At 65.4% G+C, this 56166-nt stretch carries 51 protein-coding genes and 1 other RNA gene (1 of these 52 only partly in view); 27 read left to right on the plus strand and 25 right to left on the minus strand.

The features are described from left to right. Positions 1–232 precede the first annotated feature (232 nt). Entirely contained in the window at positions 233–1117 is an 885-nt protein-coding gene (locus tag AvAM_RS07435) for a LysR family transcriptional regulator (RefSeq protein ID WP_137746465.1), read from the minus strand. A 75-nt stretch (positions 1118–1192) separates the two neighbouring features. Here AvAM_RS07435 and AvAM_RS07440 point away from each other — a divergent pair, with 75 nt between their 5' ends. Further along, on the plus strand, positions 1193–1864 hold the full coding sequence (locus tag AvAM_RS07440; protein WP_137746466.1) for a GNAT family N-acetyltransferase: 672 nt from the start codon (positions 1193–1195) through the stop codon (positions 1862–1864). A gap of 677 nt (positions 1865–2541) precedes the next feature. Here AvAM_RS07440 and AvAM_RS07445 read toward each other — a convergent pair. The 3 genes from AvAM_RS07445 to AvAM_RS07455 all read right to left on the minus strand — a co-directional run bounded on the left by AvAM_RS07445 (position 2542) and on the right by AvAM_RS07455 (position 5415). Then, a complete protein-coding gene (locus tag AvAM_RS07445; protein WP_137746467.1) occupies positions 2542–3300 on the minus strand; it encodes a 3-hydroxyacyl-CoA dehydrogenase in 759 nt (252 codons plus the stop codon). 115 nt (positions 3301–3415) lie between these two features. Then, on the minus strand, positions 3416–4468 hold the full coding sequence (locus AvAM_RS07450) for an extracellular solute-binding protein (RefSeq protein ID WP_137746468.1): 1053 nt from the start codon (positions 4466–4468) through the stop codon (positions 3416–3418). Between the two features lie 398 nt (positions 4469–4866). Then, complete coding sequence (locus tag AvAM_RS07455; protein ID WP_094290910.1) at positions 4867–5415, minus strand: phasin family protein; 549 nt, start codon at positions 5413–5415, stop codon at positions 4867–4869. A gap of 200 nt (positions 5416–5615) precedes the next feature. On the opposite strand from AvAM_RS07455, the gene AvAM_RS07460 reads away from it, so the two are divergent. The 9 genes from AvAM_RS07460 to AvAM_RS07500 all read left to right on the plus strand — a co-directional run bounded on the left by AvAM_RS07460 (position 5616) and on the right by AvAM_RS07500 (position 16393). Next, positions 5616–6554, plus strand: coding sequence for a histone deacetylase (locus AvAM_RS07460; RefSeq protein ID WP_137746469.1), 939 nt, complete (start codon positions 5616–5618; stop codon positions 6552–6554). Beyond that, positions 6551–7042 (plus strand): thioesterase family protein, encoded by a 492-nt coding sequence (locus AvAM_RS07465; protein ID WP_137746470.1) that lies wholly within the window; start codon positions 6551–6553, stop codon positions 7040–7042. The genes AvAM_RS07460 and AvAM_RS07465 overlap by 4 nt, the downstream gene beginning before the upstream one ends. Before the next feature lie 233 nt (positions 7043–7275). Further along, positions 7276–8496 carry a nicotinate phosphoribosyltransferase gene (gene pncB / locus AvAM_RS07470; RefSeq protein ID WP_137746471.1) on the plus strand — a complete coding sequence of 407 codons (1221 nt, stop codon included), beginning with the start codon at positions 7276–7278 and terminating at the stop codon, positions 8494–8496. An 84-nt stretch (positions 8497–8580) separates the two neighbouring features. Continuing rightward, positions 8581–9993: a sodium:proton antiporter gene (locus tag AvAM_RS07475; protein ID WP_137746472.1), complete on the plus strand. Its 1413-nt coding sequence runs from the start codon at positions 8581–8583 to the stop codon at positions 9991–9993. A gap of 14 nt (positions 9994–10007) precedes the next feature. Next, positions 10008–10997 (plus strand): D-glycerate dehydrogenase, encoded by a 990-nt coding sequence (locus AvAM_RS07480; protein WP_137746473.1) that lies wholly within the window; start codon positions 10008–10010, stop codon positions 10995–10997. A 71-nt stretch (positions 10998–11068) separates the two neighbouring features. After that, positions 11069–12793, plus strand: a complete 1725-nt coding sequence (gene rmuC / locus AvAM_RS07485; RefSeq protein ID WP_137746474.1) for a DNA recombination protein RmuC — start codon at positions 11069–11071, stop codon at positions 12791–12793. Continuing rightward, a complete protein-coding gene (locus AvAM_RS07490) occupies positions 12790–13989 on the plus strand; it encodes an MFS transporter (protein WP_137746475.1) in 1200 nt (399 codons plus the stop codon). Before rmuC ends, AvAM_RS07490 begins: the two co-directional genes overlap by 4 nt. A 50-nt stretch (positions 13990–14039) precedes the next feature. Continuing rightward, positions 14040–15377: a surface lipoprotein assembly modifier gene (locus AvAM_RS07495; RefSeq protein ID WP_137746476.1), complete on the plus strand. Its 1338-nt coding sequence runs from the start codon at positions 14040–14042 to the stop codon at positions 15375–15377. Between the two features lie 56 nt (positions 15378–15433). Continuing rightward, positions 15434–16393 carry a FecR domain-containing protein gene (locus AvAM_RS07500; RefSeq protein ID WP_171012157.1) on the plus strand — a complete coding sequence of 320 codons (960 nt, stop codon included), beginning with the start codon at positions 15434–15436 and terminating at the stop codon, positions 16391–16393. Between the two features lie 36 nt (positions 16394–16429). Here the strand turns inward: AvAM_RS07500 and AvAM_RS07505 are convergent, their stop codons facing one another. The 5 genes from AvAM_RS07505 to AvAM_RS07525 all read right to left on the minus strand — a co-directional run bounded on the left by AvAM_RS07505 (position 16430) and on the right by AvAM_RS07525 (position 20756). Beyond that, a complete protein-coding gene (locus AvAM_RS07505; protein ID WP_137746478.1) occupies positions 16430–17293 on the minus strand; it encodes a TIGR00730 family Rossman fold protein in 864 nt (287 codons plus the stop codon). A gap of 121 nt (positions 17294–17414) precedes the next feature. Next, positions 17415–17798 carry a fluoride efflux transporter CrcB gene (crcB, locus tag AvAM_RS07510; protein ID WP_137746479.1) on the minus strand — a complete coding sequence of 128 codons (384 nt, stop codon included), beginning with the start codon at positions 17796–17798 and terminating at the stop codon, positions 17415–17417. Positions 17799–17918: 120 nt separating this feature from the next. Next, positions 17919–19223: a TRAP transporter large permease gene (locus AvAM_RS07515; protein ID WP_137746480.1), complete on the minus strand. Its 1305-nt coding sequence runs from the start codon at positions 19221–19223 to the stop codon at positions 17919–17921. 21 nt (positions 19224–19244) lie between these two features. Further along, positions 19245–19754 (minus strand): TRAP transporter small permease, encoded by a 510-nt coding sequence (locus AvAM_RS07520; protein ID WP_137746481.1) that lies wholly within the window; start codon positions 19752–19754, stop codon positions 19245–19247. An 18-nt stretch (positions 19755–19772) separates the two neighbouring features. Then, the gene (locus AvAM_RS07525) at positions 19773–20756 is read right to left on the minus strand and encodes a TRAP transporter substrate-binding protein (protein ID WP_137746482.1); all 984 of its coding nucleotides are present in this window, start codon (positions 20754–20756) and stop codon (positions 19773–19775) included. A gap of 187 nt (positions 20757–20943) precedes the next feature. Between AvAM_RS07525 and AvAM_RS07530 the strand changes: the two genes are divergently transcribed. Both AvAM_RS07530 and AvAM_RS07535 read left to right on the plus strand, forming a co-directional pair. Further along, positions 20944–21480 carry a winged helix DNA-binding protein gene (locus AvAM_RS07530; protein ID WP_137746483.1) on the plus strand — a complete coding sequence of 179 codons (537 nt, stop codon included), beginning with the start codon at positions 20944–20946 and terminating at the stop codon, positions 21478–21480. A gap of 114 nt (positions 21481–21594) precedes the next feature. Further along, positions 21595–25245: a hydantoinase B/oxoprolinase family protein gene (locus AvAM_RS07535; RefSeq protein ID WP_137746484.1), complete on the plus strand. Its 3651-nt coding sequence runs from the start codon at positions 21595–21597 to the stop codon at positions 25243–25245. Positions 25246–25296: 51 nt separating this feature from the next. On the opposite strand, the gene AvAM_RS07540 is transcribed toward AvAM_RS07535, so the two are convergent. The 16 genes from AvAM_RS07540 to gyrA form a co-directional block, all read right to left on the minus strand. Then, positions 25297–25689, minus strand: coding sequence for a monovalent cation/H(+) antiporter subunit G (locus AvAM_RS07540; RefSeq protein WP_137746485.1), 393 nt, complete (start codon positions 25687–25689; stop codon positions 25297–25299). Continuing rightward, on the minus strand, positions 25686–25964 hold the full coding sequence (locus AvAM_RS07545; protein WP_137746486.1) for a K+/H+ antiporter subunit F: 279 nt from the start codon (positions 25962–25964) through the stop codon (positions 25686–25688). Before AvAM_RS07545 ends, AvAM_RS07540 begins: the two co-directional genes overlap by 4 nt. Next, positions 25961–26491 carry a Na+/H+ antiporter subunit E gene (locus AvAM_RS07550; RefSeq protein ID WP_137746487.1) on the minus strand — a complete coding sequence of 177 codons (531 nt, stop codon included), beginning with the start codon at positions 26489–26491 and terminating at the stop codon, positions 25961–25963. The genes AvAM_RS07545 and AvAM_RS07550 overlap by 4 nt, the downstream gene beginning before the upstream one ends. After that, a complete protein-coding gene (locus tag AvAM_RS07555) occupies positions 26488–28212 on the minus strand; it encodes a monovalent cation/H+ antiporter subunit D (RefSeq protein ID WP_137746488.1) in 1725 nt (574 codons plus the stop codon). The genes AvAM_RS07550 and AvAM_RS07555 overlap by 4 nt, the downstream gene beginning before the upstream one ends. Next, the gene (locus tag AvAM_RS07560; protein ID WP_094290930.1) at positions 28209–28574 is read right to left on the minus strand and encodes a Na+/H+ antiporter subunit C; all 366 of its coding nucleotides are present in this window, start codon (positions 28572–28574) and stop codon (positions 28209–28211) included. The genes AvAM_RS07555 and AvAM_RS07560 overlap by 4 nt, the downstream gene beginning before the upstream one ends. Beyond that, on the minus strand, positions 28565–31531 hold the full coding sequence (locus AvAM_RS07565) for a monovalent cation/H+ antiporter subunit A (protein WP_137746489.1): 2967 nt from the start codon (positions 31529–31531) through the stop codon (positions 28565–28567). Before AvAM_RS07565 ends, AvAM_RS07560 begins: the two co-directional genes overlap by 10 nt. Before the next feature lie 115 nt (positions 31532–31646). Beyond that, a complete protein-coding gene (locus tag AvAM_RS07570) occupies positions 31647–32111 on the minus strand; it encodes a helix-hairpin-helix domain-containing protein (RefSeq protein ID WP_137746490.1) in 465 nt (154 codons plus the stop codon). A gap of 40 nt (positions 32112–32151) precedes the next feature. Then, positions 32152–33309 (minus strand): lipopolysaccharide assembly protein LapB, encoded by a 1158-nt coding sequence (gene lapB / locus AvAM_RS07575; protein ID WP_137746491.1) that lies wholly within the window; start codon positions 33307–33309, stop codon positions 32152–32154. Further along, entirely contained in the window at positions 33299–33637 is a 339-nt protein-coding gene (locus AvAM_RS07580) for a lipopolysaccharide assembly LapA domain-containing protein (protein WP_137746492.1), read from the minus strand. The genes lapB and AvAM_RS07580 overlap by 11 nt, the downstream gene beginning before the upstream one ends. A 120-nt stretch (positions 33638–33757) precedes the next feature. Continuing rightward, positions 33758–34093, minus strand: a complete 336-nt coding sequence (locus AvAM_RS07585) for an integration host factor subunit beta (protein WP_137746493.1) — start codon at positions 34091–34093, stop codon at positions 33758–33760. An 84-nt stretch (positions 34094–34177) separates the two neighbouring features. Continuing rightward, a complete protein-coding gene (gene rpsA / locus AvAM_RS07590; protein WP_274110633.1) occupies positions 34178–35878 on the minus strand; it encodes a 30S ribosomal protein S1 in 1701 nt (566 codons plus the stop codon). Positions 35879–36058: 180 nt separating this feature from the next. After that, positions 36059–38089, minus strand: a complete 2031-nt coding sequence (locus tag AvAM_RS07595; RefSeq protein WP_137746495.1) for a bifunctional 3-phosphoshikimate 1-carboxyvinyltransferase/cytidylate kinase — start codon at positions 38087–38089, stop codon at positions 36059–36061. A gap of 134 nt (positions 38090–38223) precedes the next feature. Beyond that, positions 38224–39096 carry a prephenate dehydrogenase/arogenate dehydrogenase family protein gene (locus AvAM_RS07600; RefSeq protein WP_137746496.1) on the minus strand — a complete coding sequence of 291 codons (873 nt, stop codon included), beginning with the start codon at positions 39094–39096 and terminating at the stop codon, positions 38224–38226. Between the two features lie 12 nt (positions 39097–39108). Continuing rightward, on the minus strand, positions 39109–40206 hold the full coding sequence (gene pheA, locus AvAM_RS07605; protein WP_137746497.1) for a prephenate dehydratase: 1098 nt from the start codon (positions 40204–40206) through the stop codon (positions 39109–39111). 49 nt (positions 40207–40255) lie between these two features. Beyond that, a complete protein-coding gene (serC, locus tag AvAM_RS07610) occupies positions 40256–41365 on the minus strand; it encodes a 3-phosphoserine/phosphohydroxythreonine transaminase (RefSeq protein ID WP_137746498.1) in 1110 nt (369 codons plus the stop codon). Positions 41366–41478: 113 nt separating this feature from the next. Next, positions 41479–44151 carry a DNA gyrase subunit A gene (gene gyrA, locus AvAM_RS07615; RefSeq protein ID WP_137746499.1) on the minus strand — a complete coding sequence of 891 codons (2673 nt, stop codon included), beginning with the start codon at positions 44149–44151 and terminating at the stop codon, positions 41479–41481. A 224-nt stretch (positions 44152–44375) separates the two neighbouring features. On the opposite strand from gyrA, the gene ompA reads away from it, so the two are divergent. From ompA to hutH, 15 genes are all read left to right on the plus strand, one after another. Further along, a complete protein-coding gene (gene ompA, locus AvAM_RS07620; protein WP_063460551.1) occupies positions 44376–45020 on the plus strand; it encodes an outer membrane protein OmpA in 645 nt (214 codons plus the stop codon). Positions 45021–45110: 90 nt separating this feature from the next. After that, positions 45111–45821: a bifunctional 2-polyprenyl-6-hydroxyphenol methylase/3-demethylubiquinol 3-O-methyltransferase UbiG gene (ubiG, locus tag AvAM_RS07625; protein ID WP_137746500.1), complete on the plus strand. Its 711-nt coding sequence runs from the start codon at positions 45111–45113 to the stop codon at positions 45819–45821. A 10-nt stretch (positions 45822–45831) separates the two neighbouring features. Further along, positions 45832–46497: an HAD family hydrolase gene (locus AvAM_RS07630; protein WP_137746501.1), complete on the plus strand. Its 666-nt coding sequence runs from the start codon at positions 45832–45834 to the stop codon at positions 46495–46497. A 12-nt stretch (positions 46498–46509) separates the two neighbouring features. Further along, positions 46510–46896, plus strand: a transfer-messenger RNA (tmRNA) gene (gene ssrA, locus AvAM_RS07635). A 159-nt stretch (positions 46897–47055) separates the two neighbouring features. After that, positions 47056–47316 carry a hypothetical protein gene (locus AvAM_RS07640; protein ID WP_212742262.1) on the plus strand — a complete coding sequence of 87 codons (261 nt, stop codon included), beginning with the start codon at positions 47056–47058 and terminating at the stop codon, positions 47314–47316. 134 nt (positions 47317–47450) lie between these two features. Continuing rightward, positions 47451–47732, plus strand: coding sequence for a hypothetical protein (locus AvAM_RS07645; RefSeq protein ID WP_137746502.1), 282 nt, complete (start codon positions 47451–47453; stop codon positions 47730–47732). A 145-nt stretch (positions 47733–47877) separates the two neighbouring features. Continuing rightward, positions 47878–48348 (plus strand): Spy/CpxP family protein refolding chaperone, encoded by a 471-nt coding sequence (locus AvAM_RS07650; RefSeq protein ID WP_137746503.1) that lies wholly within the window; start codon positions 47878–47880, stop codon positions 48346–48348. Positions 48349–48364: 16 nt separating this feature from the next. After that, positions 48365–48694 (plus strand): hypothetical protein, encoded by a 330-nt coding sequence (locus AvAM_RS07655; protein ID WP_137746504.1) that lies wholly within the window; start codon positions 48365–48367, stop codon positions 48692–48694. 17 nt (positions 48695–48711) lie between these two features. Next, complete coding sequence (locus tag AvAM_RS07660) at positions 48712–49398, plus strand: response regulator transcription factor (protein ID WP_137746505.1); 687 nt, start codon at positions 48712–48714, stop codon at positions 49396–49398. After that, positions 49395–50783, plus strand: a complete 1389-nt coding sequence (locus AvAM_RS07665; protein ID WP_137746506.1) for a cell wall metabolism sensor histidine kinase WalK — start codon at positions 49395–49397, stop codon at positions 50781–50783. Before AvAM_RS07660 ends, AvAM_RS07665 begins: the two co-directional genes overlap by 4 nt. Before the next feature lie 380 nt (positions 50784–51163). Beyond that, complete coding sequence (locus AvAM_RS07670; RefSeq protein ID WP_137746507.1) at positions 51164–52129, plus strand: ABC transporter substrate-binding protein; 966 nt, start codon at positions 51164–51166, stop codon at positions 52127–52129. A gap of 22 nt (positions 52130–52151) precedes the next feature. Beyond that, the gene (locus tag AvAM_RS07675; protein WP_137746508.1) at positions 52152–53000 is read left to right on the plus strand and encodes an ABC transporter permease; all 849 of its coding nucleotides are present in this window, start codon (positions 52152–52154) and stop codon (positions 52998–53000) included. Beyond that, positions 52997–53776: an ABC transporter ATP-binding protein gene (locus tag AvAM_RS07680; protein WP_108625319.1), complete on the plus strand. Its 780-nt coding sequence runs from the start codon at positions 52997–52999 to the stop codon at positions 53774–53776. Before AvAM_RS07675 ends, AvAM_RS07680 begins: the two co-directional genes overlap by 4 nt. A gap of 19 nt (positions 53777–53795) precedes the next feature. Next, the gene (hutC, locus tag AvAM_RS07685; protein WP_137746509.1) at positions 53796–54605 is read left to right on the plus strand and encodes a histidine utilization repressor; all 810 of its coding nucleotides are present in this window, start codon (positions 53796–53798) and stop codon (positions 54603–54605) included. Positions 54606–54806: 201 nt separating this feature from the next. Then, on the plus strand, positions 54807–56166 hold the 5' portion of the coding sequence (gene hutH / locus AvAM_RS07690; protein ID WP_137746510.1) for a histidine ammonia-lyase. It continues 179 nt past the right edge of the window; the window shows 1360 of its 1539 coding nt (coding positions 1–1360); it begins with the start codon at positions 54807–54809; its stop codon lies off the right edge, out of view.

Consider the following 56166-nt stretch of genomic DNA (forward strand, 5'->3'; position numbering starts at 1 on the left):
CGCGGGTTCGAGTCCCGTCCACTCCGCCAGATTTTTGTGGTGCCGCAAACCAAAAGCTTGAGGTGCCACGTAGAACAGTCTACGGGCTGCAGTAGTGATTGCTGCAGTCCGTTTTTCTTTTTCCGACCGCTTGACGCAAGGTGTGGGTATGCGTTGCATTTCCTGAACTGGCACCACATTGCGCGCATGAAACACATCCAGGAGGTGTACTGCCGCCTGTACTGAAGCGGCCTCACCGACGAAGTGCCTGCAATGCAGCCACCGTTTCCCGCAGTCCGCGGTGCAGCCGCTTGTCCTTGCGTAGGACGATGGCAAGCGTGCGGCGCAGTGGTGGCGACAGGGGTCGTACTTCCAGCGCGCTGCTGTGGTGCGTGTCCTGCACCGCCATGCCGGGCAGCACCGCGCAGCCTAGGCCGGCGGCTACCATTTCTTTGATGGCCTCCACGCTGCCCAGCGACATGGCCGGTTGCAGCGCCACGCCGGCACGGGCGAACCACGCGTCGGCCAGCCGCCGGGTTTGGCCGCCGGGCTCGTAGAGCATAACCGGATGGCGTGCCAACTCTTGGGCGCCCACCCGTTTTGGCAACCCTGTGCCCTCGGGGGCGATGGCAACGAATGCATCGTCCAGCAGTGGCGTGATATGCAGCATGCGCCCGCTGGCGGGTAGCGTGACCAGGCCCAGGTCCAGCGTGTTGTCTTCGACCGACTGCACGATGTCGGCGCTGTTGCCTGTGCTGACCGTGATGTCGAGGCCCGCAAACTGCTGGCGCAATGAGCGCATCACGGGTGGCAGCAGGAAGATGCAGGCCGTGGCTCCCGTGCCCAAGCGCACGCGGCCTGTAGTGCCTTCGGCGTGGCGGGCAACTGCCTCCAGCGCGCTGCTTACCGCTGCATTGATGCGGCCCACGTGGGCAAGCAACTCGGCACCCGCCGCGGTGGGCCGCAGCACCCGCCCTGCGCGCTCTACCAAGGGCGTTCCCAGGCGCTTCTCCAGTTGGCGCACCTGCAGGCTCACGGCCGGTTGGGTCAGGTCCAAGCGCTGCGCCGCAGCCGAAAAACTTCCCAGTTCAAGGGCGGTGGCAAAGCCGTGCAACTGGTCGAGATTGATGCGTTCCATAGCAAAGAATTTCTCATACTCTGCATAAAGAGACAAAGCTTCTTTTATGGATGAAGGCTTGCCAAACTGGAGTTCATGAACACTTCTCCCAATTCTCCGCACACCGGCCGCCCTCACCAGGCGGCAGCGTCGCCTTCTTTTGCCGCCCTCTCCGCCGAGGAACGGGCCACCACTGCACCCACCACCGTACGCGCCTTGCGGGAGGTGGACCTGGTGGCCGTTCAGGCGCTGTATGCACACCATGTGCTTCACGGCCTGGCGTCGTTCGAGGAGGTGCCGCCAGATGTGGGCGAGTTGCGCGCCCGGCACGCCGCGGTGCGGGCCGCAGGGCTTCCCTACCTGGTGGCGGAGCGCAATGGCGAGGTCGTCGGCTTTGCCTACGCGACGCTCTACCGGGCGCGCTCGGCCTACCGCCACACGGTGGAGGACTCCGTTTACGTGGCGCCCGGGTGGGCGGGGCGTGGCATTGGGGCGGCATTGCTGGGTGAGGTGATCCGGCTGTGCGAGGCGGGGCCTTGGCGCCAGATGCTCGCAGTTATTGGGCAAGGTGACGACAACACCGGTTCGATGGCTCTGCACGCGCGCCTGGGTTTCGAGCGCATTGGTGCGCTGCGGTCGGTAGGGTTCAAGAAGGAGCGCTGGCTGGACACCGTGCTGATGCAGCGGCCGCTCGGTTCAGAAGACCACGCGCAGCCCTGCGGCATGCCGGCCATGGACCTGCCTGAGCCGATCCGGGCAGGGGCGTAGTGGCTGATGGTCCTTCAGGGTCAGCGCTGTTTCGGCGGCCTATTCGGCTGCGTCGGCCCCCGGGGCCCCTCCCACGCCCGGCCAGGGCCCTGTTGCCCGCGTGGTGCTGTACTTCGGGGTTTCGCAGTTCGTTGTTTGGGGCATCTCGTACTACCTGCTCGGTGCGCCGGGCGACGCCATGTCGGCCAGGCTTGGCTGTAGCCGCACCCTGGTCCATGGCGGGTTTGCGGCGGCGCTGTTCATGACGGGTGTCATGTCCGATGCGGCGGGGCGATGGGTGGACCGGTGGGGTGGAAGGAATGTGATAGCGGCCGGGTCGGTCTTGCTGACAGCGGGATGCCTGGGTCTGGCCGCTGCTGATGGTATTGTGGCCCACTAGGCTGCGTGGTTGGTGATGGACATCGCCATGTGCCTGACGCTGCACGACGCCACTTTTTCCGCCCTGGCGCAGTGGCTGGGACCGCAGGCGGCTGCTCGCGGGCCTGTGGCCCGCGCTGCCGTGGGCTGTGGCACTCGCTCTGGCGCTGGGCGCTGGTGCTGCCTTGCTGCTGCCCCTTGCTTGCCTGGCGGCGTTGTGGATTGGCTTTGCGCCTGGTGCCCGCCGGAGCCAGGCTTCATTTCATGGTCTCTGGATGGGCCTGCCGCCTGATTCACGGGTACTGATAGCAATCTCTTTTTCAGCGTGGGGCCAGGCGGATGGCGCCGTCCAGGCGAATCACTTCGCCGTTGAGCATGTCGTTCTCGAAAATGTGCTGCACGAGCTTGGCATAGTCCTGCGGCGTGCCCAGTCGGCTGGGGAAGGGCACTCCGGCAGCCAGCGCATCCTGCACTTCCTGGGGCATGCCAAACAGCATGGGCGTGCCGAAGATGCCGGGGGCAATCGTCATGTTGCGGATGCCGTTGCGCGCCAGATCGCGGGCGATGGGCAGGGTCATGCCCACCACGCCGCCCTTGGAGGCGGAATAGGCGGCCTGGCCAATCTGGCCGTCATACGCTGCCACGCTGGCGGTCGAGATCAGCGCACCGCGCTCACCCGTGGCTTCGGGTTCGTTCTTGCTCATGGCCTCGGCGGCCAGGCGGATCATGTTGAAGCTGCCGATCAGGTTGACCGTGATGGTCTTGCTGAACAGGGCCAGGGCGTGGGCGCCGTTCTTGCCCACCGTCTTTTCGGCGGGGGCGATGCCGGCGCAGTTGACCAGGCCCATGAGCTTGCCCAGCGAGACCGCCTTGGCCACCACAGCCTGGCCATCGGCCTCGTTGCTCACATCACATTTCACAAAGGCGCCGCCAATCTCCTTGGCCACGGCTTCGCCTTTTTCTGCCTGCATGTCGGCAATGACCACGGTGCCGCCCTGGGCGGCCAGCATGCGTGCCGTGCCTTCGCCGAGGCCCGATGCGCCGCCGGTGACGATGAATACCTTGCCTTTGATGTCCATGTGCTGTCTCCAGTAAGTGACGTTAACGTAAACGTCAATTATGGCGCATCTCCCTGCAACGCTGAAGGCGAAAAAAAGCCCGGGCTAGCCGGGCTTGTGGGAGGGCAATGCGGGCTTACTGGAAGCCGACGCGGTCCAGCATCTGCTGCACCTTGGTCACATTGGCGCCCACGGCGCTGATCGGGATGGTTTCGCTCTTGAAGGGCTTGCCGTCCGTCATGGCCTTGAGGGCGGGGTTGTCCAGCGCCACGCCCTTGGCGGCGGGCCACTCGTTGTTGCCGTTGGCGAAGTAGTTCTGGGCTTCAGGGCTGGCCAGGTACTCCAGGAACTTGATGGCGTTGGCCTGGTTCTTGGCATGCTTGGCCACCGCGCCACCCGCGATGTTCAGGTGCGTGCCCCAGGATTCCTGGTTGGGGAACACCACGCCCACCTTGTTGACCACGGCCACGTCCTCGGGCTTGGTGGAACGCATCATGCGCGCCAGGTAGTAGCTGTTGGTCACGGCAATGTCGCATTCGCCAGCGGCCACGGCCTTGATCTGGTCGGTGTCGCCCCCCTTGGGCGGACGGGCCAGATTGGCCACCATGCCCTTGAGCCAGGCTTCGGCCTTTTGTTCACCCATGTGCTCGGTCACCGCGCCGAACAGGCTCAGGTTGTAGGGGTGCGAGCCCGAGCGGATGCACAGCTTGCCCTTGTTCTTGGGGTCGCCCAGTTCTTCGTAGGTGTCCACGTCGGCTTTCTGGACCTTGACCTTGTTGTAAACGACCACGCGGGCGCGGGTGGACAGGCCGTACCACGCGATGCCGCCGTCAGCGACGGGGTTGCTGCGCAGGTTGGCCGGAATGGCATCGTTCAGCACCTTCGACTTGATGGGCTGGAACAGGCCATCAACTTCACCCTTGTAAAGACGCGCTGCATCCACCAGCAGGATCACGTCGGCCGGCGACGCTGCACCCTCGGCCTTGAGGCGTGCCAGGATGCCGGCGTCGTCTGCGTCCACGCGGTTGATCTTGATGCCGGTGGCCTTGGTGAAGCCGGTGTACAGGGCTTCGTCGGTGGAGTAGTGGCGGGCCGAGTAGAGGTTCACCACCTGCTCCTGGGCATGGGCGGCGCCCGCAGCGGCGGCCAGGGCACAAACACTCAGCAAGGCTTTCACAGTCTTCGACATGGGATGCGTCTTTCGGGGTTGTTACTGGCGCAATGATAAAACAAACGCGAATTATTCTTAATAAATGTCCGGAATAGGGGCCGGGAATGCGCGGGGAGGCTGATGCAGTGCAAGAGCGATCTGCATGGGGTTCGGCAAGCCTGTGTTTGTCACTGGTGCCTGGGTGGATGTGCCGCGCGCCATGGTGTTCACCCGACGGGGGAGGGCTGCGAGCAGGCAAAAAAAAGCCCGGTCGTAAAACCAGGCTTTAAAAGGATCCTTGAAACGGGGGTTTCGAGAGGATCCAAGGAGACAACTCGCGCGCTGAACACAGTGTGTGTGTCGCAGCGCTTGGGTGAATTATCAGGGTATTCCCTGAACGCGGCCTAGAGGTTGCACTCCAGACCGCAGGTAGGCGATTAACGCTTGCGGGGCGCAGCCGTCTTGGCGGCGTTGGCAGCGGTGCTGGCCACGGCGTTGAAGTTGGCTTCGGCCACGTCAGACGCTTGCTTGACGGCCTTTTGCACCGATTCAAATGCGTTGTTGGCGGCGGAAACGGCGCTCTTCATCACGGCCACGGCGGTTTCGGAACCGGCGGGGGCGTTCTTGGCGGCGCTGTCCACCAGGTTGGTGAAGGCCTTCTGTGCGTCGGTGGCTTGCGATTCGAAAGCCTTGCCGAATTCGGCGCCGGTGCCCGAAGCGATGTCATACAGGTGACGGCTGTAGGCGGCGGTCTTTTCAGCCAAGGGCTGGAACAGGCCGGCTTGCAGGGCCAGCAGTTCTTGTGCGTCCTTCACGCCCAGCACGGCTTGGGTGTGGTTGGCGGCTTCCGACAGGGCAGCGCGCGAAGCGGTCACGTTCAGTTCCACCAGCTTTTCCACGCCTTCGAAAGCCTTGGTCGTCAGACCGAACAGGGTTTCGATGTTGGCTTTGTGCGAGGCCAGGATTTGTTCAGCGGTCAGCGTCATGTCATATCTCCTAAAAATGGGACCCATAGGGCCAGGGTGGCTTACAGACATCTGCGCTGACCTTGACCCGGTAGAGTCATGTTGCAGTGCAGCATGGGTTGAATTTTAGGGACTTGCTGCGCGTTTGCAAGGGTTTTTTGTTGCACTGCAGCAAATTAGGTACGACGCCCCAGAAATCCCGGGCTTGCCACAATCGCGTCATGTTCGCCTACTACGCCGACCACTTTGTGCTGCCCCTGCCCGAGGGCCACCGTTTCCCCATGGCCAAGTACCGCATGCTGCGTGACCGGATTGCGCAGCAGCTGCCCGGTGTGGCGCTGCAGGTGGCCCTGCCTGCGTCAGACGATGACCTGGCGCTGGCCCATACCCCGGAGTACATCGCAGCGATTGCGCACGGCACGCTGCCACCCGCCGCGCAGCGTGAGATCGGCTTCCCCTGGAGCGAGGCCATGGCCGAGCGCGCGCGCCGATCGGTGGGCGCCACGGTGGCCGCCAGCCAGCAGGCCCTGCGCGATGGCGTGGCGGGCAACCTGGCGGGCGGCACGCACCATGCCTATGCGTACAAGGGCAGCGGGTTCTGTGTTTTCAATGATGTGGCCGTGGCCGCCCGGCGCATGCAGGCCGAGCACGCCGCAGGGCGGGGCGGTGGCGCCCCACCGCTGCAGGTGGCCGTGATCGACCTGGATGTGCACCAGGGCAATGGCACGGCGCATATTTTCCAGGGCGATGACACCGTGTTCACACTGTCATTGCACGGTGCGCGCAACTTCCCTTTTCGCAAGGAGGCGAGTGACCTCGATGTGGATCTGCCGGACGGCTGTGGGGATGTGGAGTATCTGCAGGCGCTCGACGAAGCCCTGGTGGCGCTGGACCAGCGTTGTGCGCCCGGCCTTGTGTTCTACCTAGCCGGGGCCGACCCGCACGAGGGCGACCGCCTGGGTCGCCTGGCCGTGACCCACCACGGCCTGGAGGCGCGCGACCGGCGGGTGTTCGACTGGGCCTGGCAGCGGCGGATCCCGCTGGTGTTCGCGATGGCGGGAGGTTATGGCAACGATCTGGAAGACACGATCCAGGCCCAGCTCACCACCTGGCGCGTGGCCTTGCAGTACCACCAGCGCTGGCAGAATGTGTGGTCATGACCTCTGCCGCCAGCATCCCGTCCACCGCCCCCGCCACGCCTTCCGCTTCTACCCGCCCGGCCCCGCAGCCGCGCAGCGCCTATCGCGTGTTCCGCCCCATCACCACCCGCTGGGCCGACAACGATGTGTATGGCCATGTGAACAACGTCGTGTACTACAGCTGGTTCGATACGGCGGTCAACGCCCACCTCATCGACCAGGGCGTGCTCGACATCCATGCAGGCGCCACCATCGGCCTGGTGATCGAGACCCAGTGCAACTACTTTGCGCCGCTGGCGTTTCCGCAGACGGTGGAGGCGGGCATCCGGGTGGCCAGGCTCGGGGGCTCCAGCGTGCGCTACGAGGTGGGGCTGTTTGCGCAGGGCGAGCCGCTGACTGCGGCGGCCGGGCATTTCATTCATGTGTACGTGGACCGTGACACCCGCCGCCCGGTGCCCGTGCCCGAGGCGCTGCGCACCGTGCTGCAGGCGTTGGTGCTGCCGGCCTGATATGTCGCGCTGCAGCGGGGTGGTCGTTGCAATCAAATCAATAGCAATCGACCCATGAGCAGCCAGCGCAGACGGCCTGAAAACCTTTGAGGATGGCTGTTGCCGATCGCAGCGCCTGAACCCTGGCTGACGCCACGGGCCGCGCCCGGCGCTGCGGGCTCCTATGGCCTACACTTTGCGGCTTCGCTGAACGGCCCCCCGCACCCTGGCTTCACCTTGCGCCCGCCCCGTCCATGATCATCACCAGCCTGCTCGACACCGACCTGTACAAGTTCACCATGATGCAGGTGGTGCTGCACCAGTTTCCAGGGGCGCAGGTCGAATACAAATTCAAGTGCCGCAACCCCGGCGTGCAGCTGGCGCCGTTTGCCAACGAGATTCGCGACGAGATCCGGTCGCTCTGCAGCCTGCATTTCCAGGACGCCGAACTGGCTTACCTGCGCTCGCTACGTTTCATCAAGAGCGACTTCGTGGACTTTCTCGGGCTGTTCCGGCTCAACGAGAAATACATCACCGTCACGCCCCAGCACAACGGCGAGATCGAGATCTCCATCCGGGGGCCGTGGCTGCACACCATCCTGTTCGAGATTCCGGTGCTGGCCATCGTCAACGAGGTCTACTTCCGCAACACGCAGAAGGTGCCCGACTTCCCCGAAGGTCGCCGCCGGCTCGATGCCAAGATTGCGCTGCTGCAGGGCGAAGGCCTGGGCGATCTCAAGATCGCCGACTACGGCACGCGCCGCCGGTTCAGCCGCGCCTGGCACGAAGAAGTGCTGCGTGTGCTGGTGGCGCGCCTGGGCACCGGCGACCGCCGCCCGGGCTCGCCCGCCGGCCCGGGCCAGTTTGCAGGCACCAGCAACGTGCTGTATGCGATGAAGCTGGGCGTGACGCCTCTGGGCACCATGGCGCACGAATACCTGCAGGCCTGCCAGGCCCTGGGCCCGCGCCTGCGCGACAGCCAGGTGTTCGGCTTCGAGATGTGGGCCAAGGAATACCGGGGCGACCTGGGCATTGCGCTGTCGGATGTGTATGGCATGAGCGCCTTCCTGCGCGACTTCGACCTGTACTTCTGCAAGCTGTTTGACGGCGCGCGCCACGACAGCGGCGACCCGTTTGCCTGGGGCGAGCGCCTGCTGGACCACTACCGCAAGAACCGCGTTGATCCGCTGACCAAGACGCTGATCTTCAGCGACGCACTCACCATCCCGCGCACCATCGAGCTGTACCAGCAGTTCCGGGGCCGCTGCCAGCTGGCCTTTGGCATTGGCACCAACCTGACCAACGACCTGGGCAGCCCGCCCGCACACGAGCCGCTGCAGGTGGTGATCAAGATGACACGCTGCAACGACCAGCCCGTGGCCAAGCTGTCGGACACCCCCGGCAAGGGCATGTGCGATGACGAAAAATACCTGGCCTACCTGCGCCAGGTCTTCGACATCCCTGTGCCTGCCTGACAGCCCGGGAACTGGCGCACAGCACGCGCTGACTAGCGCCCTGATGCGCCCCTGAATTTTTAAAACTGGATGGAGACACAACCCATGAAACTCACGCGCGGGCTGGCAGTGGCCAGTCTTCTGGCGGCACTGCCCGGTTGGGCCCTGGCTGCAGACATTGATGGCAGCACGCTGTCGGTCCTTTGGGGTGTGCCGTTTGCAGGCATCCTGCTGTCGATTGCCCTCATGCCGCTGCTGGCGCCCATTTTCTGGCACCACCATTTCGGCAAGGTCGCGGCCGCCTGGGGCCTGGCGTTTCTGCTGCCCTTTGCCATCACCTTCGGGCCGGGCGTGGCGGGTGTGAGCCTGGTGCATGCGCTGTTGGCCGAATACATCCCATTCGTGATCCTGCTGACGGCGCTGTTCACCGTGGCGGGCGGCATCTTCATCCGCGGCAACCTGCATGGCAGCCCGGGGCTCAACACCGCCATCCTGGCCATTGGCGCGGTGCTGGCCAGCTTCATGGGCACCACAGGCGCGTCCATGCTGCTGATCCGCCCGCTGATCCGCGCCAACGACAACCGCAAGCATGTGGCGCATGTGGTGGTGTTCTTCATTTTCATCGTCTCCAACGCCGGGGGCTCGCTCACGCCGCTGGGCGATCCGCCACTGTTCCTGGGCTTCCTCAAGGGCGTGGACTTCTTCTGGACGGTGAGCCACATCTTCCAGGAAACCCTGTTCCTCGTGGGGGCGCTGCTGGCCATCTTCTTTGTGCTCGACACCTGGTACTACCGCCGCCGCGAAGAGCTGTTCAAGGCCGACCCCACGCCCGACAGCCGCTCCATTGGTTTTGACGGCAAGATCAACTTTGCGCTGCTGGGCGCGGTGGTGGCGCTGGTGCTGCTCAGCGGCTTTTGGAAGTCGCCCGTGGTGTTCAACATCGCGGGCACCGAGGTCGGCCTGCCCGGCATCGTGCGGGATGTGGGCCTCATCGTCGTGACCCTGGTGTCGCTGTTGCTCACGCCCAAGAAGGTGCACGAGGACAACCAGTTTGGCTGGGGGCCCATGCAGGAAGTGGCCAAGCTGTTTGCGGGCATCTTCCTCACCATCATCCCCGTCATCGCCATGCTCAAGGCCGGGGTCAACGGCCCGTTCGGCGCCATCGTGGCGGCCGTCACGCGGCCCGATGGTTCGCCTGACCCCGCCATGTACTTCTGGGCCACAGGCGCGCTCAGCTCCTTCCTCGACAACGCGCCCACCTACCTCGTGTTCTTCAACACCGCCGGTGGCGACCCGGCCATGCTGATGACCACCCTGGCGCCCACGCTGGCCGCCATTTCGGCAGGGGCCGTGTTCATGGGCGCCAATACCTACATCGGCAACGCACCCAACCTCATGGTCAAGGCCATTGCCGAAGACCGGGGCGTGAAGATGCCGAGCTTCTTCGGCTACATGCTGTGGTCGGGGGGCATTCTGGTGCCGCTGTTCATCGTGATGACCTTCATCTGGTTCCGGTGACCGGGAGATTGAATATGAGCAAACCCCGCATCCTGGTCGCGCGTGCGATCTTTCCCGACATCGTGGACCGCCTGCGTGAGCATTTCGACGTCGAAGCCAACCCCGACGATGTGATCTGGACCCCGGCCGAGTTGGCCGCGCGCCTGGCCGACAAGAACGGTGTGCTGACCACCGGCAGCCAGCGCATTGATGCCGCGCTGCTGGCGGCGGCGCCGCGCCTCAGGATCTGCGCCAACATGGCCGTGGGCTACAACAACTTTGACGTGGACGCCATGACGGCGGCTGGCGTTCAGGGCACCAACACGCCCGATGTGCTGACCGAGACCACGGCCGACTTCGGCTTTGCCTTGTTGATGGCCACGGCCCGCCGCATGACCGAGAGCGAGCATTACCTGCGCGCCGGCAAGTGGACGAAGTGGAGCTACGACATGTTCGCGGGCAGCGACATCCACGGCAGCACGCTGGGCATCATCGGTATGGGCCGCATCGGGCAGGGCATTGCCAAGCGTGGCGCGCATGGATTTGGCATGAAGGTGGTCTATCACAACCGCTCGCGCCTGTCGGCCGCGCTGGAGGCCGAATGCAAGGCGACCTACGTAGGCAAGGATGAGCTGCTGCGCACTGCCGACCATGTGATGCTGGTCGTGCCTTACACGGCCGCGTCGCACCACACCATTGGCGCGGCCGAGCTGGCGCTGATGAAGCCCACGGCCACGCTCATCAACATTGCGCGCGGCGGCATCGTGGACGATGCGGCTCTGGCTGTGGCCCTGCGCGAGCAGCGCATTGCGGCGGCGGGCCTGGACGTGTTCGAGGGCGAGCCCAGCGTGCACCCTGATCTGCTCACCGTGCCCAACGTGGTGCTCACGCCCCACATTGCCAGCGCCACCGTGCCCACGCGCCGCGCCATGGCCAACCTGGCGGCCGACAACCTGATCGCCTTCCTGGGCGGGCGCGGCCCGCTCACGCCGGTGAACCAGCCTGTGGCGGGTCTGCGCGGCTAGGTTTTGAAAAAAATTGGCTGCTACCGCGCGATGGATAAGCGGTAATAGCTATCAAAATAATAGTAAATACCTTGACTACCGATACGCTTGTCTTGCTGGCCGTTCTGGCCCTGGTGGTGGTGCTGCTTGCGCTGGTGCTGCTGCGCCGCCCGCGTGTGGAGCTGCCCGCCGAATGGCTGGCGCGCCTGCAGTCGCTGGAGGCCACGGCCCAGGCCACGCAGCTGGCCGTGGCCCGCAACGACGGTGCCATGGAGGCGATGGCAAAGCAGCTCTCGGGCTTCACGCAGGCCACGCAGCACCAGCTGGAGGCCCTGCGTGGTGCCGTGGACGAGCGGCTGGCCCAGGCCGTGGGCGAGTCCCGCACCGGCCGGGCCGAGCTGCTGGCCGCCTTTGGGGCGTTTGAGGCCAAGCTGGAGCAGCGCCTGGCCCAGGGCCAGGCCGAGGCCGCCCTGGCACGCAAGGAGCTGTCCGACGCGCTGGCCGCCTTCCGCGCCGAACTCACGCAGACCGCGCAATCGCTCGCGTCCGACAGCCAGCGCTCGCGCGAGGCGCTGGCCGAAAGCACGCAGCTGTTCGAGCAGCGGATCCAGGAGCGCTTCGAAGCCCTGTCGGCCGCTACGCGCGGCACGCTTGACTCGCTCAAGACCGACATCCAGACGCAGATGGGTACGGTGTCTACCGCGCTCAAGGACCAGCTCGACGCCAACGGCAACCAGATCCGCAACCAGTTCTCGGTGCTGCAGGACGCCGTCTCGCAGCAGCTCACCGGCATGGTGCAGGGCAGCCAGAACAACGCCGAGCAGCTGCGCAATGCGCTCAACGAACGCCTGGCCGCCATCCAGGCCGACAACGCCACCAAACTCGAAGAAATGCGCCGCACGGTGGACGAAAAGCTGCACGCCACGCTGGAGCAGCGCCTGGGCGAATCCTTCAAGCTGGTGAGCGACCGGCTCGAACAGGTGCACAAGGGCCTGGGCGAGATGCAGACCCTGGCGGGCAGCGTGGGCGACTTGAAACGCGTGATGACCAACGTGAAGTCGCGTGGCACCTGGGGCGAGATGCAGCTGGGCGCCATCATCGACAACGTGCTCACGCCCGACCAGTTTGCGCGCAACGTCAAGACGGTGCCGGGCAGCGACGAACTGGTGGAATTTGCGATCCGCCTGCCGGGCAAAAGCGACGAGCACCCGGTGTGGCTGCCCATCGACTCCAAGTACCCCGTGGAGCAGTACCAGCGCCTGCTGGACGCGCAGGACGCGGCCGACAAGTCGGCCATCCTCTCAGCGGGCAATGCGTTCGAGACCTCGATCAAGCTCGAAGCGAAGAAGATCTTCGCCAAATACGTCTCGCCCCCGCACACCACCGACTTTGCCGTGCTCTACCTGCCCACCGAGGGCCTGTTTGCCGAGGTGATGCGCCGCCCCGGCCTGGTCGAAGCGGTGCAGAACGACTGCCGCGTGATGATCACCGGCCCGGCCAACCTGGCGGCCATGCTCAACAGCCTGCAGATGGGCTTCAAGACGCTGGCGATCGAGAAACGCTCGTCCGAGGTGTGGAGCCTCCTGGGCATGGTCAAGACCGAGTTCGCCAAGTTTGGCGATGTGGTCGAAGCCACCAAAAAATCCATCGACGCCGCCGCCAAGAAGTTTGACGAGGTGGGTGTGCGCACCCGCGCCATCCAGCGCAAGCTGCGCGACGTGCAGGAGCTGCCCGCCCCCGACGCCGCCCGTGCACCGCTGGCAGGCGCCCGCACGGCGGCCTTGCCTGGGCTGGACCCGGAGGACGACCTGTTGTGAACGCCACACTGGCCCGGTTGATCGCTGGCCAGATCTGCGTGCACGGCAGCATGGCCGGCATGCGCCTGGCCGCGCCGCTGCTGGCGCTGCGCGAGGGCCACAGCGCGGCGGCCGTGGGCTTGCTGGTGGCGCTGTTTGCGCTCACGCAGGTGTTTCTGGCGCTGCCTGCGGGCCGCTATGCCGACCGCCATGGGATCAAGCGGCCGGTGGGCTACTCGGTGGCCGTGGCCTGTGTGGGCGCGGGGATGGCCGTGGTGTTCCCGACCTTTCCCGTGCTGTGCGTGGCAGCGCTGATGACCGGCGCCGCCGCTGGGGCCGCCACGATTGCCGTGCAGCGCCACGCGGGCCGCGCCGTGCACGATGCGACCGAACTCAAGCAGGTGTTCAGCTGGCTGTCCATCGGCCCGGCGGTGTCCAACTTCATCGGCCCGTTTGCGGCCGGGCTGGCGATTGACCTGGCGGGCAGCACACCGGGCAGCCTGGAGGGCTACCGCGCAGCGTTTGCCTTGCTGGCGCTGCTGCCCTTGCTCAGCTGGTTCTGCGTGCGGGGGCTGCCAGACATTCCGGCCCCCGCAGCTGCTGCGGGCGGCGCGCCGGGGGGCGCACCCCAGCGGGCCTGGGACTTGCTGGGCGATGCGCCGTTTCGCCGCCTGCTCATAGTCAACTGGCTGATCTCCTCCTGCTGGGACGTGCACGCGTTTGCCGTGCCGCTGCTGGGGCACGAGCGCGGGCTGTCGGCCGCCGTGATCGGCACCATCTTCGGCGCGTTTGCGATTGCCGCCACCGTGATCCGCGTGCTGATGCCCTTTGTGGCCAGGCAGCTGCGCGAGCAGGCCGTGATGGCGGTGGCCATGCTGGTCACGGCCGTGCTGTTTGCGGTGTACCCGCTGCTGCACAGCGCCTGGGCCATGGGCCTGTGCTCGGTGCTGCTGGGCCTGGCGCTGGGCACGGGGCAGCCCATGGTGATGAGCCTGCTGCACCAGATCACGCCGTCCCACCGCCAGGGCGAGGCGCTGGGCCTGCGGCTGATGGCAATCAACGCGTCGAGCGTGCTGATGCCGCTGATGTTTGGCTCGGCCGGGGCGGTGATTGGCGTGAGCGGACTGTTCTGGGCCGTGGGCGCAGCGGGTCTCGGGGGCTCGCGGCTGGCGTGGCGCATTGCAAACAGGGTTCCCGAGGAGTCCCAAAAAGCGTAAACAGGTGTAAATTGCCTTTACCCGTCAGCGGGTTCCGAGAGGGGGCTGTCATGTACCTTCGATTCTGGTCACGGCGCGTGTTGCCATGGTGCCTGGCCTCGGCGCTGGGCGCGGGCCTGCCGTCTGTGGCGCTGGCCGACGAGGTGGTCCAGCAGGCCACCGCCCTGGTGCGCCAGGGGCAGGCCATGCAGGCCTTTCAATTGCTGGATGCCCACGAGGCCCGGCGCGCGGGCGACCCCGTGTTTGACGCCGCCATGGGCGAGGCGGCCCATGCCGCAGGCCAGTACACGCGGGCCATCATGGCGCGCGAGCGGGTGCTGGCGGCCGACCCCGGCAACCAGGCCGCCCAGGTGGCGCTGGGGCAGTCGTTGCAGGCCGTGGGTGACCGGCGTGGAGTGCTGGCGCTGCCGCCCCAGGTGCAGGCCTTGCTGATCCCTGTGGATGCGGGGCACACCCTGGACCAGTTCCTGTACTCGTACGACCGCCCCGAATATGGCGGCCATTCCTCGATCAAGGGCTATGTGGAGTTGGGCGTGGGCCATGACTCCAACGCCAATGCCGCGCCCGTGGTGGGCGAGTTGCAGTCCCCCGTGCCGGGCACGCCGCCCTGGGCCCTGCTGCCCGAGGCGCGGGCCACCTCGGGCAACTATGTGGTGGCGCAGGCCGGCCTGCGGGGCCGGGCGGTGATCAATTCGCGCTGGTCGGTGGTGGGCACGGCGCTGGGCGCCACGCGGCACTACGGGGGCCAGGCCGACCGGTTTGACCACACGGCCCTGGACGCCGCTTTGGGCATGGCCTGGCGGGCCGAGCGGCACGAGGTGATTGTCTCGGGGCAGGGCTCGTACTACGCACTCGACGGCTCGCGGCTGCGCACCATGGGCGGTGTGCTGGGCGAGTGGATCTACCGCATCGACGGCTTCCGGCAGTGGGGCAGCTTCTTGCAGGTGCTGGAGGTGCGCTACCCCACGCAGGACTTGCGCAACGTGCGGCGCAGCGTGCTGGGCACCTCGTATTCGCACCTGTTTCGCCAAGGCGCCTCGGTCTATGCGGGCGTGTATGGCGGGCAAGAGCAGCCCAAGGCCAGCGATGCCGACCCGCTGGGCCACCGCCTGTGGGGCGTGCGCCTGGGCGGGCAGTGGCCTCTGGCGCCGCAGTGGACGGTGTTTGCCAGCACCGACTGGGAGCACCGGCACTATGGCGGGGCAGACCCGTTTTTTGCCGTGACCCGCACCGACCGCCAGGCCCAGGTGGCGCTGGGCCTGAACTGGACCCCCGCGCCCGGCTGGCGCGTGACGCCGCAGTGGCAGTTCACGCGCAACGCCTCCACGCTGCCCATCACCGACTATGAGCGGCGGGTGTTTTCCATCCTGCTGCGCCGGGAGTTCTGAATGCAGCGGCACGCGTTGACCTGGGGCCTTGCTGCGGCGACGCCATGGAGGTGCTTATGACATCCGACCAAAAACGCGCCCGGCTGGCGCTGCTGATGGGCATGGTGGCGGCCTGGCCACTCACCGGGCTGGCGGCCGCCGGGCTGGTGCAGTTCACGGCGGGCGATGTGCAGCTGCGCCGGGGCGACAGCCTCTCGCGCCTGGCCAAGGGGGCCGAGCTGGACGGCGGCGACGTGGTGCTCACCGGCACCGAGGGGCGCGCGCAGATCCGTTTTACCGATGGCGGCCTGGTGGCGCTGTACCCGGACTCGCAGTTCACCGTGACCCGCTACGCCGACGGCGCAGGCACGGGCGAAGACCATTTTGTGGTCAACCTGCTGCGCGGCGGCATGCGCGCGCTCACCGGGCTCATCGGCAAGCGCAATCCCGCCAGCTACAAGGTCATCACGCCCACGGCCGTGGTAGGCATCCGGGGCTCGGCCTTCATGCTGGCCATCGATGCCAACGGCAAGGTGCTGGTGTCGGGCGAGCAGGACGAGATCGAGGTCTGCACCCAGGCCGGCTGTGTGGGCGTGACGGCCGGTGAGGCGGTGCTGGTGCTCTCTGACCAGGAACTGCCGGTGTACACCCACACCCGCGCCTTGCTGCCGGTGCCCGAGCTGCCCACCCCCATGCTGGTGGGTGAGCAGCTGGATGTGCAGGGGCGCCGCGCGTTTGTGTACATCGTTCCGGCGCCCACTCCGGCGCCGGTTCCCGTGGCGCCACCGCCGCCCATCACGGCACCACCACCCCCGGTGCCTGTGGCGCCGCCACCACCTACGGACGACTCCCAGCCCCCGGCGCCGACCACACCACCGCCGCCCACGCGGCCCACGCCGCCGCCCCCGACGACCACAGCGCCGCCTCCTGCCACCACGGCACCGCCACCACCCACGGTGCGGCCACCGTTCGTGTTCGTCCCGGTGCTGCCGATCATCCTGCTGCCCCCGCCGCCACCGCCGCCGGTGATCCGTTAGCAGTGGTGGCGCCTGGGCGCCAGTGCGCCCCGGGGGTCAGAGCTTGTAGAACGCCCGGATCAGATCCCAGGCTTCCTGTGGGTCGTCGGTGTAGTGGAAGAGCTTCAGGTCCTGCGCCGAGATCGTGCCTTCTTCCACCAGCACGTCGAAGTTGATCAGGCGCTTCCAGTAGTCCGTGCCGCACAGCACGATGGGCACGGGTTTGGCCTTGCCGGTCTGCACCAGGGTCAGCACCTCGAACAGCTCATCGAGCGTGCCAAACCCGCCCGGGAAGGCCACCAGTGCCTTGGCGCGCATCATGAAATGCATCTTGCGCAGGGCGAAGTAGTGGAACTTGAAGCTCAGCGACGGCGTGATGTAGCGGTTGCCGCTTTGCTCGTGCGGCAGGGCGATGTTCAGGCCCACATTCAGCGCACCTTCGTCGTGTGCGCCCCGGTTGGCGGCTTCCATGATGCCGGGGCCGCCGCCGGTGCAGATGTACAGGCGCTCGGACTCGGGCTTGCCATTGCTGTACTGCGCGACCAGGCGCGAGAACTGGCGGGCCAGGTCATAGTGGCGCGCGTTGCGCACGGCGAGCTTGGCGCGTGCAATCTGCGTGGCGTCTCCTGTGGCTTCGGCGGCTGTCAGTGCCTCGGCGGCGTCTTCAGGCGCCATGAAGCGGGCGCTGCCAAACACAACGATGGTGTTCTCGATGCCTTGCTCGGTCTGCCCCAGGTCGGGCTTGAGCATCTCCAGCTGAAAGCGGATGCCGCGCGTTTCGCGGCGGAACAGGAATTCGGGGTCGGCAAACGCCATGCGGTAAGCGTCGGCCTGCAGCGGGTTGCCGTTGGTGGCGTGGTTGTGCAGCTCGGCCCAGGCATCGGCCAGGCGGCGTTCATTGAGTTGGGTGTTGGCTTCCATGGCAGGACTCTTGGTTGGGTCTGTGAATTGGGGGGGAGGGCCCGTGGGGGCCAACCAGTGACAGGATGGGGCAGCAGTGTGGCGGAAATTTATGACAAAAAAGCCTGCTTGCGCGCAACCATCAAGCGCGTGACGCTATGAAATATGAAGCAGTTTGCATGCCAAGCACGGTGAGGCCCAGCGAGCCCAGCAGGTGCAGTGCGGTGGTGCCTAGTGCCACGGCGTAGCGCTGGGCCATCAGCATCTCGACGACTTCGGCCGAGAAACTGGAAAACGTGGTGAGTGCGCCCAGAAACCCCGTGACCAGCGCCAGCCGCCACACTGGGTCCAGCTGGGGCATGGCGTGGAACACGGCGACACACACGCCAATCAGGTAGCCGCCCACCAGATTGGCGGTGAGGGTGCCCCAGGGAATCAACCCGCCGGGGCTGAGCCACAGGCCCAGGCGCCAGCGTGCCAGCGCGCCCACACAGGCGCCGATGCAGATGGCAAGAACGTTCAACATCGGGCCATTGTCGCTGGATTTAAGGGCCTCACAATCGCTTCGCGCCGCCCCTAAAGCACAAAGCGGGGCGGCCTTGATGGGGCCGTCCCGCTTTGCTGTGTCTGCTGGCTGCAGGTGGGTTCAGCGCGCTGCCATCTGCTGCGGCAGCCAGGTCACGATGCCGGGGAAGATGTAGATCAATGCCACGGCACCGCACATGAGCAGGAACATGGGCACCGTCACCTTGGCGATCCAGGGCAGCTGGCGCCCAGTCATGCCTTGCAGCACAAACAGGTTGAAGCCCACGGGCGGTGTGATCTGCGCCATCTCGACCACCAGCACGATGAAGATGCCGAACCAGATCGGGTCGATGCCGGCCGCCTGCACAGTGGGCATGAGCACGCCCATGGTCAGCACCACCATCGAGATGCCATCGAGGAAGCACCCGAGGATGATGAAGAACACTGCCAGTGCCGCAATCAGCTGCGCCTTGTTGAGCCCGAGCGACGCAATCCATTCGGCCAAGTGGCGCGGCAGGCCGATGTAGCCCATCGACAGCGTGAGGAACGCAGCACCCGCGAGGATCAGCGCGATCATGCAGTACAGCCGCGTGGCGCCCATGAGCGAGGCCTTGAAGGTGCTCCAGTTCATCGAGCCCTGCACGGCCGAGAGAATGAGCGAGCCCACCACGCCCACGGCCGCTGCCTCGGTGGCGGTGGCAAAGCCGGTGTAGATGCTGCCCAGCACGGCGGCAATCAGTAGCACCACAGGGATCAGGCTTCGCGACTCGGCCAGCTTCTGCATGAAGGTCATGCGCACGTCGGCGGCCGGCACCTGGTCGGGGTGGCGCAGCGCCCACAGCATGATGTAGCCCGAGAACAGGGCCGCGAGCAGAATGCCCGGCAGCACGCCCGCAATGAACAGCTGCGAGATCGACACCTCGGCCGACACGCCGTACACGATCATGATGATCGACGGCGGAATCAAGAGGCCCAGCGTGCTGGCCCCGGCCAGCGTGCCCACGACCATGTGTTCGGGGTAGCCCCGGCGCGTCAGCTCGGGCAGCGTCATCTTGCCGATGGTGGCGCAGGTGGCGGCACTCGACCCCGACACGGCGGCAAAGATGGTGCAGCCCACCACGTTGGTGTGCAGCAGGCGGCCCGGCAGCGCCTGCACCCACGGTGCCAGGCCCTTGAACATGTCCTGCGACAGTCGGGTGCGGAACAGGATTTCGCCCATCCAGATGAACAGGGGCAGGGCGGTGAGCGTCCAGCTGGAGGCACTGCCCCAGATGGTCACGGCCATGGCGTCGCCTGCGGGGCGCGCCGAGAACAGTTGCATGCCGATCCAGGCAACGCCCGAGAGGGTGAGGCCGATCCACACACCGCTGCCCAGGATCAGGAACAGCGACAGGACCAGCAGGCCGGTAATGGCGAGATCACTCATGGTGGGTAGTGCCCGGTTTTTTTATTCATTGCGCAGGGCTTCGCCAGAGGCTGAGTCGGCGCGTTTGCCCATCAGCTCCAGCACCAGCTCGTCGATGAAGGCTATGGCCAGGATGACCGTGCCCACGGCCATGGCGATCTGCGGAATCCACAGCGGCGTGGCGTCGCTGCCGGTGGAGATGTCGTGAAACTCGTGCGATTGCCAGGCCAGCTTGCAGCTGTACACCGCAAACAGCACGGCCAGCAGCGTGGCAATGGCCAGCGCCCAGATCTCGAACGCCTTCTTGGCGCCGCCCTTCAAAAAATTGAGCAGCAGCGTGACGCGGATGTGCTCGCCGCGCTTCAGGGTGTGGGCCAGCGCCAGAAAACCCGCAGCGGCCATCAGGTAGCCTGCGTAGGCATCGGTGCCCGGCACGTGGAAATGGAACTGCCGGCTGGCGATGGACAACAGCACCATGCCCAGCAGGCCGACCATGAAAAGCGCCGCCAGGGCGGCGGCGCTGTCGTACAGAAAGTCCAGCAGACGACGCATGTGCGTGGGTGCCCGGGCTTACTTGCGGTAGGCGTCGATGAGCGCCTTGCCTTCGGGGCCGGCCTTGTCCAGCCATTCCTTGAGCATGGTGTCGCCCACCTTGGCCATGTCGGCCTTCAGGGCGGCGGGCGGCGCTTCCACGCTCATGCCATTGGCCTTGAGCTTGGCGATGGTGTCGGTATTGACCTTGGCACTGGCGGCCCAGCCGCGTGCTTCGGCGTCGGCACCGGCCTTGAGCAGCGCTTCCTGGCTGGGCTTGTCGAGCGCGTCAAACGCCTTCTTGTTCACCAGCACGGCGTTCTTGGGCAGCCAGGCCTGGGTGTCGTAGTAGAACTTGAGGTGCTCGTACAGCTTGCTGTCCACGCCGGTGGCGCCCGAGGTCATCGTCGATTCGACCACGCCCGTGGCGAGGGCCTGCGAGAACTCTGCGGCCTGCACCGTCACAGGCTGCGCGCCCACCAGTTCGGCAATGCGGGCGGTGGCGGGGCTGTAAGCGCGCCACTTGATACCCTTGAGGTCGGCGGCCGAGGCCAGTGGCTTCTTGGTGTAGATGCCTTGCGGGGGCCAGGCCACGGCATAGAGCAGCACCATGCCTTGTTCGGCCAGTTTCTTTTCGAGGAACGGCTTTTGCGCGGCGTAGAGCTTCTTGGAAGCGTCGTAACTGTCGGCCAGGAAGGGCAGGCCATCCACGCCAAACAGCTGCCATTCGTTCTGGAAGTTGGCCAGCAGGATCTCGCCCATCTGCGCCTGGCCACCTTGCACGGCGCGCTTGATCTCGGGGGCCTTAAACAGCGCGGCGTTGGCGTGCACGGTGATCTTGAGCTTGCCGCCCGTGGCCTTGTCCACATCGCTGGCCAGCTGCACCATGTTCTCGGTGTGGAAGTTGGTGGCGGGGTAGGCGGCGGCCAGGTCCCACTTGGTCTGGGCGAATGCCGAGGTGGCAGACAGACCCGCAGCCAAGGTCAGGGCGAGTGCGGTCACGGGGAAGATTCGACGCTTCATGGATATTGCTCCGCAGGGTTGGATGTACAAGGTTGGATGTAACAAATCACTGTATCGGAAGCCGATCCGATTGCGATAGGTGTTTTGCCTAAACGCTGACAAATTGCCAACAAATTACCATCGACTTGCCTACAATGCCCCATGCATATCCCGTGCCAATGACAGAACCTGCAGGCCTGAACCCGCCATGAAATCTGACGCCAAGCCCAAAGCCAAAATCGACTCCGGCCCCATTGTGTCGTCGGCGCACCTGGTGTCGGCTCAGAGCGCAGAAATGAGCGAGTTCGAGTTTGGCCTCATCGTGGCGGGCAATGCGTTCCACCGCTGGGTGGTGCACTGCATGGCGGCGGCGGGCCTCAAGGACCTGACGCCACTCGACGTGGTGGTGCTGCACCACGTCACGCACCGCGCGCGCGACAAGCGCCTGGCCGACATCTGCTTCATCATGAACGTGGAAGACACACACTTGGTGAACTACTCGCTCAAGAAGCTGCAGACCCTGGGCGTGGTTGCCTCGCAGAAAAACGGCAAGGAAGTCACCTACGCCGCCACCGACACCGGCCGCGCCTATGTGCAGCGCTACCGCGAGATCCGCGAGAGCTGCCTGATCGATGCACTCAAGGTCGACGACGCGCTCAACCGAGACATCGGGGAGCTGGCCCGTTTGCTGCGTGTGCTCTCTGGCATGTACGACCAGGCGGCGCGCTCGGCGGCGTCCTTGTGATGCAGGCCGCCTACGTTGCCTGCATGGGGCCTGTGTGGCTCGAAAATATGAATGAAAATCGGCTCTTGCGCTCGACTGTAAAGCGCTGATAGCTATCAATTGAGTAGCATTGATATGTCCAACCAACCCTCTCCTATGTCCCGCTGGCAGTTCTGGATCGACCGGGGCGGCACCTTCACCGACGTGGTGGGCAAGCGCCCGGACGGCACCCTGGTCACGCACAAGCTGCTGTCCGAGAACCCGGAGCAGTACAAGGACGCGGCGGTGGCCGGCATCCGCCACCTGCTGGGCCTCAAGCCCGGCGAGGCGGTGACGCCAGCGCTGGTGGAGTGCGTGAAGATGGGCACCACCGTGGCTACCAATGCGCTGCTGGAGCGCAAGGGCGAGCCCACGCTGCTCATCACCACCAAGGGCTTCAAGGACGCGCTGCGCATCGCCTACCAGAACCGCCCGCGTTTGTTCGACCGCCATATCGTATTGCCCGAGCTGCTGTACGAGCGCGTGATCGAGGCGCAGGAGCGGGTGGGCGCGCAGGGTGACGTCATCGAGCCGCTGGACGAAGCGCACCTCAAGGAGCGCCTCTGGGCCGCCTACGACGCGGGCCTGCGCAGCGCGGCCATCGTGTTCATGCACGGCTACCGCTACACGGCGCATGAAGAAGCCGCCGCCCGCATCGCGCGCGAGATCGGCTTTACGCAGGTGAGCGCATCGCACGCCACCAGCCCCATGATGAAGCTGGTGAGCCGGGGCGACACCACGGTGGTGGATGCGTACCTCTCGCCCATCCTGCGCCGCTATGTGGACCAGGTGGCGAGCGAAATGCCGGGCGTGAAGCTGTTCTTCATGCAGTCGTCGGGCGGCCTGACGGACGCGCAGGTGTTCCAGGGCAAGGACGCGATCCTGAGCGGCCCGGCGGGTGGCATCGTCGGCATGGCGCGCACCGCAGGCCTTGCGGGCCACGACAAGGTCATCGGCTTTGACATGGGCGGCACCAGCACTGATGTGAGCCACTACGCGGGCGAGTTCGAGCGCGAGTTCGAAACCCAGGTGGCGGGCGTGCGCATGCGCGCGCCGATGATGAGCATCCACACCGTGGCGGCCGGTGGCGGCTCCATCCTCGGTTTTGATGGCGCGCGCTTCCGCGTGGGCCCAGAGAGCGCGGGCGCCAACCCCGGCCCCGCCAGCTACCGCCGGGGCGGCCCGCTGGCAGTGACGGATGCGAACGTGATGGTGGGAAAGATCCAGCCCGCGCATTTCCCCAAGGTGTTTGGCCATGCGGCCAACGAGGCGCTCGACCGCGATGTGGTGGCGCAAAAGTTCGCGCAGCTGGCGGTGCAAAGCGGCCGCTCGCAAGAAGATGTGGCCCACGGCTTCATTCAGATCGCCGTGCAGCAGATGGCCAACGCGATCAAGAAGATCAGCGTGGCGCGCGGCTATGACGTGACGCGCTACACGTTGCAGTGCTTTGGCGGCGCGGGCGGCCAGCACGCGTGTTTGGTGGCCGACGCTTTGGGCATGACGCGCGTGTTTGTACACCCGTTGGCGGGTGTGCTCAGTGCCTACGGCATGGGCCTGGCGGACCAGAACGTGATCCGCGAACAGGCCGTAGAAACGAAGCTGGTGCCCGATGCACTCGCGGGCATCGACGCCACTCTGGACCAACTGGCTACCACCGCACGCACCGAGCTGGAGCGCCAGCAGGTGGGCGCGGGCACAGCCGTGGTGCACCGCCGCGTGCATGTGCGCTACGAGGGCAGCGACTCGGCGCTGATTGTTCCGTTTGGTTCTCTGGCCGAAATCACCGCAGGGTTCGAGGCTGCCTACCGCCAGCGTTTTGCGTTCCTGATGCAAGGCAAGGGCCTGGTGGTGGAGGCCGTATCGGTTGAAGCCGTGGTGCCCGGCGACGCGCCCGTGGAGCCGCGCCATGCGCTGCAGCCCGCACGCGAAGTGCCGCGCCGCAGCACCGTGCGCATGTACACCGGTGGCGTGGACGGCGTGCCCGCGTGGCACGACGCCGCCCTGGTGGTGCGCGAGGACCTGCGCCCCGGCGACGTGATCCCCGGCCCGGCCATCATTGCCGAGAAGAACGCCACCACCATCGTGGAGCCCGGCTGGGAGGCCGCGCTGACCGAGCTGGACCACCTGCTGCTCAACCGCCACGTGGCGCGCGCCGTGCAGCATGCCGTGGGCACCACGGTGGACCCGGTGCTGCTCGAAGTGTTCAACAACCTGTTCATGAACATTGCCGAACAGATGGGGCTGCAGCTGCAGAACACGGCGTACTCGGTCAACATCAAGGAGCGGCTGGACTTCAGCTGTGCGCTGTTTGACACCGCAGGTAACTTGATCGCCAATGCACCGCACATGCCGGTGCACCTGGGCTCGATGGGCGAGAGCATCAAGACCGTGATCCGCGAGAACACCGGCAAGATGCAGCCCGGCGATGTGTTTGTGCTCAACGACCCGTACCACGGCGGCACTCACCTGCCCGACATCACCGTCATCACGCCGGTCTACATCGCCGATGAAGCCACGCCCACGTTCTATGTGGGCAGCCGGGGCCACCACGCCGATGTGGGTGGCACCACGCCGGGCTCCATGCCACCGTTCTCCACGCGCATCGAAGAAGAGGGCGTGCAGATCAACAACGTGAAGCTGGTCGAGCGCGGTGTGCTGCGCGAAGCGGAGATGATTGCGCTGCTGGAAAGCGGCGAGTACCCCAGCCGCAACCCGCAGCAGAACATGGCGGACTTGCGTGCGCAGATCGCAGCCAACGAGAAAGGCCAGCAGGAGCTGCGCCGCATGGTGGGCGAGTTTGGCCTGGATGTCGTGCAGGCCTACATGCGCCACGTGCAGGACAACGCGGAAGAATCCGTGCGCCGTGTCATCACACGGCTGAAGGATGGTGCGTTCACGCTCCCCTTGGACAACGGCGCGCAGATCAGCGTGGCCGTGAAAGTCGATGCCGCCAGCCGCAGCGCCACCATCGACTTCACCGGCACCAGCCCGCAGCAGACCAACAACTTCAACGCGCCCACGGCGGTGTGCATGGCGGCGGTGCTGTATGTGTTCCGTACGCTGGTCGATGACGACATTCCGCTCAACGCCGGGTGCCTCAAGCCGCTGAACGTCATCATCCCGCCCGGCAGCATGCTCAACCCGAATCCACCGGCCTCGGTGGTGGCGGGCAATGTGGAGACCTCCACCTGCATCACCAACGCGCTGTACGGCGCGCTGGGCCTGATGGCGGCGGGGCAGTGCACCATGAACAACTTCACCTTTGGCAGCACGCGCTACCAGTACTACGAGACCATCTCGGGCGGTAGCGGCGCGGGTGGCGTGTGGGATGTGAATGGGCAGCTGGTGGGCGGGTTTGGCGGCACCAGCGTCGTGCAGTGCCACATGACCAACTCGCGCCTGACGGACCCCGAGGTGCTGGAGTTCCGCTTTCCGGTGCGGCTGGAGGGCTACGAGATCCGCAAGGGCTCGGGCGGTGCGGGGCAGTACCAGGGCGGCGATGGAGGCATTCGCCGGGTGCGCTTTCTGGAGCCCATGACGGCCAGCATTCTGTCGAACGGCCGCCACCATGGCGCGTTTGGCATGGCGGGCGGCCAGCCCGGTGCTGTGGGCATCAACAAGGTGGTGCGCAGCGACGGCCGGGTGGAGCTGCTGGACCATATCGGCCAGGCCGAGATGCTGCCGGGCGATGTGTTTGAAATACACACGCCAGGCGGCGGTGGCTTCGGGTCTTCAGGCCAAAAATAGTGGGAAAAATGCCTGCTTGCGCGCGTCCATCAAGCGCAAGCAGCTATCAAATCAGGAGTCCTTGGGATCTTCGGGCGCCTTGGGCTGGCTGAGGCTGGGCGGCACGTCGAGCCCGGCCTGCCGGGCGCGGAACAGCGCCGCGCGCATCAGAAAGATCGACATGATGGGCACCGTGATCGCCACGAACACCGCGATCAGCAGCGCATGCAGCGCCAGGCTGCGGTCGGCCACTGAGAAGTACAACACCGTGCCATGCATGATCAGCCAGCAGCCCAGCGTGGCGATGACGGAAGGCGCGTGCACCCGCTCGAAGTAGGTGGGCAGGCGCAGCAGGCCGGTAGAGCCCAGCAGGGCCAGCCCGGCGCCCCCCAGCACCAGCAGGGCCACGATGATTTCCAGCCACAGGGGCAGCACGGCGATGCCGGTGGTGGCAGCTTCGGTCATTCGATCACCTCGCCGCGCAGCAGAAACTTGGCCATGGCCATGCTGCCCACAAAGCTGAACAGCGCCAGCAGCAGCGCGGCCTCGAAGTAGTTCTTGCTGCCATACAGCAGGCCCAGCACCAGCATCACCAGCATGCCGCAGAGGTACATGCAGTCGAGTGCCAGCACGCGGTCTTGTGCCGAAGGGCCTTTGAGCAGGCGCACCAGCGCGCAACCCATGGCCAGTGCCAGCATGAACAGGGCGATGGGGAGGGCCCAATCCAGTATCGGGGTCATTCAAAGATCTCCATCAGAGGGGCCTCGTAGCGCTGTTTCACGTCGGCGATCACGGTGGCGGGGTCGTCCAGCTCCAGCACGTGCAACAGCAGCATGCTGCGGTCCAGCGACAGCTCGGCCCAGGCCGTGCCGGGGGTGATGCAGACGATCATGGCCAGCACGGCCAGCGCGTTGGGGTCGCGCACATCGAGCGGGATGTGCACAAACCCGGCAGGGTGCCGCCTGCGGCCGGGCGCCAGCAGCAGGCGGGCCACGGCCAGGTTAGAGCGCGTGGTGTCGGCCACCACGGTGAAGGCCAGGCGCAGCACGGCGCCGGGTTTGCGCACGCGCACGGGCCGCGGGCGCAGCCCGGCCGTGAGCAGCGGTATCGCCAGCGCCAGCACGCTGCCCAGCACCACATGCCCGGCACTCAGGCTGCGGTTGAGCAGCAGCCACAGGCCCAGCAGCGCTAGCGACAGCAGGGGCGCGGGCACCAGCCGCTTGAAGGGCCGGGGCGATGTGGCGGTGGGTGGGGACTCTGGCTTCATGGCTGTGCGCCCCCTGGTGTGGCGGAAGGCTTGGGCGGGTTGGGCACGGGGTCGGCGGTCATCACGGCGCGCACATACCCTGCGGGTGCGTGCAGTGCGTCGGCCGTGGCCTGGGTGTAGCGCATCACGGCCCCGGCCTGCCAGGCCAGCGCGGCGCAGGCGCCCAGCAACAGGGCAATGGGCAGGCCTTCCAGCACCAGCAGCTTGGGGGCCGAGCGGTCGTGCGCGGCCCAGAAATGGCGAATGCCTGCGCGGGTCAGGGCCACCAGCGCCAGCAGGCCTGAAAGCACCAGCAGGGCCACCAGCGTCCAGCCCGCAGCGCCCAGCTGGAGCCCGCTGGAGGCACCCAGCCCCAGTGGGTTGAGCAGTGCGTGCACCATGGCGAACTTGCCCACAAACCCCGGCAGCGGCGGCAGGCCCGCAATGACCAACGTGCAGGCGATGAAGGCCAGGCCCAGGAAGGCGGCGGCCGCAGGGATCACCTGGCCGATCAGGGCCTGCTCCTTGTCGTCGAGGTTCATGCCTTCGTGGGGCACCAGGTCGGCCGAAAGGAAGGGCGCGTCGTCGGTCTGCTCGTGCGGTGCGAGGCTGGCGCCATCGTTGCGCCAGCGGTCGATCAGGTCAGTGAGCAGGAAGAGGGCGCTCACGGCCAGCGTGGAGCTGAGCAGGTAATACAGCAAGCCGCCCGTGAGCAGCGTCTGCCCAAAGCCGGTGGCCGCGAGCAGCGTGCCCGACGACAGGATGGCGGCGAACCCCGCCAGGTGCCCCAGGCGCTGCGAGCCCAGCATGCCGATGGCGCCAAACGCCATGGTGAGCAGGCCGCCGCCCACCAGCCACTGGCTGCCAAACTGGGCCGATTCACCGGCCTCGGCGCCGAACAGCAGCGTCCACAGCCGCAGCACGCTGTACACACCCACCTTGGTCATCAACGCAAACAGTGCGCCCACAGGCGCCGTGGCCGCGCTGTAGGCGGGCACCAGCCAGAAGTTAAGCGGCCACACAGCGGCCTTGATGAGAAAAGCCACGGCCAGAATGGCCGCCGCCGCATGCAGCAGGCCCCGGTCTGCGGGCGCAATGCCAGCAATGCTCTGCGCCAAGTCTGCCATGTTGAGCGTGCCGGTGATGCCGTACAGCATGGACACGCCAATCAGAAACAGCGATGAGGCCGCGAGGTTGATGGCGATGTAGTGCAGCCCCGCCGACACGCGCGGGCGCCCCGAGCCATGCAGCAGCAGCCCATAGGAGGCAGCGAGCATGATCTCGAAAAACACAAACAGGTTGAACAAATCGGCCGTGAGAAACGCCCCCGCCAGCCCCATGAGCTGGAACTGGAACAGCGGGTGAAAGTGAACCCCTGCCCGGTGCCAGCGCGCCGCCGAGAACAGCACGGTGGCCAGTGCCACGGTGCTGCACAGCACCAGCATCATGGCCGAGAGCCGGTCGATGGTGAGCACGATGCCAAACGGCGCAGGCCAGTTGCCGGGCAGGTACACGCCCAGGCCGCCGGGCAGGTTGGGGTCCTTTGCCTGCACCAGCAGCAGCACCGCAATCACCAGGCCCAGCACGGTGGAGGCGATGTTGAGCGTGACCTTGGTGCGCTGGCGCTCCTCGCGCAGCAGCAGCATGAGCCCTGCTGTGAGCAGGGGCAGGGCGATGGGCGCGAGGATCAGGTGCGGCATCAGCGATGCCGCGAGGGAGGTAGTGAAACCGGGTCCCGTCATGGCATCTCCTGCGCATCCTTTGCGCGGCTGCCATCCACATGGTCGGTGCCAGCCATGCCACGCGAGGCCAGCAGCACCACCAGAAACAGAGCCGTCATGGCAAAGCCGATCACGATGGCTGTGAGCGTGAGCGCCTGGGGCATGGGGTCGGCGTAGTGGGCCAGGTCCTGCGGAAGGCCGGGTTGCAGCACGGGCTCTTTGTCAATCGCCAGGCCCAGGCGGCCCATGCTGAAGATGAAGAGGTTGACGGCATACGACAGCAGCGACAGGCCCATGATGACCTGGAAGGTGCGGGGCCGCAGCAGCAGCCACACGCCCGAGCCGGTGAGCACGCCAATGGCCAGGGCCAGTATCAGTTCCATGCAGTTTCTCCCCGGGTGGTGGGCACCGTGGCGGCAGCGGCCTGTTCAGCCCCCTCGTCGTCGGCGCGCGCGTTGTTGTAGCGGTGGCTGCGCACCGACTGGTGGGCAATGCCGGTGAGGATGAGCATGGTCGAACCCACCACCAGGGTGAACACGCCGATGTCGAAGAACAGCGCGCTGGCCACATGGATCTCACCTACCACGGGCAGCGAAAAATGCGCCGTGTGGCTGGTCAAGAACGGATAGCCCCAGGCCAGCGCGCCCAGGCCCGTGGCCAGCGCGGCCAGCAGGCCTACGCCGATCCAGCGGCGCGGGTACAGGGGCAGGTGGGCCTCGACCCAGGAGGTGCCCGAGACGATGTACTGCAGCAGCAGCGCCACCGAGAACACCAGCCCCGCCACAAAGCCGCCGCCGGGCTCGTTGTGGCCGCGCATGAAGAGGTAGACCGCGACCAGCGTGGCAAAGGGCAGCATCAACCGCACGAGCACGGCCGGCACCATGAGGTAGCCCACGGCGGTATCGGCGGTCTGGCGCGGGTTGGCCAGGTCGGTGTCCACATCGGCGGGCAGGGCGCGCTGCTGGGGCGGCAGGTCCATCACCTCGCGCGCGGGGCGGAAGCGCCGCAGCAGCGCATACACCGTGAGGGCCACGATGCCCAGCACCACGATTTCACCGAAGGTGTCGAAGCCCCGGAAGTCCACCAGCATCACGTTGACCACGTTGGTGCCACCGCCTTCTGTGAACGCGCGTTCCAGGAAGAAGGTGGAGGTGCTGTCGGGGAAGGGACGGCTCATCATGGCAAACGACAGCAGCGCCATGCCAGCGCCTGCGCTCAGCGCCAGCGCCAGGTCGCGCCAGCGGCGCAGCTGGGTGCGGCGCTCTTCGGCCAGGGTGGGCACGCGCAGGCTTTCGTCGCGGCGGGGCAGCCAGCGCAGGCCCAGCAGGATGAGGATGGTGGTCACGATCTCCACCACGATCTGCGTGAGTGCCAGGTCGGGGGCTGAGAACCACAGAAAGGTCAGGCACACGCACAGGCCCGCGCCGCCCAGCAGCGTGAGCGCAGCCAGCCGGTGGTACTTGGCTTGCCAGGCCGCTGCCACGGCGCACACAGCGCCCAGCAGCCACAGCAGCGCAAAGGCAGGCGACAGCGGCAGCTGCACGCGGTCGCCAATCGGCAGGCCACGCGCCCACAGGGGCAGGGTGCCTGCCACCAGCGCGGCTGCGGCCAGCCACAGCATCTGCCACTGCAGGCGGCTGGTGCCCAGCAGGCGGCGGCCGTTGCGGCCCGCCAGCGTGAGGGCGGCCAGCAGGTGCTCGAACATGCGTTGGCCGCTCAGGCGGTGCATGAGCGGGGGCGCGTCCAGCACGCCCCGCGCGCGCTGGACGCGCAGCACGGCATACAGCGCAATGCCACCCGCGAGCGCCACTAGGCTCATCACAAACGGGGTGTTGAGGCCATGCCAGACCGCGAGGCTGTAGGTGGGCAGCTCACCGCCCACCACGGGCCGCGCGGCAGCCGCCAGGTAGGCGCCCACCGACCAGGCGGGCAGCGTGCCCACCACCAGGCAGGCCAGCACGAGCAGTTCCACTGGCACGCGCATCCAGTGCGGGGGCTCGTGGGGGTCGTGGGGCAGGTCGGTGGCGGGCGGGCCCCAGAACACATCCACCGTGAAGCGCAGTGAGTACGCCACGCTGAACATGCCTGCCAGCGTGGCCGCCACGGGCAGCAGCCAGCTGAGCAGCGGCGTGGTGTTCACGTACACGGTCTCGGCAAAGAACATTTCCTTGGACAGGAAGCCGTTGAGCAGTGGCACGCCCGCCATGGCGGCGCTGGCCACCATGGCCAGGCTGGCGGTGATCGGCATCATGGTGCGCAGCCCCGACAGGCGCCGGATGTCGCGCGTGCCGCTTTCATGGTCCACGATGCCCACGGCCATGAACAGCGAGGCCTTGAAGGTGGCGTGGTTCATGATGTGAAAGACTGCTGCGACGGCGGCCAGCGGGCTGTTCAGGCCCAGCAGCAGGGTGATGAGGCCCAGGTGCGAGATGGTGGAGTACGCCAGCAGCCCCTTGAGGTCGTTCTGGAACATGGCCGCGTAGCCGCCCACCAGCAGCGTGCACAGCCCCGCGCCGCCCACCAGCCAGAACCATTGCTCCGTGCCTGCGAGCGCAGGCCACAGGCGCGCCAGCAAAAACACGCCCGCCTTGACCATGGTGGCCGAGTGCAGGTAGGCCGACACGGGCGTAGGCGCGGCCATGGCGTTGGGCAGCCAGAAGTGGAACGGGAACTGCGCGCTCTTTGTGAGCGCGCCCAGCAGAATCAGGACGAGCGCGGTGGTGTACAGCGGATGGTTCTGGATGAGCTGCCCGGCGGCGAGCACGTGGTCCAGGTCATAGCTGCCCACAATGTGGCCCAACACCAGCATGCCCGCCAGCATGGCCAGGCCGCCCGTGCCTGTCACCGTGAGCGCCATGCGCGCGCCGCGCCGCGCATCTTTGCGGTGGTGCCAGTAGCCGATCAGCAGGAAGGAGAACAGGCTGGTCAGTTCCCAGAAAAAAGCAATCTGGATGATGTTGCCCGACAGCACCACGCCCGCCATCGCACCCATGAAGGCCAGAAAAAACGAGAAGAAGCGCGGCACCGGATCGGCGGGCGACATGTAGTAGCGCGCATAGAGCACCACCAGGCTGCCCACGCCCAGCACCAGCATGCAGAACATCCAGGCAAAGCCATCCATGCGGATGACGAGGTTCAGACCCAGTGCGGGGAGCCAGGCCAGTTCTTGCCGGATCACGCCCCCATCGGCGATCTCGGGGAAGTAGAGCGCTGCCTGCACGGTGCAGAACAGGGCAATGAGCCCGGCGAGCGTGGACTCGGTATTGCGGGCATTGGCGGGCAACACTGCCGCCAGCAGGCTGCCGATGAAGGGGAGGAGGATGAGGGTGATCAGGGGCATGCGCGAACGATTTTAGGGGCAGCTCCTAAAAACCCTGCTCGCCCCTACCGTTGCGCATGCCCTATCGCAAAAAAAACAAGCCCGCTGGAGCGGGCTTGCTGCTTATGAAGTCTGCTTAGTTTTTGCTAGCGCTGGCTGCTGGGGATGGGGCTGCTGGTGCTGCAGCCGGGGCCGCTGTGGGTGTGGTGGCCGGTGCGGCGGCGTTCTTGTCTGCGCTGCTGCGGGCCTTGCGGTCGCTGCCCTGGTGGCTTGCAGTTTTGTCTTTCTCTTTCTGCTTGCTCTTGGCTTCTGCCTTGGCGGCGGCTGCTGCGCTGTATTTCCTGCCGTTGACCGTCAGGCCTTCCTTGGAGAAGCTCACGGCGCTTTTGTTGCCTACGCCGCCCACGCGGCCAATGAAGTCGGCCCAGTCCTTGAAAGGCGCGCTCTTGCGCTCTTCCAGAATGCGGCCCGACAGGCCGGGGCCGATGCCCTTGATGCCGTCAAGTTCGGCCTCGGTGGCGGTGTTCACATCCACGGCGGCGAAGGCTGTGGTGGTGGCCAGCAGCAGGGTGGCGATCAGGGTGAGCAGTGTCTTGAGCATGGAGCGTGTCCTTGGCGTGGAGGGAGCTGGAAGGAGCGGGTCAGAGTTCTTCAACGCGGCGTGCGGGGTAGCTGTCCCAGGTCTGGCAGCCGGGGCATTGCCAGAAATGCTGGCGGGCTTCAAAGCCGCAGGCTGCGCAGCGGTAGCGCGTGAGCGGTTTCACGGCATGCTCCAGCGCGCGCTGGATCTGGGGGTGGAACTCCTCGTGTTCCAGCTTTTCAGTGGCCAGCCATTTGGCAGCGGCCACCAGCGAGCGTTCCTTGTCGAGGTGCTCCACATAGCGCTGCCGGGCGGAGCCGCTCGTGGTGGCATCTGCGGCTTCCATGGCCACGATGCTCTCCAGCACGTCGAGCGAGGGCGCCTGTTCGTAATGGGCCTGCAACAGTCCGTAGACTTCGGCGGTGCGCCCGCTGGCCGTGGCGGCTTCGACCATGAGCGGGGCAGCCAGTGGCAGGGCGGCTGGATTGCGCTCGCCCAGCGTTTTGAGGGTGGCCAGCACGGCTGCAGGCTGGCCCATGAGGCGCTGCAGCCGTGCCAGCTCGATGTGGGCGCGTGCTGCCTCGGGGGCGGCGGCGACCGCCTGCTCCAGCAGCGCCTGGGCACCGGGCAGGTCGCCTTGTGCGCTCAGCGCCAATGCCTGTTCGCACAGGTAATGCGCCTGCCGGGTGCTGAAGTCGCCCTGGTCGGCGTCGTGCATCTTGCGGGCGATGCTGGCGGCATGGGGCCAGTCGCGCGAGCGTTCGTAGATGGCCAGCAGGGCCAGGCGGGCCTGGGCCTCGAAGGGCGTGCCTTCCAGGCGGTGCAGGGCATCTTCGGCGCGGTCGAGCAGGCCCGCCTTGAGGAAGTCGAGCGCCAGCGCGTGCTGGGCGCGCTCGCGGTCGGTGCGGGAGAGGTCGCCGCGCGAGAGCAGGTGTTCGTGCACACGCACTGCGCGGTCGTATTCGCCCCGGCGGCGGAACAGGTTGCCCAGCGCGAAGTGCAGCTCAGAGGTGTCGGGGTCGTTCTGCACGGCCTCGATGAACGCGTCAATCGCCTGGTCCTGCTGCTCGTTGAGCAGGAAGTTCAGGCCCTTGAAGTAGGCCTTGGGCGCGCGGCGGTTTTCGGCGCGCAGCTGGCGCAGGTCAAAACGCGACGCCAGCCAGCCCAGCACAAAGGCCACGGGCAGGCCCAGCAGAATCCAGCTCAGGTCAAATTCCATGGATAGAGGGCAGGTCGGGAGGTGGTGGGGGCGCGGCAGGTGTGCCGTTGCTGGGGGCGGCCGCTGCGGTTGCCTGGGCTGGCGCTGCAACCGCTGCGGCCGCCTGGGCGCGGCGGGCGGCCGTGCGGTGGCGCCACCAGCGGGGCACCATGCCCAGCACGCCCACGGCGAGCCCGGCCGAGAAGGCCGTCAGCACCACCAGCACCAGCGGAGCGCGCCACTGGGTGCCAAAGAAGAAGTGCACGGTCGCGTCCTGCTGGTTGTTCAGCGCGAAGGCGAAGAGCGTAAAAAAAATGGCTGCCTTGAGCAGCCACAGGAGGTATTTCATCGGTCTCCCCAGTGGTGGGGCGATTCTAAGAGCTTGCGTGCAGAGCTCTCCGCAAGCCTGGAGAGCGTCAGTATCAATAAAAATGGCCGCTTGGGCGCGACCATCAATCGTTTTTAGCTATCAATTTTGATCTGGCAAACCCGGCGTGGTCTGGGTCTTTTCTTCCATCTCGGCAGTGCGCTTGTCCACGGCTTCGCGCAGGGCCTTGCCGGGCTTGAAGTGCGGCACACGCTTTTCAGGAATGGCCACGGCCTCGCCGCTGCGGGGGTTGCGGCCCATGCGGGGCGGGCGGTGGTTGACCGAGAAACTGCCAAAACCCCGGATCTCGATGCGGTGCCCACGCACCAGGGCATCGCCCACGGCGTCCAGAATGGTCTTGACGGCGTATTCGGCATCGCGGTGGGTGAGCTGGCCAAAGCGGGCGGCCAGTTCTTCAACGAGGTCTGAGCGGGTCATGGAGTCTTGGGGCATAGGCTTCTCAAAGAAGAGCGGGCGCACGAGGCGCCCGCTGTCTGACCTTTCAAGGGGTCAGCGCTTTACTTACTTTTCCGAGTTGTCCAGCTTGGCGCGCAGCAGGGCGCCCAGGCTGGTCGTGCCGGCGCTTTCGCGGCTCGATTGCTGGCTCAGGCTGGCCATGGCGCCTTGCTCGTCGGCCATGTCCTTTTGCTTGATCGACAGCTGGATGTTGCGGGTCTTGCGATCCACGTTCACCACCACGGCCGTGACTTCGTCGCCTTCCTTCAGCACGTTGCGGGCATCTTCCACGCGGTCGCGGGAGATTTCCGAAGCGCGCAGGTAGCCCACGATGTCTTCGCCGAGGTCGATTTCAGCGCCACGGGCGTCCACGGTCTTGACCTTGCCGGTCACCGTCTGGCCCTTGTCGTTCACGGTCACGAAGGTCGTGAATGGGTCGCCGTCGAGCTGCTTGATGCCCAGCGAGATGCGTTCGCGGTCCACGTCCACGGCCAGCACGATGGCTTCCACTTCCTGGCCCTTCTTGTAGTTGCGAACAGCGGCTTCGCCGGGTTCGTTCCACGACAGGTCAGACAGGTGCACCAGGCCGTCGATGCCGGCAGCCAGGCCCACGAACACGCCGAAGTCGGTGATCGACTTGATAGGACCCTTCACGCGGTCGCCGCGCTTCGTGTCCTGTGCGAATTCTTGCCATGGGTTGGCCTTGCATTGCTTCATGCCCAGGCTGATACGGCGCTTGTCTTCGTCGATTTCCAGAACCATGACTTCGACTTCGTCGCCCAGCGAAACCAGCTTGGCGGGAGCGATGTTCTTGTTGGTCCAGTCCATTTCAGACACGTGCACCAGGCCTTCGATGCCGGGTTCGAGTTCGACGAACGCGCCGTAGTCGGCAATGTTCGTGATCTTGCCGAACAGGCGGGTCGATTGTGGGTAGCGGCGGTTCACGCCCATCCATGGGTCGTCGCCCATTTGCTTCAGACCCAGCGAGACACGGTTCTTCTCGGTGTCGAACTTCAGGATCTTGGCCGTGATTTCCTGGCCAGCGGTCACCACTTCGGAGGGGTGACGCACGCGGCGCCATGCCATGTCGGTGATGTGCAGCAGACCGTCGATGCCGCCCAGGTCCACGAACGCACCGTATTCGGTGATGTTCTTGACCACGCCTTGAACGATGGAGCCTTCCTTCAGGGTTTCCATCAGCTTGGCGCGTTCTTCGCCCATGGAGGCTTCCACCACAGCGCGGCGGCTCAGCACCACGTTGTTGCGCTTGCGGTCCAGCTTGATGACCTTGAATTCCATGGTCTTGTTTTCGTACGGCGTCAGATCCTTGATCGGACGGGTATCGATCAGCGAACCGGGCAGGAATGCGCGGATGCCGTTGACCAGGACAGTCAGGCCGCCCTTGACCTTGCCGGACGTGGTACCGGTGACGAATTCGCCGGATTCCAGGGCCTTTTCCAGGCTCATCCAGGAAGCCAGACGCTTGGCGGTGTCGCGCGACAGGATGGTGTCGCCGTAGCCGTTTTCGATGGAGCCAATGGCCACCGACACGAAGTCACCCACTTGGACTTCGACTTCGCCCTTGTCGTTCTTGAACTCTTCCAGCGGCACGTAGGCTTCGGACTTGAGGCCAGCGTTCACGACCACGAAGTTGTGCTCAACGCGCACGACTTCAGCGGTGATGACTTCGCCTGGGCGCATTTCCGTACGCTGCAGGGATTCTTCAAAAAGGGCGGCAAAAGATTCGGACATGTGTTTCCTTGCCACAAACAGGATTCCAGTAGCACCATTGCTACTGTTTTTATAGCTGTTTGCGGTGGTTTTTTGCGGCAGAGCCGCGGGTTAGGTTAACGATCCACACCACCTGTGCGCTGGCGCGCGAGAGGGGCGGCATGGGCCTGTGGCGCGGCCTTTCGGCCTTGCCTGGAGCCCGAGGGCTCCACGGGGTCAGTGCTGCGCAGAGGCTGCGAAGCGCTGGCGCTCTTGCCACCAGGCCAATACCTGTTCGACGGCTTGTTCAATCGTCAAATCGGAGTTGTCCAGGACCAGAGCGTCCTGCGCGGGCTTGAGAGGTGCAACGCTGCGGGAGCTGTCCCGGGCGTCGCGCGCTTCCAGATCCGCGCGAAGGTCTTCGATACTAGCCGAAAAACCCTTAGAAATCAACTGCTTATAACGGCGCTCAGCGCGGCAGGCGGCGCTGGCCGTGAGATACACCTTCAAGGGGGCCTCGGGGAAGATCACGGTGCCCATGTCGCGGCCATCGGCCACCAGCCCTGGCAGGCGCTGGAAGCTGTGTTGCAGATCGACCAGCGCCGTGCGCACGGCGGGCAGGGCGGACACGCGCGAGGCGTTCATGCCGGCTTCTTCGGTGCGAATGGCTTCGGTCACGTCGTCGTTGCCCAGCCACACCTTGCCACCTTCAAACCGCACCGGCAGCGTCTGGGCGAGGGTGGCGATAGGGGCTTCATGGTCCGCATCGATGGCGAAACCTGCCCGCAGCGCGGCCAGGGCGGTGATGCGGTACATCGCGCCGGAGTCCAAAAAACGGTAGCCCAGCCGTTGCGCCACCGCCGCAGCCACCGTGCCCTTGCCCGAGGCCGTGGGGCCGTCGATGCAGATCACCGGGATGTGGGCGGTTTCGACCTGAGCAACCGAGAACAGGGCCTCGAAATAGTCCGGGAAGGTCTTGGCCACGCACTTGGGGTCTTCGATGCGCACCGGCAGGGCGGCCGGGTTGAAGGCGGCCAGCGAGAAGCACATGGCCACGCGGTGGTCGTCGTAGGTGTGGATGCTGGCGGCCTTCCAGTCAGCGGGCTGGGCAGGGGGCGTCACGCGGATGTAGTCCGCGCCTTCCTCTACCGTGGCGCCGAGCTTGCGCAGCTCGGTGGCCATGGCGGCGATGCGGTCGGTTTCCTTCACGCGCCAGCTTGCGATGTTGGTCAGTGTGGTCGTGCCCTGGGCGTACAGTGCCATCACGGCCAGTGTCATGGCCGCGTCGGGGATGTGGTTGCAGTCCAGATCAATGGCCTTCAGGGGCCAGGCGCCACGTTCGATCTGCAGCCAGTTGGGCCCGCCGGTGACCACGGCACCCATGGCGCGCGCGGCCTCGACAAAGCGGATGTCACCCTGGATCGAATCCAGCCCCACACCCTGAATCTTGATGCTTTTTTGGCCTTCTCCGCCCGTTGCTATTGCCCCAAGCGCTATGAAATAGCTAGCGGATGAGGCATCTGCCTCCACATGGATGCTGCCAGGCGACTGGTAGCGGCTGCCTGCCGGGATGGTGAAGCGCTGCCAGTTCTGGTGTTCGACCACGATGCCAAACCGCGCCAGCAGCTGGAGCGTGATGGCGATGTAGGGCTTGGAGATCAGCTCGCCCACCACCTCGATCACGATGGCCTGCGCGCCTGCCGCGAGCGGCAGCGCCATGAGCAGGGCGGTAAGGAACTGGCTGGACACATCGCCGCGCACGCGGATGGGCTCTGCCAGTGCCAGCGCAGGCACGCCCTGGCCGTGGGCGATCCTGAGCGGCGGGTAGCCGTCGTTGCCCAGGTAGTCGATCTGGCAGCCCAGCTGGCGCAGCGCATCGATGAGATCGCCGATGGGGCGCTCGTGCATGCGCGGCACGCCGGACAGCTCGAACTCGCCGCCCAGCAGGGCCAGCGCTGCCGTGAGTGGGCGCATGGCCGTGCCCGCATTGCCCAAGAACAGCCTGGCGGGGGATTGGGGCAGGCGGCCACCCAGGCCGGTGATGCGCACCGTACTGCCCGCTTCATCCACCGTGCACCCGATCTGGCGCAGCGCGTCCAGCATCACGCGCGTGTCGTCGGACGCCAGCAGGTCGTGCACGGTGGTCGTGCCATTGCTCAGCGCGGCCAGCAGCAACACCCGGTTGGAGATGCTCTTGGAGCCGGGCAGGTGGACTTCACCCGCAGCGGCTTGCAAAGGGGGTAGATCGAGGAATGCAGTGCTGTACATCAGTGTCTTTCGTCCATTTGCGCAAGTGACCGACGCAACTGGCGCGTCCGAGTCCAGTGCCACCGTGGAGCTGGCTTTGCCAGGCCACGGGTGGCGTCCCCCTTGGGGGAAGGCGCCGGAGGCGACTCAGGGGGTTATTTGCGTTTTGCACCCATGCGCCAGTGGGCACGGGTTTCGCTGGCCAGGGTCAGCATGTCTTCCAGGGCCTGGGCATTGCCTTTTTCCATGGCCTGCTCGATGTTGCGCAGGGCCTGTTGGAACAGCTTGGACTGGGCCAGGAGTTCTTCGCGGTTGGACAGCAGGATGTCGCGCCACACCTTGGGGTCGCTGGCCGCGATGCGGGTGAAGTCGCGGAACCCGGGGCCTGCGAGGGACAGGAAATCGTCGCCGTGTGATTGCCCGGTGATGCTGTTCATCATCGCAAAGGCCAGCACATGGGGCAGGTGGCTGACGGCGGCAAAGGCTGCGTCGTGCGACTCGGGCGACATGCTGGTTACGCGGCAGCCCAGGGCGTTCCAGATCTTCTCTGCGTTCTGCAGATGGACCGTGAGCGTGCGCTCGGTGGGCGTCAGGATGACCTGGCGCCCGCTGTAGAGGTCGGCCTCGGCGTGTTCCACGCCCGACACCTCGCGCCCCGTGATGGGGTGGGCGGGCACAAACGAGCCCACCTGGTCGCGCAGGGAGCGCTGCGCAGCGTGCACCACATCGGCCTTGGTCGAGCCCACGTCCATGATGAGCATCTGGGGCGTGACCAGGTGCTTGATGGCTTTCAGTGTGGCTTCGGTGGCGGCCACGGGCACGGCCACCAGCACGATGTCGGCACCGGCCACGGCGAGCAGGGCCGAGGGCGCCTCGACGTCGATCACGCCCAGCTGGCGCGCGCGGTCGGTGGTGGAGGGCGACTTGCTGTAGCCCACCACCCGCTTGACCAGGCCCGCCTTCTTCATCGCCAGGGCAAACGAGCCGCCCATGAGCCCGCAGCCGATCAGTCCCAATTGTTCAAACATAGGGGTGGCTCCTCAGGACGACACGGGGTAGGTGCCCAGAACCTTGTAGAACGCGCACAGGCTGCGCAGTTCTTCCAGGGCCCGCGCCACATGGGGCTGGGCGGGGTGGCCGTCGAGGTCGATGTAGAAGTAATACTCCCACTGGCCCGTGCGTGCGGGACGGGACTCGAAGCGTGTCATGGACACGCCATGGGTTTTTAGCGGCACCAGCAGGTCGTGCACCGCGCCTGGCTGGTTGGGCACCGACACCACGAGGCTGGTGCAGTCCTTGCCCGAGGGGGGCGGCGTCTGCAGCGTGTGTGGCAGGCAGATGATGGCAAAACGCGTGCGGTTGTACGCATCGTCCTGGATCGCGTGCGAGACGATGTGCAGGCCGAACTGGGTGGCTGCGCGTTCGCTGGACAGCGCTGCCCAGGTCGGGTTGGTGGTGGCCAAGCGCGCGCCTTCGGCGTTGCTGGACACGGGGCGGCGCTCGGCATGCGGCAGGTGCTTGGACAGCCAGGCCTGGCATTGGGCCAGCGCCTGCGGGTGGGCCAGCACGGCCTCGATGCCGTCAAGCGAGTTGGTGGTGCGCAGCAGGTTGTGGCGCACCAGCAGACTGACTTCGCCCACCACATGCGTGGGGGTGTGCAGGAACAGGTCGAGCGAGCGGGTGACCACGCCTTCGGTGGAGTTTTCCACTCCCACCACGCCGTACTGGGCGCTGCCTGCGGCCGTGGCGTGGAACACCTCGTCGAAGTTGGCGCAGTACATCAGGTCGGCCGCGCCGCCGAAAAATTCGATGGCGGCCTGTTCGCAGAATGTGCCCTCTGGGCCGAGCACGGCCACGCGCTGGGGCGATTCGAGGGCCAGGCAGGCGGACATGATCTCGCGCCAGATGGCCGCCACATGCGGGCCCTTGAGCGGGCCGGGGTTGGCGTGGGTGATCTTGTCGATGACTTGCGCCACACGGTCGGGGCGGAAGAAGGGCGTGCCTTCACGCTTCTTGACTTCGCCCACCTGCTCGGCCACCAGCGCGCGCTGGTTCAGCAGCGTAAGCAGTTGCTGGTCGATGGAGTCGATCTGCACGCGCAGACTGGCGAGATCGGGTGAGGCTTGCGGAGTGTTCATGGATGGGGTCTGTGTGCGCGCTTGCGTGAACGGGACGGCGGGTGTTCGTTCAGGCGTGCTTTTGCTCAAATTCTCGCATGTAGTCCACCAGCGCCTGTACGCCCTCGATCGGCATGGCGTTGTAGACGCTGGCACGCATACCTCCCACGGACTTGTGGCCCTTGAGTTGAAGCAGGCCGCGTTCCTTGGCTCCCGCCAGGAACGCGTCATTGCGGCTTTCGTCGCGCAAGAAGAACGGAATGTTCATGCGCGAACGGCAGTTGGCCGCCACTTTGTTCACATACAGCTGCGAGCTGTCGATGGCGTTGTAGAGCAGGGCGGCCTTGGCGATGTTGCGCTGCTCCATCGCGGCCACACCGGTCAGGCTGCCTTCGGTCTGGCGCTTGAGCCATTGGAAGGTGAGGCCCGCGATGTAGATGCCCCACGTGGGGGGCGTGTTGTACATCGACTGGTTGTCGGCCACGGTTTTGTAGTCGAAGGCGCTGGGGCAGGCGGGCAGGGCGTGGCCGAGCAGGTCTTCGCGCACGATCACCAGCGTGAGGCCTGCAGGCCCCAGGTTCTTCTGCGCGCCGCCAAAGGCCAGGCCCACTCGGCTCCAGTCCACGGGCCGCGACGCCACATGAGACGAAAAGTCGATGACCAGGGGCGCATCGCTGCCCAGTGCCTTCAGGTCGGGCAGCTGGTGGAACTCGATGCCGTTGATGGTTTCGTTGCTGCAGATGTGCAGGTAGCTCGCGCCCCGGCTGAGCGTCCACGAGGCTGGGTCGGGCAGGGTGGTGAAGCCGGTGTCTTCAGCCGAGGCCACGATGTTCACCTCGGAGGCGTACTTGCGCGCTTCCTTCTGCGACTTCTGGCTCCAGCTGCCGGTGACCACAAAATCCACGGCACCGGCGCGCGAGAGGTTCAGTGGCACGATGGCGTTCTCTGCCAGGCCACCGCCCTGCATGAACAGGATCTTGAAGTTGGCGGGCACAGCCAGTAGCGCCCGCAGATCGGCTTCGGCCTGCTCGTAGATGGACAGAAACTCCTTGCCCCGGTGGCTCATCTCCATCACGCCCATGCCACTGCCATGCCAGTCCAGCATTTCGGCAGCGGCTTGCTCCAGCACTTCGGCGGGGATGGCGGCCGGGCCGGCCGAGAAGTTGTAGGGGCGGGTCATGGTTTCACAGTCAAAAATGCTGCTTGCGCCTGTTGTATAAGCGCTTGCAGCTACATTTTTAATAGCAATCGGGGCCGCGTCTGGCGCGACACCCGGCGAGGGCAAGGGGAGGCTCAGGCGTCGGATGCGGGGGCTGCGCCGGAATCTGCGGAGCCGCCACCGTCTGCATTGCCATCAGCATCGCTGTCGGCATCGGCCACGTTGGCATCGTTTTCCACGATGCGCTGCAGGCCGCTGAGCTTGGAGCCTTCGTCCAAAGCGATCAGCGTCACGCCCTGCGTGGCACGGCCCAGCTCGCGGATTTCGGACACGCGGGTGCGCACCAGCACACCCTTGTCGGTGATCAGCATGATTTCGTCGTCCGCGTGCACCAGCGTGGCGGCGACGACCTTGCCGTTGCGCTCACTCTGCTGGATAGCGATCATGCCCTTGGTGCCTCGGCCGTGGCGCGTGTATTCGACGATGCTGGTGCGCTTGCCGTAGCCGTTTTCGGTGGCGGTGAGCACGCTTTGGGTTTCGTCTTCGGCCACCAGCATGGCGATCACGCTCTGGCCGTCTTCCAGCATCATGCCGCGCACACCACGTGCCTGGCGGCCCAAGGGGCGCACATCGTTTTCATCAAAACGAACGGCCTTGCCGCCGTCGCTGAACAGCATCACATCGTGTTTGCCATCGGTCAGCGCGGCGCCGATCAGGTAGTCGCCGTCGTCGAGGTTGACGGCAATGATGCCGCCCTTGCGCGGGTTGCTGAACTCATCGAGCGCGGTCTTCTTCACGGTGCCCATGCTGGTCGCCATGAACACGAAGCGGTCGGCCGGGAAGCTGCGCATGTCGCCCGTGAGCGGCAGCACCACGTTGATCTTCTCGCCGTCCTGCAGCGGGAACATGTTGACGATGGGGCGGCCACGCGAGCCACGCGAGCCGGCGGGCACTTCCCAGACCTTGAGCCAGTACAGGCGGCCCCGGTTGGAGAAGCACAGGATGTAGTCGTGCGTGTTGGCGATGAAGAGCTGGTCGATCCAGTCGTCTTCCTTGGTCGCCGTGGCCTGCTTGCCGCGTCCGCCGCGCTTCTGGGCGCGGTATTCGGACAGGGGCTGGCTCTTGATGTAGCCGGTATGGCTGAGCGTGACCACCATGTCGGTGGGCGTGATCAGGTCTTCGGTGGAGAGGTCTTGTGCGCTGTACTCCACCACGCTGCGGCGTGCGCCCAGCTTGTGCTGGCCGAATTCGGCTTTGATGGATGTGAGTTCTTCGCCAATGATGGTGGAGACGCGCTCGGGCTTGGCCAGGATGTCCAGCAGGTCTTCGATGACCGCCATGACTTCCTTGTATTCGGCCACGATCTTGTCTTGCTCCAGGCCCGTGAGGCGCTGCAGGCGCATCTGCAGGATTTCCTGGGCCTGTGTTTCCGACAGGCGGTACAGGCCATCCTGGCCCATGCCGAACTCGACTTCCAGGCCTTCGGGGCGGTAGTCGTCAGCGTTGATCACGCCGCCATCGGCACGCGTGCGGGTCAGCATCTCACGCACCAGCTTGCTGTCCCACGAGCGGGCCATCAGCTCGGACTTGGCCACAGGCGGCGTGGGTGCGTTGCGGATGATCGCGATGAAATCGTCGATGTTGGCCAGGGCCACGGCCAGGCCCTCCAGCACGTGGCCCCGGTCGCGCGCCTTGCGCAGCTCGAACACCGTGCGGCGCGTCACCACTTCGCGGCGATGCTGCAGGAAGACGACGATCAGGTCCTTCAGGTTGCACAGGCGTGGCTGGCCATCAACCAGCGCCACCATGTTCATGCCGAAGGTGTCCTGCAACTGCGTCTGCTTGTACAGGTTGTTGAGCACCACCTCGGGCACTTCGCCGCGCTTGAGCTCGATCACCAGGCGCATGCCGGATTTGTCTGACTCGTCCTGGATGTGGCTGATGCCTTCGATCTTCTTTTCGTGCACCAGCTCGGCCATGCGCTCCTGCAGCGTCTTCTTGTTGACCTGGTAGGGCAGCTCGTCCACGATGATCGCCTGGCGCTGGCCACGGTCGATGTCCTCGAAGTGGCAGCGCGCGCGCATGATCACGCGGCCACGGCCCGTGCGGTAGCCATCCTTCACGCCATTGATGCCGTAGATGATGCCGGCGGTGGGGAAATCAGGCGCAGGAATGATCTCCATCAGCTCGTCGATGGAGGTGTCGGGGTTGCGCAGCATGTGCAGGCAGGCGTCCACCACCTCGTTGAGGTTGTGCGGTGGGATATTGGTGGCCATGCCCACCGCAATACCTGCCGAGCCATTCACCAGCAGATTGGGCAGCTTGCTGGGCAATACCAGCGGCTCTTTTTCGCTGCCGTCGTAATTGGGGCCGAAATCGACGGTTTCCTTGTCGATATCGCCCAGCATTTCGTGCGCGATTTTGGCCAGGCGGATTTCGGTGTATCGCATGGCGGCGGCGTTGTCGCCGTCCACCGAGCCGAAATTGCCCTGGCCGTCCACCAGCATATGGCGCAGCGAGAAATCCTGCGCCATCCGCACAATGGTGTCGTACACCGCTGAATCGCCGTGCGGGTGGTATTTACCAATCACGTCACCCACGATACGGGCCGACTTTTTATACGGCCGGTTCCAGTCGTTGTTGAGTTCGTGCATGGCAAACAACACGCGCCGGTGCACAGGCTTCAAACCATCGCGCGCGTCGGGCAAGGCCCGGCCGACGATCACGCTCATCGCGTAATCGAGATAACTGCGCCGCATTTCCTCTTCGAGGCTGATCGGCAGGGTTTCTTTGGCAAACTGGGTCATTGGGGGCTGCGGTGGCGGCAAAGGAGATCCATTTTAGGGCTAAGACCGTGTAGCGACCGCGCAACATATCGAAGCAATTCCGGTTTTGTCCTACGGGGCGCGGCGCGTCACCACCGCTTTTGCCCTGTTACGTATGGCACAATCGTTTGAACGCTTTGGGTGGTGGTCATCCCTAGCGTCCTGATTCGCAGCGCGGCTGCGGCTTTTTCCCCAAGAGGAGAACCATGAAGAAACTGAACAAAGTGGCGATGTTGTTTGCCTCTGCAGCGCTCGCAACCGCCGCTGGCGCACAAACCGTTGACAACTGGCGCAATGCCTCGGGTGATCTGGTCTGGAAGAACGGCACCAACGAATACTGCTGGCGCGATGCCAACTGGACGCCTGCTACGGCTGCCGCTGGCTGCGATGGCGCTATCGCCAAGGCTGCTGCGCCTGCCGCCGCTCCTGCCCCAGCCGCCGCACCTGCACCCGCTGCTGCCGCACCTGCACCTGCTCCCGCTCCTGCCGTGGCCACCAAGGTGACCTACGCTGCTGACGCATTCTTCGACTTCGACAAGTCGGTGCTGAAGCCAGAAGGCAAAGCCAAGCTGGACGACCTGGTCTCCAAGGTCAAGGGCATCAACCTGGAAGTCATCATCGCCGTGGGTCACACCGACTCCGTGGGCTCTGATGCTTACAACCAGAAGCTTTCGGTGCGTCGTTCCGAAGCCGTGAAGGCTTACTTGGTGTCCAAGGGCATCGAAAAGAACCGCGTGTACACCGAAGGCAAGGGCGAAAAGCAGCCAGTGGCTGACAACAAGACCGCCGAAGGCCGCGCCAAGAACCGCCGCGTGGAAATCGAAGTGGTCGGTACCCGCGCTTCCAAGTAATCTTCGGATTGCTTCACAAAAAAGCCCCGGCAACGGGGCTTTTTTGCGTCTGGAGTCTTTAATGCACCAGGTTCAGGGACAATTGCGAGCATGAGTGACACCGTCAATGCAGATCCGGCCGAACTGGCCAAGTTTTCAGAATTGGCCCACCGTTGGTGGGATCCGGACAGCGAATTCCGCCCGTTGCACCAGATCAATCCGCTGCGGCTTGACTGGATCAATGGCTTCAGCCCATTGAATGGCAAGCGGGTGCTAGATGTGGGTTGCGGAGGTGGCATTCTGGCCGACTCCATGGCGCGCAAAGGCGCGGAGGTGCTGGGCATTGATTTGGCGTCGAAGGCATTGCGCGTGGCGCAACTGCACGCGTTGGAAGCGGGTACTCCGAACATCCGCTATCAGGAAATCAGTGTGGAAGCGCTGGCCCAGGAGCAGCCAGCAAGTTTCGATGTGGTGACCTGCATGGAGATGCTGGAACATGTTCCAGACCCGGCATCCGTGGTTCGCGCGTGTTCCCAACTTGTCAAACCTGGGGGGTGGGTGTTTTTCTCCACGATCAACCGCAATGCCAAGGCTTTTATGTTGGCCATTGTGGGCGCGGAGTATGTGCTGAACATGCTGCCCCGTGGGACGCATGAATATGCCAAGATGATTCGTCCCAGCGAATTGGCTGCCAGCTGTCGCAATGCCCAGCTCGATGTGTTGCACACAAGGGGGCTGGAATACAACCCTTTGACAAAGCGTTATTGGCTGAGTGAAGACACCAGCGTGAATTACTTGTTCGCCACCCGGCGTCCTGGCTGAGGTGGTGAACATGTTCCACGACATCCGTGCAGTTTTGTTCGACCTAGATGGAACGCTGATCGACAGCGCGCCAGATCTGGGGGCGGCCGCCGACAAGATGCGTACTGATCGCGGTTTGCCCTCCTTGCCCCTTGATCGTTACCGGCCGATGGCGGGTGCGGGCGCTCGCGGCATGTTGGGGGAGGCTTTCGGCATGACCCCGGACCACCCTGATTTTCCCGTGTGGCGCGAAGAGTTCTTTGTGAACTACGAGTCGCGCATGACCGAGCGCACCACGATTTTTGAAGGTGTGCCCGAACTGGTTCACCAGCTTTTGCAGCGCAACCTGCTGTGGGGGGTGGTGACGAACAAGGCGGCACGTTTTACAGAACCGCTGACCCGGGCGATTCCGCTTTTTGAAACGGCCGGGGCGGTGATCAGTGGCGATACCACTCCCCATGCAAAGCCGCATCCAGCCCCCTTGCTGGAAGCTGCGTCCCGTTTAAAGCTCTCTCCAGCGCAGTGCATCTACGTGGGCGATGACGAGCGCGACATCATTGCGGGCCTTGCCGCCGGCATGGGCACGGTTGCCGCGACCTACGGTTACCTCGGCGCAAAGACCGATCCCGGAGAGTGGGGCGCCCATGCTGCAATTAAATCTCCTTCCGAGCTCTTGCAATTGCTTGCGCGCACCTAAAATAGAGGGTCTGGGGCTGTCCTGGTTTCGACGTGGGTTCGGAATCGGTGTGGTGCATGTCGAGCTTGAGTCACGCTCGTAAATCTCGATTTAAAAAACTAACTGCAAACGACGAACGTTTCGCACTCGCTGCTTAATTGCCAGTGAGCCTTGCAACAGTTGGCCGATGGGCTGGGCAAGGGGGTTCTGAGCAATCAGGGCCTCCCGGCTGCAAGGATAATTACATGGGCTGGCTTCGATCCGGGTACCTTGGGTTGGGGCGAGAAAATAGGGTGCTGGCGGCTTGTGTAGCGTGCGACTGCGCGACACGGGTGGCGAGATTCAAAACAGACCGCTAAACATGTAGATCTGCCCGGTGAAGGCTTACGGACGCGGGTTCAATTCCCGCCAGCTCCACCACCATATCCAAGAGCGTTCGCTGCCTTCAGCGAACGCTCTTTTTCATTAATAGGGCGCGTTTTGTCGCAATCACCCCTGCATTTGTAGGTGTGTGTATCGGCCCTTGATTAAGCCAACCCCACGCCGCACAATGCCCGCTCGTTCAAGCCGGAGGCCACTATGCCAATGGAGTACCTGCAGGGGCTGGCGCGGGATGAGTTGCCCCTCATTGAATCGGACGTCATCAACATCGACAAGCTGCGGGTGTTGCGTGCTGCGGGCATGGTAGAGGTGCAGTTGCCGCCGGTGGACGCGCCGCAGCAAAAGGCGCAGGTGCTCTACATCACCGGACTGGGGCGGGCCACCCTGCGTGCTGGTGGCTGGCCCTCTTCGGTGCCGCGTCTTCGACCACTGTGTGACCTGGAACCTTCTTTTGATTGATGGCTGCGCGGGTGGCTCACACCCGAGGCCCCGCTTCGACAGAGCGGACCCGCGAGGCGCTGGTGCCAAGGGGCAAGCGGCGCTCCCCGCACCGTGTCCGTTTCTGGCGGGGCCATGGGCACCTGCGGAGGACCATGATGGTGCTGACCCTGCATATCCGGCATGAAGCTTCCCACCAGTACCTCGCCAGGGTGTTTGATGGCAAGGTGCAAGTAGGGCGCGCGACGCTGCATGGCCGCATCGACGAGGCCGTAGCTGCTTATGGCGCGAACGGCGATCAGTGGTTTCCGGGCGTGACGGCATTTGCCATCTGGTACGGTGGCTGGAGCATTGGCGCCAAGCCTTTGGCGCAAATGGAGGATGAGGCGGCGCTGCTGGCCAACCGGTTGGTGGTGTTGTCGGCCGTGGTCCGCTGAGCTGGGAGGGGCATAAATGCCTGTAACTCCCCATATGTCATACGAAACAAAATGAAATAAACCGAAACTGCGTCGAGACGACGTAGCGTGTGCCACGCGGCACCATCAGGGTCATGTTCAACACCGTCCTCGAAAGGACTGCATCATGAAACCCTGGATCAAGAAAACCCTGATGGGCATCTTCGGCGCTTCCATCGCGGTGGGCGGTCTGACGGCCTGCTCCAGCAGCAACCACCACCACCGCGGCCCCATGAGCGCCGAGAAAATGGCGGAAGTGCGTGGCAAGGTGGTCGAGCGTGTCAGCAGCAAGCTGGACCTGAACGAAGCGCAAAAGGCCAAGCTCAATGTGCTGGCCGACAAGATGGAGGCGCAGCGCACGGCTTTTGTCGGCAAGACTGCCGACCCGCGTGCGGAAATGCAGGCCATCGTCGCGGGTGAGAAGTTCGACAGGGCCCGGGCCCAGACCCTGCTGGACGAGAAGACCCGCGCCGTGCAGACCAGCAGTCCCGAGGTGATCAACGCGCTGGCCGACTTTTATGACAGCCTCAACCCCGAGCAGCAGCACAAGGTGCGCGAGCTGATGCAGCGGCGCAAGGGCTGGATGGCGCGCGGTTGAGGCGGGGAGCATCACCATGTCCCCCACGCTGGAACCCATCCACCGCCTGGCGCAGGGTGTGCGCACGCACGGGCCTTCGTTGCTGGCGGGCATGTCCGATCCCCACGATGAGTTGATGTCCCTGGTCTGGGGCCCGCGTTTCGATCGCGAGCATGCGCTGGGCCTGGTGGCCCGGCAGCCCGAGGCGGCGGCCCATACCTTGCCCGCCTTGCTGGCCGCTGCCGATCATTTCGATGCACTCCATGCCGGAGCCCAAGGCCGCCTGCGCCGCTTGATCGTGCGGCACCGTGCACTGCGCGGAGTGGACGATGGCGGTGTTGCAGCCTTCGACGGAATGAACGCCTGACGGTGTGAGAATTGCGCATGCAACGCATCCTGCTCATCGACGACGACGCCCAGCTTGGGTCCCCGTTGGCTATCTATTTCCAGCGTTTCGAGCTGGAACTGGTCCATGCCCTCAAGCCCAGCGAGGGGCTTGCCCAGTTGGGGGCTGGGGGTTTTGACGCCGCCATCCTGGATGTGATGCTGCCCGAGATGGATGGCTTCGAGCTGTGCCGCACCATCCGCAAGCATGGCGATCTGCCCATCGTGATGCTCACGGCCCGGGGCGAGGTGATGGACCGCGTGGTGGGGTTGGAGCTGGGGGCGGACGACTACTTGCCCAAGCCGTTTGAGCCACGCGAGCTGGTGGCGCGGCTGCAGACCGTGCTGCGCCGCCGCCGGGGGCCAGGGCAGGGCGCGGCCGTGGGTTCGCTGGAGTTTGACGGGCTCACCATTGACGCCGCCCGCCGCAGCGTGTTGCGCCAGGGCCTGGCCGTGGAGCTGACCGGCACCGAATTTGACCTGCTGCACCTGCTGGCGCGGGAGCCGGGCAAGGTGTTCAGCCGCGACGACATCCTGAACCAGCTGCGCGGCCACGAGGCCGAGCTGTACACCCGCGCCGTGGACATTGTGGTGAGCCGCCTGCGCAAGAAGCTCGAGCCGCTCGACTGCATCAAGACGCTGCGCAACGCCGGCTATTCGCTGGCCCTGCGGCGGGCTGCGCCATGACGCGGCTGCGGGACACACATGCGGCCCACGATCCCCACTGCCCGTGGCACCGCCGCGCGCGGCACGCGGTGGGGCATTCGCTGCGCATCCGTCTGGTGCTGGTGTTCATGGCCCTGGCCGTGACGGTGGCCATCACCTTCATGGGCGGGGTTCAGAAGGCTGTGGCCGTGGGCTGGAAAGAAGCGGCCCGCCCCCTGTTGATGGACTATGTGGATCGGCTGACCGCCGAGATCGGCAGCCCGCCCAGCATTGAGCGCGCCCAGGCCATTGCCGACCGCCTGCCTGTCACCCTGCGCATCGACGGGCCCCAGATCCACTGGGCTTCGCACCCCGATCAGCCGCGCCCCGACTGGATGAGCGACAAATTCCGCAAGCAGGACCACTGGGCGGGCGATGAAAGTGGTCACAACCTGCTGCAGCGCACCACGGCCGATGGCCACCACATCGAGTTTGGCCTGAATGCCCTGTCGTGGGAGAAGCGCCCGCGCATCGCCTGGGGCACGCTCACCGTGCTGCTGCTGCTGACGGCGCTGGCCTATGTGTATGTGCGCCACCTGCTGCGCCCGCTGGACGACATCCGCCAGGGCGCCCAGCGTTTTGGCAACGGCAACTTCGCGCAGCCCATCCCTGTGCGGCATGCCCACCGGCCCGACGAGCTGGGGCAGCTGGCGGCCACCATCAACACCATGGGGGATGACATCCACCAGATGTTGGAGGCCAAGCGTGCCCTGCTGCTGGCCATGAGCCACGAGCTGCGCAGCCCGCTCACGCGTGCCCGGCTGAACACCGAGCTGCTGCCCGAAACGGCCGACGTGGAGGCCCAGCGCCTGGCCCTGTTGCGTGACCTGGGTGAAATGGCGGGCCTCATTACCGACCTGCTGGAGAGCGAGCGCCTGGCCGGGCGCCACGCCGCGCTGCACCGCGAACCCACGGACCTCACAGAGCTGGCGCGCGAGGTGATCGCCGAGCTGGGCTCCCGCCACGCGGGCGCGGCGCAGATCGTGCTGCATGCGCCGCCAGACCTGCCAGCCGTCCGGCTCGACCGTTCGCGCCTGCGGCTGCTGCTGCGCAACCTGCTGGACAACAGCCTGCGCCACAGCGAATCGGCCGCCTTGCCCCCCGAGCTGCACCTGCGGCTGGAGGGCGACCGGCGCGTGGTGGAGCTGGAGGTGCGCGACCACGGCCGGGGCGTGCCCCCCGAACATCTGCCGCACCTGGCCCAGGCCTTCTACCGCCCGGACACCGCCCGCCAGCGCACCACCGGCGGTGTGGGCCTGGGCCTGTACCTGTGCCGCCTGGTGGCTCAGGCGCACGACGGCCAGCTGCACATGCGCAATGCCGAACCGGGCCTGTCGGTCACGGTGCGCCTGCCCGTGGTGGAGTGAGCCTCTGCCCCCAGGAGGGGCGCAGTGTTGTCCCGCTGCCGCCGCCTGCCCGGCAGCGGCCTGCACTGGGGTGGTGCTACGGCCCTTGTGGATCCTTGGCCCGGTGATGGGGGAAGGGTTATGAAAGAAAATGGCCGTTACCGCGCTCTAGTAAGGCGCTTATAGCTATCAATTTGGTAGTAATTTTTTGCTTCTCCTCAGGCCCCGCAGAGTCCGCGTCGCCTGGCCCCGTTTTTGCTCTGTAGAGATCACCTCGCCCGATGATCCGGTTTTGCTGGTGTTTACCCTGTATATACAGGTATGCTCCCGGTGTCATCATGGCGACCGGAACGCAGGTGCGGACCGGCTGGGGTGGTACTTTTTTCAAACAGGAGCAGATGATGACTCGAACGGTTGTGAAATGGACGTCGCTGGCAGCGGCAGCAGCATGTGTGATGGCACTGGCCGCACCGGCCCAGGCGCAGGACACCAAGATTGTGCTGGGCATGTCCGGCTGGACGGGTTTTGCACCACTCACGCTGGCCGACAAGGCGGGCATCTTCAAGAAGAATGGCCTGGATGTGGAGATCAAGATGATCCCGCAGAAGGACCGCCACTTGGCCCTGGCCTCCAAGTCCATCCAGTGCGCCGCCACCACCGTGGAAACACACGTCGCCTGGAACGCCAACGGCGTGCCTATCGTGCAGATCTTCCAGATGGACAAGTCCTACGGCGCCGATGGCATTGCAGTGCGCGGCAACATCAACAGCTTTGCCGACCTCAAGGGCAAGACCATCGGCGTGGATGCGCCCGGCACGGCCCCGTACTTCGGCCTGGCCTGGATGCTCAGCAAGAACGGCATGAGTCTCAAGGATGTGAAGACCACCACGCTGTCGCCCCAGGCCGCTGCACAGGCCTTCGTCGCAGGGCAGAACGACGCCGCCATGACGTATGAGCCGTACCTGTCCACCGTGCGCGAGAACCCCAGCGCCGGCAAGATTCTGGCCACCACGCTCGACTACCCCATGGTGATGGACACCGTGGGTTGCGACCCGACTTGGCTCAAGGCCAACGGCAAGGCTGCACAGGCGCTGGCCACCTCCTACTTCCAGGCGCTCGACATGATCAAGGCCGACCCGGCCAAGTCCAACGAGATCATGGGCGCAGCCGTCAAGCAGACGGGCGAACAGTTCGCCAAGTCGTCGTCCTTCCTGCGCTGGCAGGACAAGGCGGCCAACCAGAAGTTCTTTGCAGGCGAGCTGCAGGCCTTCATGAAGGACGCCACGGCCATCCTGCTGGAGGCGGGCATCATCCGCAAGGCGAATGAAGACCTGAACGTCACCTTCGACGCGAGCTTCATCAAGTAAATAGACGGAAGAAGAACGCGCCATGTCTGCCGTGCAACCCCTGTCCGTTTCTGAGCCAAAAACCGAGCCAAAAGCCCCCGTGCGTCGGCGCTCGCTCGCTCCGCTGGAGCCCGTGAGCAGCCGTGCCCGCTGGATGCTCGGGCTGGCCTTCTTCGTCGTGTTCGTGGCAGTATGGGCGTTCTTCACGCTGGGCGGCTTCGTGTCGCCCACCTTTCTCGCCAGCCCCATCACCATGGCCAAGGAAGGCTGGCTGCTGTTCACCGAATACGGCTTCATCAAAGACATCGGCATGACCATCTGGCGTGTGGTCGGCGGCTTCATCCTGGCTGCCGTCATTGCTGTGCCGCTGGGCATTGCGATGGGCGCGTACAAGGGCATCGAGGCGTTCTTCGAGCCCTTCATCTCGTTCTGCCGCTATCTGCCGGCCTCAGCTTTCATCCCGCTCCTGATCCTGTGGGCGGGCATTGGCGAGGCACAAAAGATCCTGGTCATCTTCATCGGCTCGGTCTTCCAGATCACGCTCATGGTGGCCGTCACCGTGGGCGGCGCGCGGCGCGACCTGGTGGAGGCGGCCTACACGCTGGGCGCGGGCCACAAGGGCATCGTCACGCGGGTGCTGATCCCTGGCGCTGCGCCCGAGATCGCCGAGACCCTGCGCCTGGTGCTGGGCTGGGCCTGGACCTATGTCATCGTGGCCGAGCTGATCGGCTCGTCGAGCGGCATCGGCCACATGATCACCGACAGCCAGTCGCTGCTCAACACCGGCCAGATCATCTTCGGCATCATCATCATCGGCCTCATCGGGCTGGTGTCCGACTTCGCCTTCAAGGCGCTCAACCACCGCCTGTTTGCCTGGAGTTTTGTGCGATGAGCAGCGTATCCATTCAAGCCGTCTCGCGTGTTTTCGAGACCGCCAAGGGCCAGCGCACGCAGGCGCTGCAGCCGGTTGATTTTGAAGTGCGTGACAACGACTTCGTGACCATCCTCGGCCCCTCGGGCTGCGGAAAGTCCACGCTGCTGCGCATCGTCGCAGGGCTGGACCACGCGACCAGCGGCCGCGTGCTGCTGGACGGTGTGCCAGTGGAAGGCCCTGGCGCCGACCGCGGCATGGTGTTCCAGAGCTACACGCTGTTCCCCTGGCTCACCATCGAGCAGAACATCCGCTTCGGCCTGCGCGAGCGGGGCATGCCCGAGGCGCAGCAAAAAGAGCGCGCCGCGTACTTCATCGCCAAGGTCGGCTTGCGCGGTTTCGAGCAGCACTTTCCCAAGCAACTGTCGGGCGGCATGCAGCAGCGCACTGCCATTGCGCGCGCGCTGGCCAACGACCCCAAGATTTTGTTGATGGACGAGCCCTTTGGCGCGCTGGACAACCAGACCCGCGTGCTCATGCAAGAGCTGCTGCTGGGCATCTGGGAGGCCGAGCGCAAGACCGTGCTCTTCGTCACCCACGACATCGACGAAGCCATCTTCATGGCCAACCGCGTGGCGGTTTTCAGCGCCCGGCCTGGCCGCATCAAGACCGAGCTGGCGGTGGACTTGCCGCACCCACGCCATTACACGATCAAGACCAGCCCCGAGTTCATGGATCTCAAGGCGCGCCTCACCGAAGAGATCCGCGCCGAATCCATGGCGGCCGATCTGCACTGATCTGAATGCGTACCAGCCCATGAGCGCCCGTCCTGCCCGCACCGCAGCCGCTGCACCCCGCAGCGCCACGCCTGCCAAGGCTGTGGCCGCCGTGGCTGCTCCCGCGCAGGCCATGGCGCTGTACGAGCAGGTCAAGGACCACATCTCGCGCAAGATCCAGGAGGGCATCTGGCGCGCGGGCGACCGCCTGCCGTCCGAGAACGAACTGGTCACCCAGTTCGGCATATCGCGCATGACGGTGAACCGTGCGCTGCGCGAGTTGGTGGAGCAGGGCCGCATCGTGCGTGTGGCCGGTGTGGGCAGCTTCGTGGCCGAAGACAAGCCCCAATCCACGCTGCTGCAGATAGCCAACCTGGCGAGCGAAATCCGCCAGCGCGGGCACGACTACCGCTGCGACGTGCTCACGGTGGAGCGCACCTCTGCCACGCTGGAGGTTGCCGCCGCGCTGGACCTGCGCACGGGCGAGTCGGTGTTTCACTCGCTGTGCATCCACCGCGAAGACGGCCTGCCCGTGCAACTGGAAGACCGCCACGTCAACCCACGCCAGGTGCCCCAGTTCGCCGCGCAAGACTTCACGCAACTGCAACCTTCCGAATACCTGGTGCGCAACGTGCCCTTCGACCAGATCGAGCATGTGGTCGATGCCGTCATGCCCACCGCCGAGCAGGCCGCGCTGCTGGAGATGTCTCCGCAGGAGCCGTGCCTGCTGCTCACCCGTCGCACCTGGTCGCGCGGCGTGCCGATCACCGTGGTGCGCTGCCTGCACCCCGCCACCCGTTACCGCCTGGGCAGCCGCTTCCGAGCCGACGGCAACCCCGTCGCCGGTTGAATATGAAGCACCCTCTGAGTCGCTTCGCGCCTTCCCCCTCAAGGGGGACGACGCCCTCACTGCGGGGCGGCCCTTGCTCGGCGTCTCTCGCGGGTGCCGTGGCAGTTCCGCCCGCAGTGGGATTGGCTGACAGGATTTGAAGAACAAAGTAACGCTGTTTATTTTTCGCTTGTACCTACTTGTATATACAGGATCAACACCATGGCACTCAACGCATCACCCATCACCCTGCACCCCGGCCGCGTCACGCTGCCTGAGCTGCGCCGCATTCACGCTGGCCCCGTGCAACTGGTGCTGGATGCTTCGGCCCGCGCAGGCCTGCAGCAGTCCCTGGCCACGGTGCAGCGCATCGTCGATGAAGACCAGGTGGTCTATGGCATCAACACCGGCTTTGGCAAGCTGGCCAGCACCAAGATTGCGCACGACCGCTTAGCCGAACTGCAGCGCAACCTGGTGCTGTCGCACAGCGTGGGCACGGGCGACCCGCTGCCCGACGATGTGGTGCGCCTCATCCTGGCGACCAAGGCCGTGAGCCTGGCGCGCGGCCATTCGGGCGTGCGGCCCGAGCTGGTGGACGCCTTGCTGGCGCTGGCCAACGCCAACGTGCTGCCGGTGATCCCGGCCAAAGGGTCTGTAGGCGCATCCGGTGACCTGGCGCCGCTGGCGCACATGGCCTGCGTGCTGATCGGCGAAGGGCAGGCCAAGGTGGACGGCAAGGTGGTGCCGGGTGCCGAGGCCATGCGTTCCATCGGCCTGCAACCGTTTGTGCTGGGTCCCAAGGAAGGGCTGGCGCTGCTGAACGGTACGCAGGTGTCCACCGCGCTGGCGCTGGCCGGGTTGTTTGGCGCGGAGAGCGTGTTTGCAGCTGCGCTGGTCGCGGGCTGCCTGTCGCTCGAAGCCATCAAGGGTTCGGTCAAACCCTTTGATGCACGCATTCACGAGGCACGTGGCCAGGCCGGGCAGATCGCCGTGGCCGCTGCCGTGCGTGCGCTGCTCGACGGCAGCGCCATCGACCCTTCGCACCCGAACTGCGGCCGCGTGCAAGACCCGTACTCCATCCGCTGCGTGCCGCAGGTGATGGGCGCGTGCCTGGACAACCTGCATCACGCCGCGCGTGTGCTGACCATTGAGGCGAATGCGGCGTCTGACAACCCGCTCGTATTCGATAACGGCGACGTAATCTCAGGCGGCAACTTCCACGCCGAGCCCGTGGCTTTTGTGGCCGACATCATTGCGCTGGCCGTGGCCGAGATCGGTGCGATTTCTGAACGCCGCCTGTCTCTGTTGCTGGATCCAGGCCTGTCAGGCCTGCCCGCCTTCCTGATCCTCGACAGCGGCGTGAACTCGGGCTTCATGATTGCGCAGGTGACCGCCGCCGCGCTGGCGGCGGAAAACCAGTGCCTGGCCAACCCCAGCAGCGTGACCAGCCTGCCCACATCGGCCAACCAGGAAGACCATGTCTCCATGGCCACCTACGGCGCACGCCGCCTGGGTGACATGGTGCGCAATGCGGCGGTGATGGTCGGCATCGAGGCCATGGCCGCTGCGCAAGGCATGGAAT

This window comes from Acidovorax sp. NB1 (assembly GCF_005405905.1).
Lineage (GTDB): Bacteria > Pseudomonadota > Gammaproteobacteria > Burkholderiales > Burkholderiaceae_C > Acidovorax.

What these genes read in the sequence shown, in the direction of transcription:
- AvAM_RS07535 (WP_137746484.1), top strand. Translation starts at nt 21,595, where the DNA reads ATGTCCAACCAACCCTCTCCTATGTCCCGCTGGCAGTTCTGGATCGAC.
- AvAM_RS07580 (WP_137746492.1), bottom strand. Translation starts at nt 33,637, where the DNA reads ATGAAATACCTCCTGTGGCTGCTCAAGGCAGCCATTTTTTTTACGCTC.
- AvAM_RS07520 (WP_137746481.1), bottom strand. Translation starts at nt 19,754, where the DNA reads ATGCGTCGTCTGCTGGACTTTCTGTACGACAGCGCCGCCGCCCTGGCG.
- AvAM_RS07435 (WP_137746465.1), bottom strand. Translation starts at nt 1,117, where the DNA reads ATGGAACGCATCAATCTCGACCAGTTGCACGGCTTTGCCACCGCCCTT.
- AvAM_RS07515 (WP_137746480.1), bottom strand. Translation starts at nt 19,223, where the DNA reads ATGAGTGATCTCGCCATTACCGGCCTGCTGGTCCTGTCGCTGTTCCTG.
- AvAM_RS07530 (WP_137746483.1), top strand. Translation starts at nt 20,944, where the DNA reads ATGAAATCTGACGCCAAGCCCAAAGCCAAAATCGACTCCGGCCCCATT.
- AvAM_RS07540 (WP_137746485.1), bottom strand. Translation starts at nt 25,689, where the DNA reads ATGACCGAAGCTGCCACCACCGGCATCGCCGTGCTGCCCCTGTGGCTG.
- AvAM_RS07670 (WP_137746507.1), top strand. Translation starts at nt 51,164, where the DNA reads ATGACTCGAACGGTTGTGAAATGGACGTCGCTGGCAGCGGCAGCAGCA.
- AvAM_RS07640 (WP_212742262.1), top strand. Translation starts at nt 47,056, where the DNA reads ATGCCAATGGAGTACCTGCAGGGGCTGGCGCGGGATGAGTTGCCCCTC.
- AvAM_RS07645 (WP_137746502.1), top strand. Translation starts at nt 47,451, where the DNA reads ATGATGGTGCTGACCCTGCATATCCGGCATGAAGCTTCCCACCAGTAC.
- gyrA (WP_137746499.1), bottom strand. Translation starts at nt 44,151, where the DNA reads ATGACCCAGTTTGCCAAAGAAACCCTGCCGATCAGCCTCGAAGAGGAA.
- AvAM_RS07680 (WP_108625319.1), top strand. Translation starts at nt 52,997, where the DNA reads ATGAGCAGCGTATCCATTCAAGCCGTCTCGCGTGTTTTCGAGACCGCC.
- ubiG (WP_137746500.1), top strand. Translation starts at nt 45,111, where the DNA reads ATGAGTGACACCGTCAATGCAGATCCGGCCGAACTGGCCAAGTTTTCA.
- AvAM_RS07460 (WP_137746469.1), top strand. Translation starts at nt 5,616, where the DNA reads ATGTTCGCCTACTACGCCGACCACTTTGTGCTGCCCCTGCCCGAGGGC.
- AvAM_RS07570 (WP_137746490.1), bottom strand. Translation starts at nt 32,111, where the DNA reads ATGCTCAAGACACTGCTCACCCTGATCGCCACCCTGCTGCTGGCCACC.
- pheA (WP_137746497.1), bottom strand. Translation starts at nt 40,206, where the DNA reads ATGAACACTCCGCAAGCCTCACCCGATCTCGCCAGTCTGCGCGTGCAG.
- AvAM_RS07660 (WP_137746505.1), top strand. Translation starts at nt 48,712, where the DNA reads ATGCAACGCATCCTGCTCATCGACGACGACGCCCAGCTTGGGTCCCCG.
- AvAM_RS07465 (WP_137746470.1), top strand. Translation starts at nt 6,551, where the DNA reads ATGACCTCTGCCGCCAGCATCCCGTCCACCGCCCCCGCCACGCCTTCC.
- AvAM_RS07445 (WP_137746467.1), bottom strand. Translation starts at nt 3,300, where the DNA reads ATGGACATCAAAGGCAAGGTATTCATCGTCACCGGCGGCGCATCGGGC.
- hutC (WP_137746509.1), top strand. Translation starts at nt 53,796, where the DNA reads ATGAGCGCCCGTCCTGCCCGCACCGCAGCCGCTGCACCCCGCAGCGCC.
- AvAM_RS07565 (WP_137746489.1), bottom strand. Translation starts at nt 31,531, where the DNA reads ATGCCCCTGATCACCCTCATCCTCCTCCCCTTCATCGGCAGCCTGCTG.
- AvAM_RS07595 (WP_137746495.1), bottom strand. Translation starts at nt 38,089, where the DNA reads ATGTACAGCACTGCATTCCTCGATCTACCCCCTTTGCAAGCCGCTGCG.
- AvAM_RS07655 (WP_137746504.1), top strand. Translation starts at nt 48,365, where the DNA reads ATGTCCCCCACGCTGGAACCCATCCACCGCCTGGCGCAGGGTGTGCGC.
- AvAM_RS07545 (WP_137746486.1), bottom strand. Translation starts at nt 25,964, where the DNA reads ATGACCCCGATACTGGATTGGGCCCTCCCCATCGCCCTGTTCATGCTG.
- lapB (WP_137746491.1), bottom strand. Translation starts at nt 33,309, where the DNA reads ATGGAATTTGACCTGAGCTGGATTCTGCTGGGCCTGCCCGTGGCCTTT.
- AvAM_RS07650 (WP_137746503.1), top strand. Translation starts at nt 47,878, where the DNA reads ATGAAACCCTGGATCAAGAAAACCCTGATGGGCATCTTCGGCGCTTCC.
- crcB (WP_137746479.1), bottom strand. Translation starts at nt 17,798, where the DNA reads ATGTTGAACGTTCTTGCCATCTGCATCGGCGCCTGTGTGGGCGCGCTG.
- AvAM_RS07475 (WP_137746472.1), top strand. Translation starts at nt 8,581, where the DNA reads ATGAAACTCACGCGCGGGCTGGCAGTGGCCAGTCTTCTGGCGGCACTG.
- AvAM_RS07555 (WP_137746488.1), bottom strand. Translation starts at nt 28,212, where the DNA reads ATGACGGGACCCGGTTTCACTACCTCCCTCGCGGCATCGCTGATGCCG.
- AvAM_RS07480 (WP_137746473.1), top strand. Translation starts at nt 10,008, where the DNA reads ATGAGCAAACCCCGCATCCTGGTCGCGCGTGCGATCTTTCCCGACATC.
- AvAM_RS07600 (WP_137746496.1), bottom strand. Translation starts at nt 39,096, where the DNA reads ATGTTTGAACAATTGGGACTGATCGGCTGCGGGCTCATGGGCGGCTCG.
- AvAM_RS07500 (WP_171012157.1), top strand. Translation starts at nt 15,434, where the DNA reads ATGACATCCGACCAAAAACGCGCCCGGCTGGCGCTGCTGATGGGCATG.
- AvAM_RS07585 (WP_137746493.1), bottom strand. Translation starts at nt 34,093, where the DNA reads ATGACCCGCTCAGACCTCGTTGAAGAACTGGCCGCCCGCTTTGGCCAG.
- AvAM_RS07455 (WP_094290910.1), bottom strand. Translation starts at nt 5,415, where the DNA reads ATGACGCTGACCGCTGAACAAATCCTGGCCTCGCACAAAGCCAACATC.
- ompA (WP_063460551.1), top strand. Translation starts at nt 44,376, where the DNA reads ATGAAGAAACTGAACAAAGTGGCGATGTTGTTTGCCTCTGCAGCGCTC.
- AvAM_RS07630 (WP_137746501.1), top strand. Translation starts at nt 45,832, where the DNA reads ATGTTCCACGACATCCGTGCAGTTTTGTTCGACCTAGATGGAACGCTG.
- AvAM_RS07525 (WP_137746482.1), bottom strand. Translation starts at nt 20,756, where the DNA reads ATGAAGCGTCGAATCTTCCCCGTGACCGCACTCGCCCTGACCTTGGCT.
- AvAM_RS07675 (WP_137746508.1), top strand. Translation starts at nt 52,152, where the DNA reads ATGTCTGCCGTGCAACCCCTGTCCGTTTCTGAGCCAAAAACCGAGCCA.
- pncB (WP_137746471.1), top strand. Translation starts at nt 7,276, where the DNA reads ATGATCATCACCAGCCTGCTCGACACCGACCTGTACAAGTTCACCATG.
- AvAM_RS07560 (WP_094290930.1), bottom strand. Translation starts at nt 28,574, where the DNA reads ATGGAACTGATACTGGCCCTGGCCATTGGCGTGCTCACCGGCTCGGGC.
- AvAM_RS07495 (WP_137746476.1), top strand. Translation starts at nt 14,040, where the DNA reads ATGTACCTTCGATTCTGGTCACGGCGCGTGTTGCCATGGTGCCTGGCC.
- AvAM_RS07665 (WP_137746506.1), top strand. Translation starts at nt 49,395, where the DNA reads ATGACGCGGCTGCGGGACACACATGCGGCCCACGATCCCCACTGCCCG.
- AvAM_RS07505 (WP_137746478.1), bottom strand. Translation starts at nt 17,293, where the DNA reads ATGGAAGCCAACACCCAACTCAATGAACGCCGCCTGGCCGATGCCTGG.
- serC (WP_137746498.1), bottom strand. Translation starts at nt 41,365, where the DNA reads ATGACCCGCCCCTACAACTTCTCGGCCGGCCCGGCCGCCATCCCCGCC.
- AvAM_RS07440 (WP_137746466.1), top strand. Translation starts at nt 1,193, where the DNA reads ATGAACACTTCTCCCAATTCTCCGCACACCGGCCGCCCTCACCAGGCG.
- AvAM_RS07550 (WP_137746487.1), bottom strand. Translation starts at nt 26,491, where the DNA reads ATGAAGCCAGAGTCCCCACCCACCGCCACATCGCCCCGGCCCTTCAAG.
- AvAM_RS07450 (WP_137746468.1), bottom strand. Translation starts at nt 4,468, where the DNA reads ATGTCGAAGACTGTGAAAGCCTTGCTGAGTGTTTGTGCCCTGGCCGCC.